Below are 43,573 nucleotides of genomic sequence, written 5' to 3'. Positions count from 1 at the left end.
GTGGCGTGGAAAGCCAGCCGCCGCCGCCAGCACGCCGTAGCTGCTGACCCGGCCGGCGGTATCTGCCGCACCAGCGTCAGCACCGCCAGTTCGAAGGCGGGCGACATCAGCGGAAGCGGGCGTCCGCCACGAAGGGATTGTGGCGCTTTTCATCGCCAATGGTGGTGAGCGGGCCGTGGCCGGGAATCACCACGGTATCGTCCGGCAACAGGAACAGCTTTTGCTGGATGGCATCGATCAGTTGCTGGTGATTACCCATGGGGAAGTCGGTACGGCCGATGGAACCCTGGAACAATACGTCACCGGCCACCAGCACACCGGCGGCGGCGCTGTAGAACACCACATGGCCGGGCGTGTGGCCGGGGCAGTGGATCACCTGCAGCGTTTCCTGGCCGATGCTGACCGTATCGCCCTCGTTCAGCCAGCGTTCCGGGGTGAGGGCCGGGCTGGAGGGAAAGCCGAACATGCGGCCCTGATTGGGCAGCTGGTCCAGCCAGAAGCTTTCGCTCTGTTCCGGGCCTTCAATCTGCACGCCCAGTTGGGCGGCCAGTTCACCGGCACCACCGGCGTGGTCGATATGGCCGTGAGTCAGCAGCAGCTTGGTGACGGTGAGTCCTTGTTGCGCGACCCAGGCGCGGATGCGGTCGATATCGCCACCGGCATCGACGATGGCGGCTTCGCGCGTGACATCGCACCACAGCACGCTGCAGTTCTGGGCAAAAGGGGTAACCGGAATCAGGTGATACTGCAGGGACATGGCGGTGCTCGGTGCAATTGGGATGGCAAATTGTGGCATGGCAGGCCGCTGCGGCCAAGCTTGTCGGGGCGGGGCAGCTGAAACTGGTAAAATCGCGCCATTCCCGCTTTACCGGAGGCCATGATGAGCCTGATTCCCGAAATCAAACCGCAGCAGTCGCTGGAGTTGCTCAAAGAACTGCATATCCTTACCCGCGACGGCAAGATCAACCAGGACACCCGCCGCAAGCTCAAGCAGGTGTATCACCTCTACCAGTTCATCGAGCCCTTGATGCAGGACGTGCTGCAAAGCAAGGGGGACGTCAGTCTGGCCGACCACGGCGCGGGCAAGTCCTACCTGGGCTTCATCCTGTACGACCTTTTTCTCAAGGACAAAGAGGCCGGCCGGGTGTTCGGCATCGAAACCCGGCCCGAGCTGGTCAGACGCTCGGAAGAGCTGGCCGCGCGGCTGGGCTTCGACCGCATGGGTTTTCTCAACCTGACGGTGGAGCAGTCCATCACCTCCGAGCAGTTGCCGGCCCAGGTGGACATCATCACTGCGCTGCATGCCTGCAACACCGCCACCGACGACGCCATCCGCTTTGCGCTGGCCAAGGACGCCAAATACATCGTGCTGGTGCCGTGCTGCCAGGCCGAAGTGGCCGCTGTGCTGCGTCAGAAGAAGAACGAGACCTTTGGCAAGACGCCGCTATCCGAACTGTGGCGTCATCCCATCCATACCCGCGAGTTCGGCAGCCAGCTGACCAATGTGTTGCGTTGCCTGCAACTGGAAGCACGCGGTTACCAGCTGACGGTGACCGAGCTGGTGGGCTGGGAACATTCGATGAAGAACGAGCTGATCATTGCCAAGAAAGCCGGCAAGGGCAAACAGAGTGCACGTGAACGGCAGGAAGCCATTCTGCACGAGCTGAACCTGGAAGATTTGCGCGAACGCTTTGTTTACTGAGCGGGCTCTGGCGGGGTGGTACGTTCCGCCAGCCAGTCGCGCAGATCGCCGCTTGCCACCAGCTGGCGCTTGGCGGCGGCTGACAGGCGCTTGAAGGCATATTCGGCCTTCAGCGCCTGCGATTTGTCGGCAAAGGGATAAACCAGCGCAATGCGCTGTGGCGGGTTGAGCCGGGTATAACGCGCGCCTTTGCCGGCCAGATGCGCGGCATAGCGCCGCGCCACGTCATTGCTGATGCCGGTGTACAGCGCGCCGTCACGGCACTCCAGCACGTACAGATGCCACTGGCCGGAGGGGCTGGTGGGGTCAGCCTTGCTCATCGTCCAGCTTGGGCAGCGGGCGGATGCTCACCCGCTCTGTACGGTTGCCCTTTTGCTCGGTCACCACGATTTCCCAACCTGCTTCGCGAATGCTGTCGCCCTGGCGCGGAATGCGCTCCAGCCGGTGCATCAACAGGCCGGCCACGGTGTGGAAGTCCTCTTCCTCGTAGTTACCCAGCTCGATGTACTGTTCCAGCGTCACCAGTTCGGTGCTGCCTTCCACATCCAGACTGCCATCTTCGCCCTGTACCAGCGCCGGTTGTTCATGGCGTTCGTGTTCTTCCGGGAAGTCCCCGGCAATGGCTTCCATCAGGTCCTTCTGGGTGACGATGCCTTCCAGACTGCCAAATTCGTTTACCACAAAAGCCATGTCGGCAGCTTGCTGACGGAAGGCCTCCATCGCTTTCAGTACCGTCATGCCTTCCGGCAATACCAGCGGCTGGCGCAGTGCGGCCATCACGTCCAGCGTCTGGCCGTCCAGCAACTGGGCCAGCAAGTCCTTGCGTGCCACGATGCCCAGCGGCTCGTCGATGCGGCCGGCACCCACTACCAGCAGGCGGGAGTAGGGGCTGTCACGCAGCACCTTGCGTTGCTGCTCGGCATCCTGGCTGATGTCCAGACGGTGAATGTCGGAACGCGGGGTGGCAATCACCCGGATCGGTCGTTCGGCCAGGGTCAGCACACTGTGGATCATCGCCCGCTCATTGTGGGCAAAGGCTTCTTCCGCGTCCTCGTGCGGGCCTTCCTCGTGTTCCTGCTCGTGATGGCCACCGTGTTGCAGCGGCGCATTGCCCAGCAGGCGCAGTACGGTGTCGGCGGTACGGGAGCGGAAACTGTTACGGCTATTGAGAAAACGCTGACGGTTGACGTTGGCAATCTGGTTGAACACCTCGATCAGCACCGAGAAACCAATGGCGGCGTACAGATAGCCCTTGGGAATATGGAAACCGAAGCCGTCGGCAATCAGGCTGAAGCCGATCATCAGCAAGAAGCCCAGACACAGCATCACTACGGTGGGGTGGGCGTTGACGAAGCGGGTGAGCGGCTTGCTGGCCATGATCATCATGCTCATGGCAATCACCACGGCCAGCATCATGATGCTCAGGTGCTCGGCCATACCGATGGCGGTGACCACCGAGTCGATGGAGAACACGGCATCCAGCACCAGAATCTGCACCACCACGGTGGCAAAGGCGGCATAGGCCTTCTGGCCATTGCCCTCACTGTGCTCCACCCCTTCCAGCCGCTCGTGCAGCTCCATGGTGGCCTTGAACAGCAGGAACAGGCCACCGCCCAGCATGATCAGGTCGCGGCCGGAAAAGCTCTGTCCCAGCACGGAAAACAGGGGCGCGGTGAGTTTTACCAGCCAGCTGATGCCCGCCAGCATGAACAGACGCATGATCAGCGCCAGTGACAGGCCAAGCACACGGGCGCGGTCGCGCTGATGAGGTGGGAGCTTTTCGGCCAGGATGGCCACGAAAATCAGGTTGTCGACGCCGAGCACCACCTCCAGCACGATCAGGGTGAGGAGGCCGAGCAGGGCATAAGGGTCAGACAGCCACGATAAATCCATGATGTAAAAACAGGGTCCTTGAAAAGAAACAGTCAACACAATAACAAACCACGGCCTTCTTGTCCGTGGTGCAGGCAAAGCAAAGCCCCGGCAGTGCTGCAGGCCGGGGCTGGAGGAGGGTTACAGGCCGCCGTAAGAGTGCAGGCCGGTCAGATACATGTTCACCCCGAGGAAGGCAAAGGTGGTGACCAAGAGGCCGATGACCGCCCACCAGGCCAGCGGCTTGCCGCGCCAGCCCTTCACCAGCCGGATATGCAGCCAGGCGGCGTAGTTTAGCCACACGATCAGCGCCCAGGTTTCCTTCGGGTCCCAGCTCCAGTAGCCACCCCAGGCATCAGCCGCCCACATGGCACCCAGAATGGTGGCAATGGTGAAAAACAGGAAACCGATGGAAATGGCTTTGTACATCATTTCGTCCAGCACTTCCGCGCTGGGCAGCCGGTCTTTCAGCACGCCCTTGAGCACCAGCAGCTCGGCCACACCCAGCATGGCCGACATGGCAAACGCACCATAGCCGACAAAGTTTGCAGGAACATGAATCTTCATCCACCACGACTGCAAGGCCGGGATCAGCGGCTGGATTTCATGCGCCTGACGGTCGAAGCTGTACCACAGGATGAAGCCGACGGCGGCACTGATCACCAGCAGTACGAAGGCACCGGCCTGGCGGGTGGCGAAGCGGGCTTCGTAGTACAGGTACATCAGCGCGGTGATCAGGGTGAACAGGATGAAGACTTCGTACAGGTTGGATACCGGGATATGGCCGACATCGCTGCCAATCAGGTAGCTCTCGTACCAGCGCACGAACAGGCCGGCGGCACCCATGACGGCCGCAGCCCAGGTCAGACCGCTGCCCATGCGCGACAGCATGGCCGAGCGGGTGAGCAGGCCCGCCCAGTACACCAGGGTGGCCAGGAAGAACAGGGTGCACATCCACATGATGGCGGACTGGCTGGACAGCAGGAACTTCAGCCAGAACGCGCTCTGACCGCGTGCCAGCTCGCCGTGGTACAGGCTGATGCCCAGCAGCGCCACTGTGGCCGACAAGGGGAAAAACCAGCGCCACGACTTCCAGAACCAGCCCAGCGCCACCAGCCCGACGGCGGAGCCCGCCAGAATGGCTTGCTCGTAACCATCCATATAGGGGTTGTACAGACGCCAGGCCTGCACTGCGGCGACCACAAGCAGCACGGCATACAGCCAGTCAGCCAGTTTCAGCCGCTTGTACAGCGGCTGTGCGACAAAGGATTGTGCAAGTTCCATCACTTACCTCGTACTAACTGTTGAATTGCTTCGCCATGACGGCGGAAATCTGCATCCAGGTCACGGTTGTGACGGTTGGAGCTCATGGCCAGCCGCACGCTGCCGGGCATGCAGCAGATCCACAGCCGGACTTCCCGGATATAGAACATCAGCACGATGCCGATCACCAGCATCAGCGAGCCAAGATACACCAGGTTCTTGCCGGGCGAGCGGGTCAGTTGCAGGCCGGAGGCCTGAACCTGGTTAAAGCCTTGCAGTTGCAGGAACACCGGGGCGTTGTAATCGTGCAGCGCACTGATGCCCACCAGGCTGTCCAGCAGGAAGCGGTAGCGCTTGCCATCCATGGCCACCGGCTTGAGGCCGGCCTTGGCATCGGCCACATCCATCACGTCCACCACCGCGCCTTGCAGGATCTTCACATAGGTTTGTGCCACGGCCTGGCGTTTGTCCTGCGGGACTTTCTCGTCCAGGAACTGCTCCAGCGCCACAAAACCACCCTGGGCAAAGCGTCCGAGAATCCATTTCACGCTATTGGCAAACTGTTGCTGCATGGCCGGGCTGATGGCCGAACCCTGCATGGCCTTGGCCGTAGTGCGCTTGGCAATTTCGTCGTACAGGGCCGGGTTCATGAAGGCGGTGCGCAGGCGCATGAAGCTGTCCAGCGACAGTTGATCATCCAGCGGCAGGCGCAGGTACTGGAAGGGTTCCGACACCTTGCTGCGCACACCGGCCACCAGATAGCTGACGCCATCTTGCTGGATGGGGGCCATGTAATGATGGAATTCCATCGCCTGGCCCTGTTTGTCACGCAGCTTGAAGGTGACGGACGGGCCGATGTTCTTCAGTTGCTTCTCGTGCTTTACTTCGCGGGCATCCTGCATGCGCTCGCTCAGGCTCTTGCCACTGGCATCGGTATTCTTGTTGCCCATGTTCTCGATGTTGAACACGCGCAGATCGCCAAACTCCAGGTTGTAATCCTTGCCATTGGCGCGCAGCGGCTGGGCGGCCATCGACACACCATTGATGGCTACCGGCTGCATTTGCGGCTGGTCCAGATTCCATGCCTTGAAGGTCAGCGGCGAGCCACCGTCGCCAAAGCTGGCCTGGTAGATGGCCACACCATCCACGATCAGCGGATGGTTCACCTTCACCTGGGCTTCGGTCACCTTGCCGGTGGCCTTGTCGGTGACGGCAATGTCGCTGGCAAACAGCTTGGGCATGCCGTTGCTGTAGTAATCGACATAGAACTTTTTCAGCGTCACAGTAAAGGGCAGGTCCTGCACCAGATAGCCGTTGCCGGAGTTCAGGAACACCACATCGGCGCTTTTGCCCTCTGCCACGGTGACATTGCCGCGGAAGGACAGGTTGGAAGTGGACAGCCGGCTTTGGGGCGGAATCTGGCTTTGCGGAATATCACGGGTTTCCGGCACCACGCTGCCCACCATTTCCGCCAGTTTCAGCGGCAGGTTGCCATCCATCAGCCCGCCAATGCAGATGACGACCAGTGCAATATGGGCAAAAAAGTAGCCCAGCTTGCTGGCTGCACCCTTTTTGGCCGCCAGCACCAGGCTGCCGTCTGCACGCTGGTGTTCACGCCAGCGCCAGCCCTGGCCGCGCAGGTAGGCGCGCAGGGTGTCCGGGTCTGCTGCCGTGGCATCGAACACGACACTGTGCTTCATGGCTGCCAGTGAGTTGTCCGAGGCTTTCTCGCGATAGGCCTTCATGTCCTTGATGAAGCCCGGGCCGTTGCGCACGATGCACAAGGTGGTGGACAGCACCAGAAAGGCCAGGATGGTCAGGAACCAGCCGGAATGGTAAACATCGTACAGCCCCAGCTGTTCGAACACGGCAAACCAGTACTGGCCGAATTCAAAGGCATAGTTGGGGTAGGGCTCGTTCTGCTTCAGTACGGTACCGATGATCGAGGCAATGGCCAGAATGGTCAGCAGACCAATGGCAAAGCGCATGGAACTGAACAGTTCGTACAGCTTGTATACAGCGGTGTGGCGGGAGTTTTTTGTCATCTTGGTGCCGAACACAAAAAGGGAAGCCGGTTAAGGCTTCCCTTTTGAACAAGGCTATCCGCAAAAGTTGCGATTAGCGCAGACCCGAAATGTATTCGGCCACAGCCTTCATTTCGGCATCAGTCATGCGGGAAGCAACATCGGTCATGGTGACGTTCTTGCGATCGGTGCCAGCCTTGAAGTCAGCCAGTTGCTTGGCTACGTAGGCAGCATGCTGGCTGCCAACACGCGGGAACTGGTCCGGGATACCCTTGCCGGCCGGGCCGTGGCAGGCCATACAGGCCGGCAGGTGGCTGGTCGGGTTGCCAACACGGTAGATCTTGGCACCCAGCGGCATCAGCTCCTTGTTGGCCGCTTCACGGGCCTTGGGCTTTTGCTGGCTGAAGTAGGAAGCGACATTGCGCATGTCAGCATCGGACAGTGCAGAGGCCATGCCCAGCATGATCGGATTCTTGCGCTCACCCTTCTTGAAGGCTTGCAGCTGGTTGTAGATATACACCTCATGCTGGCCGGCCAAGGTCGGGTTTGCCGACGCTACGCTGTTGCCATCAGCACCGTGACAGGCGGCACATACCGTGTCAACGATCTGCTTGCCCTTTACCGGGTCTCCCTTGGCAATGCCTTCTGCCCATGCACTTCCAGCCAGGGTTGCCGCAGCTACAGCCAACAGCATCATCCGTTTCATGATCGCTCCTTGTGAGGAATTCTTAAATATCTGTAAAAGTGGCAATTTCAAACCTGTTATTCTATACCAACTGAAATCAACCTTACTACTATGTCGATTTTTAAAAGCGCCACTTTTTATACCACCGTCAACCATTTGAAGGACCTGCCGCCCACCCGGGCCGAGGTCGCCTTCGTGGGTCGGTCCAATGCCGGCAAGTCCAGCGCCATCAATACGCTGGCCAACCGGACCCGGCTGGCGTATGTCTCCAAGACACCCGGCCGTACCCAGCATATCAACTTCTTTGACCTGGGCCAGGAACGCTTCATGGTGGACTTGCCCGGTTACGGTTATGCCGAAGTGCCAGAGGCGGTGCGTGCCCACTGGGTACAGCTGCTGGGCCGTTACCTGCAAACCCGTGACAGCCTGGTCGGGCTGATCCTGATCATGGATTCGCGCCGTCCGCTGCTGGAACTGGACCGCAAGATGCTGGCTTTCTTCCGCGATACCGGTCGTCCGGTGCATATCCTGCTGTCCAAATCCGACAAATTATCGCGCAGCGACCAGCAAAAGACCTTGACCATGGTCAGGCGCGAGCTGGCAGATTACCCCGCGGTGTCAATCCAGTTGTTTTCCAGTCTGAAGAAAACCGGCGTGGAGCAGGTGGAAGAAGTGGTGGAAGCCTGGTTTGATGCTGTACTGAAAGAACAGGATTCGCTGCCAGATAGCGAATGACGGAACTTTGTCGGCGGGAGAGCTACTAACCGTGCAGGTGCTCCGGCACCTCCCGCTTGCCTCCCTGAGCGGGAGCCTTACGCTGACAATTAAGGCCTTTACCCCGGCGCAATGTGCGCCGGGTTTTTTATTGCCTGCCGTCTGATGCAACAGACATGAAAAAAGCGAGAGCATTTGCTCTCGCTTTTTTGTGTCCACTGCCATGGCATCCGGATGGTTTGCCTTGTCAGTTGTTCATCACCACATTGGTCACCTTCAGGCTTTCAGCAGCACTGCGTACTGCCGCATCGGAAGTGAAGGGTCCAAGGCGTACCTTGTAGTTGCCCTGCTGGTTGATGATGCCGAGCTTGCCGTCGTAGCGGTCGTCCACTTCATCCAGCATTTTCTTCAACAGTGCTTCGGCATTGGCCAGCTTGTTGAAAGAACCGAGCTGCAAATACTTCGGGTTGTCCTCGCTGCGGATATCCGGGCCATTGCTGGCCACAGCCTCGCCACCGGCTACGGGCCATACCCGCTCGATGCTGACCTTGGCACTGCCTTGCTTGACGAAGCCCAGCTTGTAGGCCGCCGCATAGGACAGATCCATCGCACGGTTGCGGTGGAAAGGGCCGCGATCGTTGATGCGGACAATTACCGACTTGCCGTTGGCCGCATTGGTTACCCGCACGTAGCTGGGAATCGGCAGGGTCGGGTGCGCTGCAGTCATGGCAAACATGTCGTAGCGCTCACCCGAGGTGGTTTTTCTGCCTTGAAACTGCTTGCCGTACCAGGAGGCCACGCCGGTGGCCTTGAACGGTTTTTCACTGGTGTCCGGACGGAAGCTCATGCCCATCGCGGTGTAAGGCTGGTTGGCTGACTTGATCAGCGGTTCCGTCTGGGGTACTGCATCCGGTACCAGATTCAGGTTGACCGGGATATGGTCGGCGGGGCCGTCTTTCTGAAAATAGGCGCCGCCCTTGTTGTTGGCTACGGTGGGCTTATTGGTCGGCTTTGCCGACTGGTTGGTGGCGCTGGCCGTCTTCACGGTGGAGCAAGCCACAAGTACGAGACTGACAAAAACAAGCCACAGCCATCGGAGTACTGATTGCATAGACCTCCCTTATGCTGTTGGGCACATCAAAAAACGTCGGCGGATACTGCCCTTGCGGGTGTTCTCCCCTGCCTTCGCGACAGTGGACGGCTGCCTGTGTCCTGTGCCATGACTGGCTCAGGTCCGGCATGCCATCCGTTTCACTTCAGGCATCAACATTTCTTGCTGGCCCGTTAGTGTTGGCCGGCCTGTGAACTGTCAGCTTCCTCCTGCGAAATCCAGCTGCCGCCACGCTTCAAACACCGTGATTGCAACGGCGTTGGAAAGGTTCAGGCTTCTCGATTCGGGACGCATGGGCAAACGAATCCTCTGTGTGGAGGGAAATTCCTCCAGCACTTCTGGCGGCAAGCCGCGGGATTCGGGACCGAACAGCAAAACGTCCCCAGGTTGGAAAGAAATCTGGTCGTGGCGCGTAGCGCCCTTGGTTGTTGCAGCGAAAATCCGCCGTCCTTGCAGGGCCTGCTGGCAGGCAGCCCAGTTTTCATGGACAACGACACGGGCGTATTCGTGGTAGTCGAGGCCCGCTCGTCGCAACTTGGCATCCTCCATGGGAAAACCCATGGGTTTGACCAGATGCAGTTCACAGCCGGTGTTGGCACATAAACGAATCACATTGCCCGTATTGGGCGGGATTTCCGGCTGAAAAAGAACAACGGTGAACATCGTTGGCTGGCTGGATTGTTCCAAAGAATCAAAATCTTGGTCAAGTTTTTGGGAAAGATGCCCTGCAGAGCACCCACGCATCGACCCGTTTTGCCCCCTGTTTTTTGAGTATTTCAGCCAGGGCAGACAGGGTCGCTCCACTAGTGGCCACATCGTCGACAATGGCGACGGAAAGCCCGTCAATGCGTTGTTTTACGCCAAATGCATGACGGACATTTCGGCTTCTTTCGGCACGGCCAAGAGAGGCTTGCGGCACAGTGTTGCGTTTTCGCCAACACAGTGTGGTGGAAAAACGGCTTTGCATTGTAGCAGCGATTGCCTGGGCCAGTGGAATGCTCTGGTTGAAGCCGCGCTCTGCAAGTCGTTCTTTTGACAAGGGAACAGGAATGACCAGGTCGCTTGAAACAGCCTGTTTTCGGGCAAATTCGGCCATCAGCGCGGCCAGTGCACCGGTCATTTCCAGCCGTTTTCCATACTTCACTGCATAAATAATTGCATTCAGGGGGTAGCCAAACAGGTATGGAGTGTGTATGGCGTCGAATGCAGGTGGCCGTCGCAGGCAAAAGCCGCAAATATCCCCCGTCAATGCTGGTTCTGCGCAAATGGGGCAGTGCATGGATGGCAGGGCCGGCAAGCTGGCTTTGCAGCCGTTACACAGCCCGTCCGGGCAGTTTCGACGATTACACAACAGACAGTGCTGATTAAATATTGAGCAATTGTCAATAAATTTTCTTTTGATATTTGACAGCATGGGAAGCCCTCTGCAAGACTGCGGCCAGACACTCTCAGCCATGCCGTTTTTTTCTTAAATTATCCATTTGTTCAGTTGTAATTTGGCAATAAATACAATTGGCATTTTTGTTGCAATGAAAGCGCATCATGACCACGCAAACCATTCAGTTTTCCCGTCCGGCAACACCGCATCCAGAAAGCAATGTCTGGTCGGTGGCAGAAATCGAAGCACTGCTGGCACTGCCCTTCATGGAGCTGGTTTTCCGTGCGGCGGAGATTCATCGCCAGTTTTTTGACCCGACCAAGGTGCAGCTGTCGACGCTGATTTCCATCAAGACCGGCGGCTGTCCGGAAGATTGCGGCTATTGCCCGCAATCGGTACATCACGATACGCCGGTGGAAAACCAGCCGATGATGACGGTGGACGAGGTGATTGAGGCTGCGCGTACCGCCAAGGCCAACGGTGCCGGTCGCTTCTGCATGGGGGCCGCCTGGCGTGGCCCGAAGGATGCCGATCTGGAACAGACCCTGCGCATGGTCAGCGAAGTGAAGTCGCTGGGACTGGAGACCTGTGCCACCTTTGGCTTGCTGAAGGATGGCCAGGCAGAAAAGCTGAAACAGGCCGGTCTGGATTACTACAACCATAATCTGGATACCGCACCGGAAAAGTATGGTGACATCATCCATACCCGTGAGTATGAAGACCGGCTGGACACCCTGGGCAAGGTGCGCGGTGCCGGTCTGTCGGTGTGCTGTGGCGGTATTGTCGGCATGAATGAAACCCGAGCGGACCGTGCCGGGCTGATTGCCCAACTGGCCAATCTGGAGCCGCAGCCGGAGTCGGTGCCGATCAATAATCTGGTGAAAGTGGGTGGCACGCCGCTGGAAGGAGCAGACCCGCTGGACTGGACCGAATTCGTGCGTACCATTGCGGTTACCCGCATCACCATGCCCAGAAGTTATGTGCGTCTTTCTGCCGGTCGGCGCGAGATGCCGGAGGCCATGCAAGCCCTGTGCTTCCTGGCGGGTGCCAACTCGATTTTCTATGGTGACAAGCTGTTGACCACCGGGAATCCGGAGGTGGATGCCGATCGGGTACTGATGGAAAAACTGGACCTGTCGCCGCTGTAAATCAGCCTGATTTTGACTGCCCGGATCGGTCGGATTTTTGCAATGTATATATAAGGCATACTTTTGTGAAAATCCGGCCGATTTTGACGTTTTTTTTCTGAAAGAGCCATGCGCGCCCAAGACCTCTCCACTGCCTTGCTGCAATTGCAGCAACAGCACCGTTTGCGACAGCGTCATTTGCTGGAAACACCGCAGTCCAGCCAGGTGGTGATCGATGGTAAAAACTACATCGCATTTGCCAGCAACGACTATCTGGGCCTGGCCAATCACCCGGCCTTGATCGAAGCTACGCGGGCGGCATTGCAGCAATGGGGAGTCGGGGGTGGTGCTTCGCATCTGGTGGCCGGACATTTTGCCATTCACGAACAGGCCGAACAGGCCCTGGCCGAGTTTTGCGGTAGCGAGGCCGCGCTGTTGTTCAGCTCGGGCTATGCGGCCAATCAGGCGGTGATTACCAGTCTGGTCAGCCGGGGAGACGCCGTTTTTGCCGACAAGCTCAATCATGCTTCCCTGAACGATGCCTGCTTGTTGTCGCGCGCCAGCTTCCGCCGTTTCCGCCATAACGATTTGCAGCATCTGGAAGAACTGCTGGCCAGCACGCCGGCCCGGACCCGGCTGATTGCAGTGGATGCGGTGTACAGCATGGATGGTGACGAAGCACCGTTAAAGAAACTGCTGCAACTGGCCGATAAATACGATGCCTGGCTTTATATCGACGATGCGCACGGTTTTGGTGTGCTTGGCAATGGACATGGCTCGGCGGTGGAACAGGGTATCAGTGGTGAGCGGCTGGTTTACATGGCGACACTGGGCAAGGCTGCCGGTGTGGCTGGTGCCTTTGTCGCCGGTACTGCCCAGCTGGTGCAATGGCTGGTGAACAGTGCCCGCACCTACATCTATACCACCGCGCAACCACCGGCACTGGCAGCAGCCGTACTGGCCAGCTTGCAGCTGATTGCCAGTGAACCCTGGCGCAGGGAACGCCTGCAGCAACACATCAGCAGGGTGAGGGAAAGGTTGGCTGATGTAAATTTTCAGCTGATGTCATCCCGTACGCCGATACAGCCGATTATCATAGGCAGGAACGAGCAGGCAATGTTGCTGGCTGCACAATTGAAAGAGCGTGGGTACTGGGTGCCGGCGATACGCCCCCCCACTGTTCCCGAGGGAACAGCCCGTTTGCGTCTGACCTTGTCCGCAGCCCATACGCCGGACCAGCTGGAGGGCTTGCTGGACAGCGTGGTGTCAGCAATACAGTCATAGGGGATGACTGTGTCTGTTCGTAGCATGACCGGATTTCCCGGCTAACTCATACTACGATAACGACATGAAGAGTACGGCGGATTACCTGTCCACGCAGCAAGAGGCTGCCCGCACTGCGCTGGAACTGATCCAGCGGCAGGGCGAAACAACGGCTGCTGCGCTATGGGCACTGGTGGGCTCCAGTTGGCAATGTCTGGCAACACTCGGTGCGGCAGACAGCCTGCCCAGTGCCCAGGCCTTGTCGGCAGGGCGCTTGCCCGGACCGGACGGCGCTGCCCTGCCGCTGGACCTGCATGGCACTACCCTGGGCTGGCTGGTGTGGCGCGGCAAGATTGCCGATAACGCCGATGCGGTGCTTGCCTTGCTGGTAGGGCACTTGCACAGTGCCAGCCTGAATTCTGCCCAGTCCCAGTCCCGGGTGATGAATGAAACCCTGCTGGAAATCAGCCAGCTACCGGGCGAGTGCAATACGCTGGATGAAATGCTGCCCAAGCTGCACCGGCTCTTGATGCGGCTGATGGACGCCAGCAATTTCTACATTGCGCTGTTTGACGAGCAAGGCGGCCAGCTGTACTACCCCTTTTATGCCGATCAGCAAGACCCGGCCCCGCCCTCACCCGAAGCCGTCTTCAGCAAGGAACAGACCACCCGTTCGCTGACAGCCTGGCTGATGCGCATGGGCAAACCGCTGGTATTGACCCGGCAACGCCTGCTGGAAGTCTGCCAGCAAGAACAGCTGGTACTGGAAGGTCCGCTGCCCGAGTTGTGGATGGGGGTGCCGCTGACCAATGTCAGCAATGCGGTGATCGGTGCGGCCGTATTGCAGTTCTATGCCAACCAGGCGCCTTGCACCTCGGCCGAACAGGCCTTGTTCCTGTTTGTCACCCGGCATATTGCCTATGCGCTGGACCGCATGCTGTATCGCAGCCAGCTGGAGCGCCAGGTCTGGTTGCGTACTTGCGAACTTGAAGGCGTGAATGCGCGTTTGCGTTCGGAGATTTCCGACCGGCAACGTGCCGAGCGTTTTCAGGACGTGCTGTTCCGCATTGCCGACCTGTCCAATACCAGCCTGTCGCTGGAAGCCTTCCTGGCGGGCGTGCATCGCTTGCTGATGGAACTGGTGGCCGGGCGAAACTGCCAGGTTGCCCTGTACGACATGAACAGCGACATGCTGAGCTTTCCCTATTGTGCCGATGACTTCCAGCAGGTCAGCCAGACCCGCCGTCCCGGCAGGGGACTGGTAGAGCAGGTATTGCATAGTGGCCGGCCATTATTGCTGGACCGTACCCCTGCACAGCTGAACCCGACGGAAGAAAGCACGGCCCCTCCCATGTGCAGCTGGCTGGGCGTACCACTGTATTGCGGGCACGAGCTGCTGGGGGTGTTGTCGGTACACAGCTACCAGAACGACGTGATTTACAGCTATCGCGATCAGGAAGTGCTGGAGTTCGTTGCCAACAATATCGGCACCGCACTGGCCCGTGTCCGCGCCATGCACGATCTGCAAAATGCCTATGCCGAGCTGGAAGAGCGCGTGCGCGAGCGCACCAGCGAACTGGATGCGGTGAACGCCCAGCTGGAGTTCGACAGTCTGCACGACCCGCTGACCAAGCTGCCCAACCGCAACTACTTTGCCAAGACGCTGCGCCGGGCGTGGGACAGTTATCTGTCCGGCAACGGTGCCCGCTTCAGCGTCATTTTCATCGACCTGGACCGCTTCAAGCTGGTGAACGATACCCTGGGCCACCTGGCTGGCGACCATCTCTTGTTTGAAGCCGGTGCCCGTATCCGCTCCTGCCTGCGGCACTATGACTTCCTCGCCCGGCTGGGTGGCGACGAATTTGCCATCCTGCTGTTTGGCACCGAAACGCTGGATGGCTGCGAGATGATTGCGCGGCGCATCGTCAGCGAGTTCGAACGGCCGGTGATTCTGGCAGGCCGCGAAGTGTTCTCCACCGCCAGCGTCGGGGTGGTGCTGGCAGACCGCGACCACTACCACAAGGCCGAAGAACTGCTGCGCGATGCCGACCATGCCATGTACTGCACCAAGCAGCAGGGGCGGCAAGGATATACCGTGTTCAATCACCAGCTGCGCATCAACCAGGCTGACCAGCTGGCGCTGGAAAGCGAGCTGCGCCGCGCGCTGGATGCGGAAGACCAGTTGCAACCCTTCTTCCAGCCTTTCATCGACGCGCGCAGTGGCGAGCTGGTGGGGTTTGAGTCGCTGGTCCGCTGGCGGCACCCGCAACGCGGCCTGATTTCACCGGCATTGTTCCTGCCGGTTGCCGAAGAAAGCGGGCTGATCACCCGGGTGGACCGCTACATGATCAATGCCGCCTGCCGCCAGTTGCGCCAATGGCTGGATGCCGGCCTGGTGGGTAGCGACATTGCACTGCACCTCAATCTGTCGTCGGCCAATTTCCACGACCCGGAACTGGTGAGCTGGGTGCGCAGCATCATCGAGGGCTATCAGTTGCCCGCAGCCATCCTGCATCTGGAAATTACCGAAAGTGCGCTGATCGACGTGCCGGAAATTGCCGCCACGGTGATGCACGCGCTGCATCAGCTGGGGGTCAAGCTGGCACTGGATGACTTTGGCACCGGTTATTCTGCGCTGTCCTACCTGCATCGCTACCGCTTTGATGTCCTCAAGATCGACCAGAGCTTTGTGTTTGATCTGGACCGCAAGGAAGAATCCGTCGCCATCGTGCGTGCCATTCTGGCGCTGGCCCAGGCGCTGGGGCTGGATGTGGTGGCCGAGGGTGTGGAAACCGCCGCCCAGCTGGCCCGCCTGCAGGAAATGGGCTGTGCCAAATTGCAGGGCTATTACTTTGCCACCCCCAGCCCGGCAGAAGCCATCGACTGGGAACGGCTGGCGCGCTTTGTGCAGGAATTCCGCCGTGCTGCCTGAGTTTTGCCCGGCAGTGGCTTTTCTTTTACCGGCAGGGCTTGCGAAACAGGCCCTGTTCCCCCATTTAACTGCCCATGAATCTGTTTGTTGAAAGCCGTGGCCGTGGCCCGGATGTGGTCATGCTGCATGGCTGGGGCCTGCATGGCGGGGTGTTCGACCGCGTCGCCAGCCAGCTGGCGGACCATTACTGCGTCCATCTGGTCGACCTGCCCGGCCATGGTGCATCCGCCCCCCTGGCACGTTTTGATGCCGATGAAGTAGCCGATCTGGTCGATGCCCAATTCCCCTTCCCGGTACAAGTTGTCGGCTGGTCGCTGGGCGGGCTGATTGCCCAGCACTGGGCAGCCCGTCACCCGGACAAGGTAAAGAGCCTGGCGCTGGTGGCCACAGCCCGCGCTTCGTGCGCGACGACTCCTGGCCGCATGCCCAGCAACGTGCCGCCATCGAAGCGGTGGGTGCCAGCCTGGATGGCGCATTCGAGCAAACGCTGGAGCGCTTTCTGGCCTTGCAGATGATGGGAGCCCCGGCGGCACGCGACACGGTCAAAGCCGTGCGTGAGCAATTGTTTGCCCATGGCCGTCCGCAAGGCTTGTTGCCTGCGCTGCAATTGCTGCTGGACGCCGACGCCCGTGCACTGGCCGGGCAGATCCGCTGTCCGGTGGCGCTGTTTTACGGCGTGCGGGATGCCATTACCCCGATAGGCGCAGGCCGCTGGCTGCAAGCCGCGCTGGCCGATGCCACCCTGCATGAATTCACCCAGGCTTCGCATGCGCCATTTTTGTCCCACCAGGACGAATTTGTCGCCAAGCTGGCCCCGCATCTGGAAGCCTCTGCATGAGCGAAGCGTTTTATACCGACAAAGACCGAATCCGTGCCTCGTTCGAGCGCGCGGCCGCCAGTTATGACGCCGCCGCCGTGTTGCAGCGCGAAGTGTCCGACCGCATGGCCGAGCGCCTGTCCTACATCAAGCACCAGCCGCAAGTGATTCTGGATGCCGGCACCGGCACCGGCTATGGTGCCGCACAGCTGCGCGCCCAATACCCGGATACCCAGATTGTCGAGCTGGACCTGGCCCACGCCATGCTGTGTGCCTCGCGCGAGCGTCAGCGCGCCGGTGACGGCTTGCTGAAAAAGCTGTTCAAGCGCAGCCAGCCCTGGCAAGTGTGTGCCGATGTGGAAAGACTGCCCTTGGCCGATAACAGCGTGGACATGATCTGGTCCAACCTCACCATTCAATGGGTGAACATTCCGGACAGCGTGTTCAGCGAATTCGAGCGCGTGCTCAAGCCGGATGGCATGCTGATGTTTTCCACCCTCGGCCCCGATACCCTGTTCGAGTTGCGCGAGGCCTTTGGCGGCGTGGACCAGGCTACCCACGTCAACCAGTTCATCGACATGCACGACCTGGGCGATGCACTGATGCGGGTAGGCTTTGCCGAGCCGGTGATGGACATGGACAAGATCGTGCTGACCTACGACAAGGTGCGCGACGTGATGCACGACCTCAAGGCCATCGGCGCGCACAATGCCACGCGTGACCGCAGCCGCGGCCTGATGGGCAAGCAGGCCTGGCAACGGGTGGAAGCGGCTTATGAAACCCGCCGCCGCGATGGCAAGCTGCCTGCCACTTATGAAGTGGTGTATGGCCATGCCTGGAAAAGCACGCTGAAGAAAAAAGGCAATACCCTGCCGGATGGCCGTCAGGTGATCGAATTCGTCAAACCGGGCAGCTGGCCGGGCAAGGTCTAGCTGTTAAGGATGCTTGGTTGCCAGGCCAGGCCAGGCCGGTCAGGGAAGCCACTTCCTGCACCGGCAGGCAGATTTCTGAGCGTTGCCGGGAACCATGTTGCGCTGCAATAATCGAATGAGCCCATTACGCATTCAACCCCGTCACTACCCGTACCCGCTATCATGACGCTTCTTCGCCGCCTGATGCCGGCCAGCCTGCTGGTCCTGCTGGCCGCCTGTACCATTACCCAAGCTCCAACCGAAATCAGCATTCCCAAAACCCCGGTCAAGCCGCGTGTTGCGCTGGCTCTGGGTGGTGGTGCCGCCAAGGGCTTTGCCCATATTGGCGTCATCAAGGTGCTGGAAGCCAACGGCATCGTGCCGGACATCATCACCGGCACCAGTGCCGGCAGCGTGGTGGGCAGCCTGTATGCTTCCGGCCTGAACGGCATGCAGCTGCAAGCCAAGGCCATGCAGCTGGACGAGTCCGAACTGACCGACTGGACGCTGTCCACCAAAGGCTTCCTCAAGGGTGAGAAGCTGGAAAACTACATCAACACCCAACTGGGCAACCGGCCCATCGAAAAACTGCCGCGCAAACTGGGCATTGTCGCCACCGAACTGGACTCCGGCCAGAAAGTGGTATTCCGCATGGGTAACACCGGTCAGGCCGTGCGGGCTTCGGCCAGCATTCCCAATGTCTTCCTGCCGGTGGTGATTGGCGGCAAACGCTATGTCGATGGTGGCCTGGTCAGCCCGGTGCCGGTATCGGCCGCGCGCGAGATGGGTGCCGATTTTGTCATTGCGGTGGATATTTCCGCCAAGCCCAAGCCGGGCAAGGCCACGGCCTGTTCTCCATGCTGGATCAGAGCTTCAACATCATGAGCGGCCCCACGCTGGCCGCCGAACTGAAACAGGCGGATGTGGTGGTGCGGCCCAATGTGCTGAATATCGGCTCGGCCGATTTCGAAGCACGCCATCAGGCCATTCTGGAAGGCGAAAAAGCGGCGCAGCAGCTGATTCCGCTGATTCGCAGCCGTTTGCAGCAAAAGGCACAGACGCTGGCCCGTTAAATCCGGCCCGGCTGGCTGTCCGGCCGAAAACTGGCATAATGCAGGCGTTGCCCGGCCATGAGGCCGGTCAGCGCCTGTTTTGCCTTGTGCCGCGTGCGTTGCAAGGCAAAGCATCCATGTTCACTTCAGGGCCAGGCCCGCAAGGAAATCCGCATGATCAAGCTCTACGGCGTGCAGCTGTCTGCCTACTACAACAAGGTAAAGATTGCCTTGCTGGAAAAGGGCGTCAACTTCCAGGAAGTGCCGACCCGTCCCTCGCAGGAACCGGCCATGCTGGAACAAAGCCCGATGGGCAAGATTCCCTATGTCGATATCAACGGCCATGCCTTGTCGGAATCGACAGTGATTCTGGAATGGCTGGAAGATGCTTATCCGACCGCCGCCTTGCTGCCGCCGACGCCGAATGGCCGGGCCAGTGCGCGCGAGCTGATGACCATGCTGGACTTGTACCTGATGCCGGCCACCGCACCCTTGTACCGCCACCTGCTGTTTGGTGCTGCGCTGGATGAAGCCGGCAAGGCGACGGCCAAGGCCGCCATCGAGCGCAGCCTCTTGGCCGTGTCGCGCCTGGTGCAATATGGCCCGTGGCTGGCAGGCGAGTATTTCAGCTTCGCCGATATTTCCGCCGCCTGTGTATTGCCGCTGGTGGCCTGGTCTACCCGCGAAGTGTATGGCGAGGACCTCACCACCATCATTCCGGGCATTGAAGAATACCTGGCCTTGCTGGGCAAGCGTGCCAGCGTGGCCCGCATGTGGCAGGACAGCGCCGCCGCCCGCGCAGCCTATCTGGAAGCCAGCAAGCAGTAGGCTGAAGGCTGTCTACATTTCCTCAAACAGCGGTAATTGCTGTGGCTGGTCGGCCTCGTCGGCCAGCCTGACCCCCACCCCCACCAGCCGGACCGGCTTGTTGCCGCGGGCAAATGCCACGCCCAGCAAGTCGGTGTAAGCGGCGCTGCTCAGCTGCTGGCCGACATGCTCGGCGGTGGTCTGGCTGAAATCGGCAAACTTCAGCTTCACACTCAAACCCTTGAACGGCGGATTGCCGGCCCGTTGAATGCGGCCCTGCAACTTGGCCATCAGCTCTGGCAGCTTGTCCAGGCAGGCGGCGAGGTCCGGCAGGTCCTGCGCATAGGTTTCTTCCACGCTGATGGATTTGCGGCTGCGGTCGGTACTGACCGGCCGCTCGTCACGCCCGCGTGCCAGCTCGTATAGCCGCTCGCCAAAGCGTCCGAAATGCCGCATCAGGTCGCTCATTTCCCATTGGCGCAGCTCGCTGCAGCGGTGAATGCCCAGCTTTTTCAGATGCGCCGCCGTCACCCTGCCCACGCCATGAATCTTCTCTACCGGCAGTTGCAACACAAAGGCGTCGACATCCTGCGGGCGGATCACGAACTGCCCGTCTGGTTTGTTCCAGTCACTGGCAATCTTGGCCAGAAACTTGTTGGGGGCAATGCCGGCAGAGGCGGTAATGCCGACTTCGGCCTGAATCTGACGGCGGATGGCTGCGGCCATCAGGGTGGCGCTGCCTTGCTCGTGCGGCTGGGTACTGACATCCAGATAGGCCTCATCCAGCGACAGCGGTTCGATCAGCGGGGTGTAGCGTTCATAGATGGCCATGATCTGCTGGCTGGCCGCGCGGTAGCGGGCCATGTCCGGTGGCAGGATCAGCAATTGCGGGCACAGGCGTAGCGCGCGTGCCGAAGACATGGCGCTGTGCACGCCAAAGCGACGGGCGATGTAGTTGCAGGTGGCAATCACCCCGCGGCTGTCCGGCTGCCCGCCCACCGCCAGCGGGATATCACGCAGCGCCGGGTTGTCGCGCATTTCGATGGCGGCATAAAAGCAGTCGCAATCGACGTGGATGATCTTGCGTTGGCCGGTCATGCAGCGGCTATCAGTCGGCAGCGCGCTCGCTGTGGCCCAGTGACTTGTCCGGTGCCACCCGGTCGCGCACCAGCTGCTTCAGTTGCTTGATGTCGGGAAAGCCGCCGTCCTGCTTGCGGTCCCAGATTTGCTCGCCATCCACACAGACACGGAATACGCCACCACTGCCGGGGCGCAGCGCCACTTCGGCCAGTTCCTTTTCAAAGGTAGTGAGCAGTTCCTGCGCCATCCAGGCGGCGCGCAGCATCCAGCGGCAACCGGTGCAGTATTCGATGCTGATACGGGGCAATGCAGAGGGGGAGTGCGTGGTGGCGGTCATGGCAGGCTGGCAATGGAACAATGCCCGATAGCATAACGCAGAATGAGGAAAAATCCGCCGGTTCCCTGAGTCGATCTATTTATTTGACGGGCCTCGCTGAGCAAGGTCCGCTCCTCCATCGTGTTGACTCTTCCTTGGTGCAGACTTGGCGCTTACTACTGTGTAGGGTAACCGGCGGACTGAGCAGTACAGAGCGTTGTTCAACTCAATTTCCGGACGCCAGTTTGCCCAAGCTTGGTGCAACGGTAAAGCGAATACTCTAACAAGTAGCGGATGCTGCATTGCACGATGTCACATTGGCGCAACGTTGGGCAGAAAAATGCCCGCTTTCGCGGGCAAGTGGCTGATTTGGCCAGTGAAATTCGCTACTCCGGCAGTGAATTTCACTGGCCAAGGCCTTAGTGGCTGCTGTGTTCCATCTCCATCGGCGCATCCTTTTCAACCTGGACTTCCACCGTGATGCTGCCTGCCTTGGCAAACTTCAGCGTCAGCGGGAAATGGTCGCCGGCCTTGAGCGGCTGCTTCAGGCCCATCAGCATGATGTGATAGCCACCGGGGGCAAATTTCACCTCGCTGCCGGCGGCAACAGCAACACCGCCGCTGACTTCACGCATGCGCATTACGCCATTGTCGTTGATGTGCACATGCAGCTCGGCTTTGTCCGCCCGTGGTGTGCTGGCAGAAACCAGCGTATCGGCCTGTTTGCCGGTGTTCTTGATGCTCAGGTAGGCCGCGCCGGTGGGGCTGGCTTCCGGCATGGCCCGGCTCCAGGGATGACCCAGTTCCAGTGCACCCAGTTTGAAACCGTGGGCAGAAACGGTTGCCGCCAGCATGAGGCCGGCCAGCAAGGCGAACAGACGGGAAAGGGACATGAGCTTCTCCTGAGTTGGGTTGCGGGCAAATTAGCACAGTTCAGACCGCACAGGCTGCGACAAAGTGCCGCAGGCGGGTGCAAAGAGGATGCGACACGGCACAGGCACAGACACGACGCCGGGCTATCATTTGCCGGGCAGATGATTATAATCGTCGGCTTATATTTAATGGTATTGGCATCATGCTGGAAACCCTGTCGTTGAAATTCCTGTTTGGTGGTCTGCTCAGCCTGATCACCATTACCAATCCGCTGTCCAAGATTCCGCTGTTCATTTCCCTGACCCAGGACATGAGCGAGGCCGGGCGGGCCAACCAGGCGCGTCGTGCCTGCCTGTTTGCCGCAGCCATCATGCTGGTCAGCCTGCTGGCCGGTAACCTCATCATGGCGGCCTTCGGCATTTCCTATGGCGCGCTGCGCATTGCCGGCGGGCTGGTGGTGGCGGTGCTGGGTTACCGCATGCTGTTCTTGTCGCAGGACCCGGGCATGGCACCCAAAACCGGCGAGCGGGAAGACTATGCCTTTTTCCCACTGGCCATGCCCGGCATCAGCGGGCCGGGGACCATTGCGGTGGTGATCGGCATTTCCACCGAAATCGCCGAATTGTCGGGCTGGACGGCCAAGACACTGGCCTTCGGCATGACCTTTGTCGCCATTGCCGCCACCAGCCTGGGCATGTGGCTGGTGCTGCGCTCCTCGGCCATGATTTCCGCCCGGCTGGGGCGCGGTGGCCGCGAAGTCACCACCCGGCTGATGGGCTTCTTGCTGATCTGCGTTGGCGTGCAGTTTGTCGGTTCCGGCATCCGTACCTTCATGGCCGGCTCCTGAGCAAGATCGTTCAAGTTTTCTGTCCGGGGCTATGCCAGAATGCAAGGGACATTGTTTGTCCCGCCCGCTGCCATGCCCCAATCCGAGCACGAATTTTCACGTTTCTTCCGCGCCGATGACATCGCGCCGCTGGAATGCCTGGATGCCTTTTACCGCGAACAGGTATTTGCACCGCATTTTCACGAAGAATATGTGGTGAATGCCCTGCTGGCCGGGGCACAGGCTTACCGCCACCGCGGGGGTAATCATATTGCCGGGGTGGGTGCGCTGGTGTTGATGAACCCCGGCGAAGTCCACACCGGCGAGTGTGCGCACCAGCAAGGCTGGGCCTATCGCGGCTTTTATCCGTCAGCCAGCCTGATCTGCCAGCTGGCGGCCGAAATCAGCGGCCAGCCGGCGGCTACGCCCTATTTTCGCGACACCGTGGTGCTGGACCCGCAGCTGGCTGCGCAGCTGAACCAGCTACATGCCCTGCTGCGTGACAGCCGGGACACCTTGCAGCGCGAATCAGCGCTGTATGCCGTGTTCAGTCAGGTGGTATTACGCCATATGCAGATTACCGAGCGTCCGCAGCGTCCCTGGCCACAAGCTGTGGAGCGGGCCCGGCAGATGCTGGCCGACTGTGTGGCGGACAATCTGTCGCTGGCCACGCTGGCAGCGGCCGTGGGCCTGTCGCCCTGGCAGCTCAACCGGCAGTTCTCCCGGCATCTGGGTTTACCGCCGGTAGCCTGGCGCAATCAGTTGCGCGTGGTACGTGCCAGGCAAATGCTGGCTGGCGGTCATAGTCCGGCGGCTGCGGCGCAGGCACTGGGCTTTGCCGACCAGCCACACCTCACCCGTATTTTCCGTCAGGCGCTGGGCATCACCCCGGCGGCCTACCAGCGCAGCCTCCGGCGCTGAGCGCAAGATCGTTCAAGCTGGCAAGCAATTGGCATGGTAGGGTAGGACTGTTCCCAATCATGAATCCCTGCCCATGTCTTATACCGGTTCCTGTCATTGCGGCGCAGTGCGCTTTCACCTGCATGCCGAACCCGAAGAGCTGACTACCTGTGATTGTTCGCTGTGCGTGAAAAAGAATGCGCTGATGACACGGGTGCATGAAAGCCAGCTGGAGATCCTGTGCGATAGCGATGCACTGAGCGAGTACCGCTGGAATACCGGCATTGCCCGCCATTTCTTTTGCCAGCACTGCGGTATCTACACATTCCATCGCAAGCGGGCGATGCCGGATCACTACGGCGTGAACATTCATTGCCTGGATGATTTCGATCACCGCCACTTGCCGGTGCGTGCCACAGAAGGGGCCAGCATGAGCCTGCATGGCGACAGCCTGCGTGCGGTATGGCCAGGCCCGCGGGAGGCATCATGACGCATGCCCTCAAGCGTCGCACGCTGCTGCTGGAGGGTGCGCGTGATACCGTGCCCATGCTGGTGGGGGCAGCCCCGTTCGGGGTGATCTTCGGCACGCTAGCCATTGCGGCCGGCTTGTCCCCGGCCACTGCGCTTGGCATGTCGGTGCTGGTGTTTGCCGGTTCTTCCCAGTTCATCGGCGTCAGCCTGATCGGTGCCGGCACTGCCTTGCCGGTGTTGTGGCTCACCACCTTTGTCGTAAACCTGCGCCATGCGCTGTACAGCGCCACCTTGCTGCCTTACGCCCGCGACTGGCCGCTGCGCTGGCGCTGGCCGCTGGCATTCTGGCTGACCGATGAAACCTTTGCCGTGGTGGAGCACCGCTTTCGCACCAAGGGCACGGATGGCGGCCAGTGGTACTGGCTGGCGTCGTCTCTCGCCATGTATGGCAACTGGTTGTTCTGGACCATGGTGGGGGTGAGCCTGGGGCAGTCCTTGCCCGGCCTGGCAAATCTGGGGCTGGACTTTGCCATGGGGGCCACCTTTGCCGCCATCGTGGCACCGCAGCTCAAACGCCGCCCGGCACTGGGTGCGGCACTGGCCGCCAGTGCCGTGGCCATGCTGGCACGCGGCCTGCCCTACAAGCTGGACCTGATGCTGGCAGCCGTGGTGGGCGTGGCCACCGGCCTGCTGCTGGAGCAGTGGCACAAGGGCAAGGAGCAGACAGCATGAATCACTGGCTTGCCATTGGCGGCATGATGCTGCTGACTGTATTGATTCGTGCCAGTTTTCTGGTGTTCGGCCAGCGACTGGCATTTCCCGACTGGCTGAACCGTGCGCTGCATTATGTGCCGGCCGCCGTATTGTCGGCGCTGGTGGTGCCGATGGCGCTGGCACCGGCCGGCACGGTGGACATCAGCCTGCACAATGCTTATTTGCCCGGCATCATCGTGGCGGCACTGGTCGCATGGAAAAGCGGCAAGACCCTGCTGGCGATTGTGATCAGCTTTGTGGTGTACGGGGTGTGGCGCTGGGGGCTGGGGCTGTAAGACCGGCGGACATAGCCTCGCTAGCCGCACAGTCTGCATCGGTGCGCCTTGGCGCGGATGGTCCACGCGGTTTGGTCAGTAGCGTCAGGTAACGTGTGATGGCCAGACCGGTGTGGACGGTCTGACGACCGCTTAACGCCGGGCGTTGCCTATGCTCATCAGCATGCCCATGCCGACAAACAGGGTGACGGTGGCGGTGCCGCCATAGGAAACAAAGGGCAGCGGCACGCCCACCACCGGCAGGATACCCGCCACCATGCCCATGTTGACAAAGGCATAGACAAAGAAGGACAGGGTGATGGCCCCGGCCATGGCGCGGCCGTACAGGGTTTGCGCCCCGGCGGTGATCATCATGGCGCGGCTGAGCACCAGGGTATAAAGAATCACCAGCACGATATTGCCCACCAGGCCGAATTCCTCGGAATACACGGCAAAGATGAAGTCGGTGGTGCGTTCCGGAATGTAGTCCAGATGGGTCTGTGTGCCATTGAGCCAGCCCTTGCCCCAGGGACCGCCGGAACCGATGGCAATCATGGACTGGATGATGTGATAACCCGCGCCCAGCGGGTCTTCCATCGGGTCTATCATGGTCATCACCCGGCGGCGCTGGTAGTCATGCAGCATGTTCCACACCACCGGCATGCTGGCCCCGGCGGCAATCATCCCGCCCAGAATCACCTTCCACGGCAGGCCGACAAAGAACAGCACGAAAAAGCCGGATGCCGCAATCAGCATGGTGGTGCCAAGGTCGGGCTGCTTCAGCACCAGCGCGCAGGGAATGGCGATCATCACCGCTGCCACCAGATAATGCCACCAGCGCATCGACAGTTCGTATTTCTGGAAGAACCAGGCCAGCATCATCGGCAGGGCAATCTTCATGATTTCCGACGGCTGGATACGGGTGATGCCCAGCTCCAGCCAGCGGGTGGAACCGTTCACCGTCACGCCCTTGAAATGCACGGCCAGCAGCAATACCACCCCGATGCCGTAAATGGGCGGGGCAAAGTTCATGATGCTTTGCGGCCGGCTGCGTGCCAGCAGCCACATGATGGTGAGTGACAGCAGGGTGTAGACCAGCTTGTTGTCGATCTTGTCCAGGCCCTGGTTGTTGGCCGAATACAGCACCACCAGGCTCAGGGCGAAGATCAGGCCCAGAATGATCATCAGCGGGCCATCCAGCGGGGCCTTGATGGCCAGCCACAGGCGTTTAATCAGATGCGGCTGCAGCGTCATCGGCAGTATCCATGGGCACGGTTTTCAGGTCCCCGCTAATGGAACCCGGCACCTTGCCGGTGATGTAGTAGTCGAACAGGCCGCGGGCAATCGGCGCGGCAGCAGCGGCACCAAAGCCCGCGTTTTCCACGATGATGGCCACGGCAATGCGTGGTTTTTCCACCGGGGCAAAGGCGACAAACCAGGAATGGTCGCGATATTGCTCGGCCAGGGCAGAGGCGTTGTACTTGGCACCCTGCTTGATGGCCACCACCTGGGCGGTACCGGTTTTGCCGGCCATGGTATAGGGCAGGCCCACACCCAGCCGCCAGGCGGTGCCGCCGGGCTTGAGCACCGACTGCATGGCGGCTTTCACGTACTCGAAATTTTCCTGCTTGAAGGGCAGTACATGGTCGGGCTTGGCGGCAATCAGCCGGCTCTTGCCGCTGCGCGCATCCACCACTTCCTGTACCAGGTGGGGCTTGTAGGCCACGCCGTCATTGGCCAGCGTAGCGATGCCGTTCGCCATTTGCAGCGGGGTGTAGGAGTTGAAGCCCTGGCCGATGCCGATACTTACCACGTCGGCCGGGTACCAGCGGCGGAATTCTTCCTTGTAGCGGGCAAAGCGCTTGGCTTTCCATTCCTTGGTAGGCAGTACGCCACTGGCTTCGCCGTCCAGGTCGATGCCGGTGGGACGGCCAAGGCCGAACTGGCCGACGGTGGGTGCAATCTTGTCGATGCCCATGTCCCAGGCCAGCTTGTAGAAGAAGGTATCACTGGACACCTGGATGGCCTTGGCCAGGTTGGCCGAGCCATTGCCGTTCTTGTTACTGTCGCGGAACTGGTGGCTGGAGCCGGGCAGGGTGAAGAAGGCCGGTGCCGGACGTACATCATGCATGCCGATGGAGTGGGTTTCCAGCGCCGCCATGGCCATGAAGGGCTTGAAGGTGGAGCCGGGCGGATAGGTACCGCGCAGCGCACGGTTGATCATCGGCTTTTGCCAGTCGTTGTTCAGCGCCGCCCAGCTTTGGCTGTCGATGCCGTCGATGAACAGATTGGGATCGAAACCCGGCTTGGACAGGAAGGCCAGCACACCGCCGGTTTGCGGGTCGATGGCCACCAGCGCGCCACGACGGTTGCCGAACAGCTTGTCGGCAACTTCCTGCAGGCGGATGTCCAGCGCCAGCTTCAGGTTGTTGCCGTTGACCGGCGGCGTGCGGCGCAGGCTGCGGATGGCGCGGCCACCGGAGTCGGTTTCCACTTCTTCAAAGCCCACCTGACCGTGCAGATCATCCTCGTACACCGCTTCCAGGCCGGTCTTGCCGATGTAATTGGTGCCCTTGTAATTGGTGCTCTTGTCTTCATCGTCCAGCCGCTCCTGGTCTTTCTGGTTGATGCGGCCGATATAGCCCAGCACATGGCTGGTGAGTTCCTTGTACGGGTAGTCGCGGAACAGCCGTGCCTTCACCTGTACGCCGGGAAAGCGCCAGGCATTGGCAGCCACGCGGGCGGCTTCTTCCTCGGTCAGCTTGACCTTGAGCGGGATGGATTCGAAATCCTTGGATTCGCCCAGCAGCTTCTTGAACAGCTTTTCGTCACGCGGGGTGATGTTCACCAGCTTGGCCAGTTCGGCAATAGTGGCATTCATGTCCGGCATCTTGCTGGGCACCAGCTCCAGCGTGTAAGCCGAATAGTTCTGCGCCAGGATGACGCCGTTGCGGTCCATGATCAGGCCGCGGTTGGGCAGGATGGGCAGCAGCGAAATGCGGTTGTTCTGCGCCAGCGTGGAAAAGTGCTCGTACTGGTAGACCTGCAGCCAGACAAAACGGGCAATCAGCAGGCAGAACATCAGCAGCATGAAGACATAAGCCACAATCAGCCGAAGCTGGAACTGGCCATCTTCAGCCTGCGGGTTCTTGAAGCGGGTAGGGCGCACGACTTACACCGAGTGATGACGGTAGGGCAACAGCAGCAGCTTGGTCAGCAGCGGCCACAACAGGGCACCGATCAGCGGCGGCAGGAAGTAGCTCCAGCCGACAAAGGCCGAGCCGGTCAGCATGCGCGCCACCACCATGATGCTCTGGTTGCACAGCATCAGCGCCAGCACGCTCAAGGCCTGCTGGCCAAGGTTGAACATGATCAGCTGGCGTTGACGGCTCAGTGCCAGATAGGCGGTGACCGAATAGGCCAGCGCGTGCTGGCCCAGCATGCCGGCGGTGGCAATGTCGGCCACCAGCCCCATCAGGAAGGCAATGCCCACATTCACCCGGCGCGGCTGGTTGATCACCCAGTACAGCAGCACCAGGCTGATGAAGTCCGGCAGCCAGCGGGTGGAGCCATGCGGCAGCGGCACCATTTCCACCAGCACTGCCAGCAGAAAGGTCATGAAAATGAAGCGGCGCTTGACCGGCTTGAGCAATTCCTTGGGGCGGTCGAACGACATGCTTACTCCGAATCGGCGGGCTTCTTGCCCTTGGTCTTTTTCACAGGCACGACCGGTTCGGCCGGGCGTGGCGGTGTCTGGCCCTTTTGCTGCAATACCAGCACATAGCGGGTTTGCTGCACCCCGGCCAGCGGCTCGGTGGTGATACGGCTGAATGCCGCGCCGGCATTGCGTTCTACCTTGCTGACCCGCGCCACCGGCGTTCCTTCCTGATACAGGCCGTCAATGCCGGAAGTGACAATGCTGTCGCCTTCACGCACGTCGGCATGCAAGGGCAGGTAGCGGATTTCCACGCCGCCGCCATAACCGTACAGGATGGCACGCTCGCCGGTACGGGCAATCATCACCGGCACCATCTGGTTCTTGTCGATGATCAGCGTGACTTCCGCTGTCAGCGGCTGTACGCGGGTAATCTGGCCCAGCAGGCCCCGTGCATCCACCACCGGTTGTCCCGGTTGCAAATTGGCATCGGCACCCTTGTCGATGATGATCTTGTAAGAGAAGGGGTCGCGGCCGGTGTACAAGGTCTCGGCCAGCTGCGGTGCATCGGTGCGCGTGGCCTTGATGCTGTTGAGCTGACGCAACTCGTTCAGCTCCCGCTCCACCGTTTCCAGCCTGGCCAGCCGGGCGGACATTTCCAGCTGGCGGGTACGCAGCTGGTCGTTTTCGTTTTTGAGATCGGCCTGGACGGTGAAGTAGTCACCGAAATGGCGCACCATGCCCAGCGGCATGTTCACCACCCGCTGCAAGGGATAGAGCACCAGGGACATGCCATCGCGGGCCTGCTCCATCAGTCCGTAACGGCTGTCGCCCACCAGAAGCGCGATGGAGGCCAGCGCGCACAGGAACAGGCGCGTGCCGGGCTTGGGCCCGGAGCGGAAAAAGCTGGGGGTGTTGGCGAAGTCCATCAGGCGGTATGCCACCCCTTGACGGGGCGGCAGCAACTCCGTTTAGGCAACAATCAGGGTACGTTGGTGAAAATGGTGCCGATCTTGTCCATTTTTTCCAGCGCCTTGCCCGAACCGCGAACCACGCAGGTCAGCGGCTCTTCGGCCACGAATACCGGCAGGCCGGTTTCTTCGGCCAGCAAGCGGTCGATATCCTTCAGCAGCGCACCACCACCGGTCAGTACCATGCCCTTGTCGGCAATGTCGGCACCCAGTTCCGGCGGGGTCTGTTCCAGCGCGATCTTCACGGCGGAAACGATCTGGTTCAGGGGTTCGGTCAGTGCTTCCAGGATTTCATTGGACGACACGGTGAAGGCACGCGGAATGCCTTCAGCCAGGTTGCGGCCCTTGACTTCCATTTCGCGTACTTCGGCACCGGGGAAGGCCGAGCCGATGGTCTTCTTGATTTCTTCGGCAGTGGTTTCACCAATCAACATGCCGTAGTTGCGGCGGATGTAATTGATGATGGCTTCGTCGAACTTGTCACCGCCAACACGTACCGAGTTGGAGTACACCACGCCACCGAGCGAAATCACGCCCACTTCGGTGGTGCCGCCACCGATGTCCACCACCATGGAGCCAGTCGGTTCCTCAACCGGCAGGCCGGCACCGATGGCAGCAGCCATCGGCTCTTCGATCAGCTCGACACGGCGCGCACCGGCAGCCAGGGCCGAGTCGCGGATTGCCTTGCGTTCCACCTGGGTGGAACCGCAGGGCACGCAGATCACGATGCGCGGGCTGGCAGCAAAGAAGCGGTTGGGGTTCACCTTCTTGATGAACTGCTTGAGCATCTGCTCGGTCACGGTGAAGTCGGCAATCACGCCGTCCTTCATCGGGCGGATGGCCTGGATGGAACCGGGAGTGCGGCCCAGCATCTTCTTGGCTTCCAGGCCGACGGCCAGGATGGATTTCTTGTTGGTAGGCGCGTCGCTGTGAATGGCGACCACCGACGGCTCGTCAAGCACGATGCCCTTGCCACGCATGTAAATGAGGGTGTTGGCCGTGCCAAGGTCGATGGCAAGGTCGTTGGAGAAGTATCCGGTGAGCGAACGAAACATTGGGCGGTCCTGGTTCAGTTTCCGTCAGTCGGGCGCGATGCGCGTCCGGCAAATTCTTAGCATGGGCTTGGCTTCCCGGGCCCGTCGCGGCGCAGGCCTGAGGCAGCGGACGGCGGCATTCCGGGGACATCATTGTTGCATTGCAGCACGGAAATGAACAACAGGCATGACAGACAGAAAACCCTGTTGTCAGCTGCGTTTTTCCTGCTGCGATGTGTGATGTCGATCTTGGGAGAATCAAACCCCTTATGATACCCTATAAAGCTTGAAATATTAAAGGTTTTAACGAGGACGCCATGTCTCTGACGCACCAGGATGTCGCGCGGATTGCCAAGCTTGCCCGCATCAACGTAAGCGACGAAGAAATCGTCGCGGTTGGCAACCAGCTTAACAATATTTTTGGCCTGATCGAGAAGATGCAGGCCGTCAACACCGATGGCATCGAACCGATGGCGCATCCGCAGGATGTCAGCCTGCGCCTGCGTGAAGACATCGTGACCCAGACCAATCAGCGGGAGGCTTTTCAGGCCATTGCCCCGCAGGTGGAAAAGGGTTTGTTCCTCGTTCCCAAGGTAATCGAGTGAGTTTCAGAGCAATCGCTGTTCGGATGGTTCCCGCCTGGGAATCGCTTTTTTCCGAAGTGCGAAACCCGTCCTGCAGGCCGGGTGCTTCTGCTCACTGATCCCAGCTTAACCGGATATCAAGACAAAATGACGAACGCCACCCTCAAGCAACTGTCGCAACAACTGGCGGCGGGTGCGGTGTCGAGCGTGGAATTGGCCACGCAATACCTGGACCGCATCGAGGCGCTGAACCCGCAGCTGAACGCCTTCATCACCGTGGACCGCGCCCGCACCCTGGCCGATGCCGCGGCAGCCGACGCTGCCCGTGCGGCTGGCAATGCCGGCCTGCTCACCGGTGTGCCCATGGTCCACAAGGACATCTTCTGCCAGCAGGGCTGGAAAACCAGCTGTGGCTCCCGAATGCTGGACAACTTCATCTCGCCCTACAGCGCGCATGTGGTGGAACAGTGCAATGCCGCTGGCCTGGTGACGCTGGGCCGCGCCAATATGGACGAATTCGCCATGGGCTCGTCCAATGAAAACAGCTACTACGGTGCCGTGAAAAACCCGTGGGACCTGAAAGCCATTCCTGGCGGCTCGTCCGGTGGTTCCGCCGCTGCTGTTGCTGCACGCCTGACGCCGGTGGCCACCGCCACCGACACCGGCGGTTCCATCCGCCAGCCAGCCAGCCACTGTGGCGTCACCGGCATCAAGCCCACTTATGGTGTGGTATCGCGCTACGGCATGGTGGCTTATGCCTCCTCGCTGGATCAGGGCGGCCCGATTGCCCAGACCGCCGAAGACTGCGCGCTGATGCTGAACGTGATGGCCGGTTTCGACGAGCGTGACTCCACCAGTCTGGAACGTGCCCGCGAAGACTACACCCGCGACCTGAACCAGCCGCTGGCCGGTTTGCGCGTGGGTCTGCCGCGCGAGTACTTTGCCGACGGCCTGGATGGCGACGTGGCCAAGGTGATTGAAGACGCCGTGGCCGAGCTGAAAAAGCAGGGCGCACAGGTGGTGGACATCAGCCTGCCCAATACCGAGCTGTCCATCCCGGCCTACTACGTGATTGCCCCGGCCGAGGCCTCCACCAACCTGTCGCGTTACGATGGCGTGCGTTACGGCCACCGTGCGGCGGATTACAAAGATCTGGTGGACATGTATGAGAAGACCCGCGCCGAAGGTTTCGGCGCCGAGGTCAAGCGCCGCATTCTGGTGGGCAGCTATGTGCTGTCGCACGGCTATTACGATGCTTACTACCTGAAGGCGCAGAAAATCCGCCGCTTGATTGCCAACGACTTCACCGCCGCATTTGCACAGTGTGACGTGATCCTGGGGCCGGTGGCACCGACTGCCGCCTTCAATATCGGCGAGAAATCCGGCGATCCGGTACAGATGTACCTGTCCGACATCTACACCCTGTCGGTCAACCTGGCCGGCCTGCCCGGCATGAGCGTGCCGGCCGGTTTCGACCGTCAGGGCCGTCCGGTGGGTTTGCAGATCATCGGCAATTATTTTGGCGAAGCAAAAATGCTGAATGTGGCGCATCAGTTCCAGTTGGCTACCGACTGGCACACCCGCGCTCCCGCCCTGTAATCAAGACCGTAGCGGGGCGGCGCAGCGTCCGCCCCTGTCGGCATAGCAAAAGGATTTCTCCGCGATGAAATGGGAAGTCGTCATCGGTCTTGAGGTGCATGTGCAGCTCAACACCGCTACCAAGATTTTTTCCGGCACCAGCACCGCCTTTGGTGCCGAGCCGAACACCCAGGCCTCGGCCGTGGAACTGGCCTTTCCCGGCGTGCTGCCGGTGATGAACAAGGCCGTGGTGGAAAAAGCCATCCGCCTTGGTCTGGCGCTGGGTTCCAAGATCAACCAGAAGAACGTATTTGCGCGCAAAAACTACTTCTACCCCGACCTGCCCAAGGGCTACCAGATCAGCCAGATGGAGCTGCCTATCGTCGAAGGCGGCGTATTGCCGATTCTGGTGGGCGAGGAAGAAAAACTGGTCAAACTGACCCGTGCCCACATGGAAGAAGATGCCGGCAAATCGCTGCATGAAGACTTCAGCGGCATGACCGGCATCGACCTCAACCGCGCCGGCACCCCGCTCCTGGAAGTGGTGTCCGAGCCGGACATGCGCTCGCCGGAAGAAGCCGTGGCCTATGCCCGCGCCCTGCACAGTCTGGTGATGTGGCTGGGCATTTGCGACGGCAACATGCAGGAAGGCAGCTTCCGTGTGGATGCCAACGTTTCGGTGCGCCCGTTCGGTCAGCAGGAATTCGGTACCCGCCGCGAAATCAAGAACCTGAACTCCTTCCGCTTCCTGGAGCAGGCCATCAAGTATGAAATCCAGTGGCAGATCGACACCCTGGAAGATGGCGGCCGCGTGGAACAGGCAACCGTGCTGTTCGACCCGGACAGCGGCGAAACACGCATGATGCGTAGCAAGGAAGACGCCCACGACTACCGCTACTTCCCCGATCCGGACTTGCTGCCGGTACGCATCAGCGATGAGCAGATCGCCCGCATCCGCAGCGAAATGCCGGAACTGCCCAGCGCCATGAAGGCCCGCTTTGTCGAAGCCTTCGGCGTATCAGCCTACGACGCGGCCCTGCTGACCGGCAGCCGCGCCACGGCAGAATATTTCGAAGCCGTTGCCCAGGCCTCCGGTCAGGGCAAGCTGGCCGCCAACTGGGTGAATGGTGAAATCGCCGCCCGCCTGAACCGCGAAGGCAAGGATATTGGCGATTGCCCGATCTCGGCCGAACGCCTGACCGGCCTGATCCAGCGCATTGCCGACAACACCCTGTCCAGCAAGCTGGCCAAGCAAGTGTTCGATGCCTTGTGGGATAGCGATCTGTCTGCCGATGCCATCATTGAGCGTGATGGCCTCAAGCAGGTGTCTGACGTGGGTGCCATCGAGAAAATGGTGGAAGAAGCCATTGCCGCCAACCCCAAGGCGGTGGAGGAATTCCGCGCCGGCAAGGAAAAGGCACTGAATGCCTTGGCCGGTCAGGTGATGAAAGCTTCCAAGGGCAAGGCCAACCCGGCCCAGGTGCAGGAAATCCTGAAGCAGAAACTGGCCTGATCCGGGCCTTTGAGCTTCAGCAAGCGGAACGGCATGTACAGTGCATGCTGTTCCGTTTTTTCTTTTTCAAGTATTTCTTTCAGGTGCTGCGCAATCATCGCACGCTGTCTGATGTTCTTGTCATTAAAAATCATTGTGTTGCCTTCCTGCACCATTCCAGTTCATAGCTCACTTTGACAGTGCTTATTAACTCACTGATTTGACACGGAAAGCACATTTTCACCGTGCCGCTAAGTCATTGTCGCAAAAGGTGAATTAGCACCAAGTGATGTTGACCGTAGTGCAGTTCTTTCTTATAGTGGCGGAAAGTGGGGTGAAGTGGGTAAAAGTGGGGCGACGGCCCCTCAACTTTCAGCGGTGGTTTCCAGCTCATGATTGGTGGCGTCAGCATTGTCTCTCTTGATAGCAAGGGTCGTTTGGCCATTCCGGCCAGACACCGTGAGACACTGCTGTCCGCGTTTGGCCACAAGCTGGTGGTGACCCTCGAATCTCCCGATCATCTGCTGATTTACCCCGAACCCAACTGGCGTCCGGTCGAAGCCCGCCTTCTCGCCCTTCCCACCGGCAATCCCACGCTGAAACGCTACCAGCGCCTCGTGCTTGGCCACGCAGAAACGCTGGAAATGGACAGCGCCGGACGCATCCTGCTTCCCTCCCGCCTGCGCGATCTGGTCGGCCTCGACAAGGACGTGGCACTGGTGGGCATGGGTAACCGCTTCGAGCTGTGGAATGCCGAGGAATGGGACAGCCAGACCAATGACGCCCTGGCAATAGACCAAGCCGACCTGGCACAACATCTTGGAGACTTTACGCTGTGAACCCCACCCCGTTCGTGCATCGCACGGTGCTGCTTGCCGAGGCTGTCGAAGCACTCGCCATCAAACCTGATGGCGTGTACGTCGACTGCACCTTTGGCCGAGGTGGTCATAGCCGCTTGATCCTGTCACGGCTGGGCCCCGAAGGCCGGCTGATTGCCTTTGACAAGGATCCGGAAGCCATCGCCGAAGCCGAACGGCTGGCGGCAGAAGACAGCCGTTTCACCATTGTCCACAACGGTTTCGAGACCCTGGGTCAGGAACTGGCCCGCCTGGGTGTGGCCACGGTGAATGGTGTATTGATGGATCTGGGCGTGTCCTCGCCACAGATCGACGATGGCCGTCGCGGATTCAGTTTCCGTTTCGACGCGCCGCTGGACATGCGCATGGACACCACCCGCGGCATTACCGCCGCCCAGTGGCTGGCCAGTGCGGAAGAAGACGAAATCAAAGAGGTCATCAAGACTTATGGTGAAGAGCGGTTTGCTCGCAAGATCGCAGCAGCCATTGTTGCGCAACGGGAGCTCGCTCCCATCCAGACCACGCGTGAGCTCGCCTTGCTCGTTGGGAAAAACGTCCGTACTCGGGAACCGGGTCAGGACCCAGCCACGCGTACCTTCCAGGCGATCCGGATCTTTGTGAACCGCGAGCTGGACGAGCTCAAGGCCGTCCTGCCGCAGGCGGCGCGCCATCTGGCTGAAGACGGCCGTCTGGCCATCATCAGCTTCCACTCGCTGGAAGACCGCATCGTCAAGCAATACCTGCGCGATGCCAGCAGTGTGGAAAAGCTGCCCAGCTGGGTGATGGTGCGGGCCGAAGACATGGCCCAGCCCCCACTCAACAGCGTAGGCAAGGCCGTGCGCGCCAACGAAGAAGAGATCCGTGAAAACCCCCGTTCGCGCAGTGCCATCATGCGTGTTGCCCAACGCACGGCTGCGCCGTGGCGTGAGGGGGATGCATGAACCGTCTGTGCGCGATTCTCCTGACTCTTGTGGTGGTGTCCGCCTGGTCGGTGGTCACGTCCCAGCACGTGTCGCGCAGGCTGTACAGCGACCTGCAGAAAGAGCAGAAATCCGCCCAGCAGCTGGAAGTGGAGTATGGCCAGTTGCAACTGGAGCAAAGTACCTGGGGTGCCCATGCGGTGATTGAAAAAGCCGCCAGCACCCGTCTGGGCATGCACACGCCCGACCCGCGCCAGATCCAGGTCATTACCCCGCGGGGAGGAGCCTGATGCGCACCAGCTACTCGGCCCACCAGCGTGAACGCATTGCGGATGCCAGCCCTGCCCTGAAAATGACGGCAGGGCGTGTGCGTTTTGTCTTGCTGATGCTTGGCATGCTGTTTCTGGCGCTGATCGGCCGCGCCATTTACCTGCAAGTGGTGCAGCAGGACTTCCTGCAAGGCCAGGGTGAGGCCCGTTTCCGCCGCGCGATGACGCTGGAAGCCAACCGCGGGGTGATTACCGACCGCAATGGCGAACCCTTGGCCATCAGCTCGCCGGTGCAAACCATCTGGGCCAGCCCGGCCGACATGGAACCCATCCCCCCGGCAAAGTTGCGCGAGCTGGGCAGCCTTTTGGACATCAGCCCGGAAGAGCTGGCTACCAAGCTGTCTGACCGCAAGAAGGAATTCGTCTACATCAAGCGCCAGATCAGCCCGGAGCTGGCTGACAAGGTGATGGCGCTGGGCATTCCCGGCATTGCCAAACAACAGGAATACCGCCGTTTTTACCCGGCTGGCGAAATCATCTCCCACATCATCGGTTTCACCGGGGTGGATGGCAAAGGCCAGGAAGGGGTAGAGCTGGCACGCGAAAAAATGCTGGCTGGCAAGGATGGCCGCCGCGTGGTGATCAAGGATCGCCGTGGCCACATCATTGAAGATGTCGCCGCCATTGAACCGCCCAAGGACGGGCAGACCCTGGCCCTGGCGGTGGATCACCGCATCCAGTATCTGGCTTACCGCGAAATCAAGGCGGCTGTGGAAGAAAACAAGGCCAAGGCCGGCAGTGTGGTGGTGCTGGATGCCAAGTCCGGCGAGCTGCTGGCATTGGCCAATTACCCTTCGTTCAACCCCAACAACCGGGTTGGCACCACGCCGGAAATGCTGCGCAACCGCGCGGTGATCGACCTGTTCGAGCCGGGTTCCACCATGAAGCCGCTGTCGATCTCGCTGGCGCTGGAACACGGCAAGACCACAGTCAACTCGGTGCTGGATACCCACACCTACATGATTGGCCCGGCCACCATCCGTGATGTGTCGCCACAACCCAGCCTGAACATCCTGGGCATCATCCAGAAGTCGTCCAACGTCGGTACCAGCAAGCTGGCGCTGTTGAGCAGCCCGCAGGATTTCTGGACCTACTACGACTCGCTGGGCTTTGGCCGCGCACCCAATACCGGCTTTCCTGGTGAAGCAGCCGGACGCCTGCGCGACTGGAAGAACTGGCGGCCCATCGAACAGGCCACCATGTCCTTTGGCTATGGCGTGTCGGTCAGCCTGATCCAGATGGCGCGGGCCTACACCATCTTTACCAATGATGGCGTGATGCTGCCCATCTCGCTGTACAAGACCAACAACCCGATGCCGGGCAAGCGGGTGCTGGGCGAAAAAACCGCCCACGAAATGCATGACCTGCTGGTCGCCAACAGCGAACCGGGTGGCGGTGCCGTTGGCGGCCGCATCATCGGTTACAGCATCGGCGGCAAGAGCGGTACCGCGCGCAAGCTGGAAGGCCGCACTTATGTGGCCAACAAGCACCGCGCACTGTTCATCGGCTTTGCCCCGGGCAAGAACCCCAAACTGATCGTGGCCGTGATGATTGATGAACCCACGGCCGGCAAATACTACGGCGGTGCCATTTCCGCGCCGGTGTTTTCCCAGGTGGCTGGCGGCGCGCTGCGCGTGCTGAATGTGCAGCCGGACGAGCCGTCCAATAACAGCTTGCTGCCGGATTCCACTCCGGTCCCTGCGGATTTTTGAAGAAACAGAACATGAAAAGTCGCCTGACAAGCTTGCCGGACTGGGATCCGGCAGAACTGAACCAGCTGGGCTTCCCCATCAAACGGGTAGAAGCGGACAGCCGCCGTGTATTGCCCGGCGATGTCTTCCTGGCCTGCCGCGGTGAATACACCGATGGCCGCGACTTCATCCCTGCCGCGCTGGAAAAAGGTGCGGCTGCCGTACTGTGGGATGCCGCCGACGGATTCAGCTGGAATCCGGACTGGCAAATCCCCAACCTGCCTGTCCCCGCTCTGCGCGAGCGGGCCGGCATGGTGGCCGCACATGTTTATGGCCAGCCCAGCCAGGCGATGACGGTGATCGGCATTACCGGCACCAATGGCAAGACTTCCATCTCCCACTGGCTGGCGCAGGCGTTTTCCTTGCTGGGCCAGAAAGCCGCCTTGATCGGCACCGTGGGTAACGGTTTTTATGGCGAACTGACCCAAACCACACACACCACACCGGACCCGGTCACCGTGCAGCAAAAACTGGCCGAATACCGTCGTCAGGGCGCGCATGTGGTGACCATGGAAGTATCCAGCCATGGCCTGGACCAGGCACGGGTGAACGGTGTGAGTTTTGCCACTGCGGTATTCACCAATCTGACCCGCGATCATCTGGACTACCACGGCAGCATGGAAGCCTACGGCGCGGCCAAGGCCAAGCTGTTCCACTGGGAAGGCCTCAAGCATGCGGTCATCAATGTGGACGACCCGTTTGGCCGCCAGCTGGTGCAGGACATCGATGCCAGCCAGACCCGGGTAGTCAGCTACGGCCTGACCCAGGGCGATGTGCGCCCGCTCAGCCTGACGGCAAATCTGGATGGTCTGCAACTGCGGGTCACCACGCCATGGGGCGAGGTAGAGGTGCGAACCGGTCTGGTAGGCCGGTTCAATGCCAGCAACCTGCTGGCCTGTCTCGCCACCCTGTGTGTCAACGGCATCAGCCTGGCGGACGCTGCCGCCGTGATGGCACGCATCCAGCCGGCGCGTGGCCGCATGCAGAGCATTGGCGGCAGTCACGAACCACTGGTGGTGATTGATTACGCTCATACCCCGGATGCGCTGGAAAAGGCACTGGCCACGCTGGCCGATATCCGCCCCGCAGGCAGCAAGCTGTATTGCGTGTTCGGTTGCGGTGGCGACCGCGATCCGGGCAAGCGCCCGATGATGGGCGAAATCGCCGAGCGCATCGCCGATGTGGCGGTGGTGACCAGCGACAATCCGCGTACCGAAAACCCGCAAACCATCATCGACCACATTCTGGCCGGCATGAGCCATCCCGGTCATGTTGAAGCCGACCGTGCCGCCGCCATTCATTGGGCGGTGAGTCAGGCGCAGGCGGGCGATATCGTGCTGATTGCCGGCAAGGGTCACGAGGAATACCAGGATATCGGCGGTGTGAAACACCCGTTCTCCGATTTCCGCATTGCCGAAGAAGCGCTGACGGCCTGGGGAGACAAGGCATGATGACCTTGCAGCAGGCCGCGCACTGGGCAGTTGGCACCCTGTCGGGCGCAGACGGGCAAGCCCGTTTGAGCCGCGTGGTGACCGACAGCCGTGCCGTACAGCCGGGCGATTTGTTTGTCGCGCTCAAGGGCGAGCGTTTTGATGCACATGACTTTGTGGCCGATGTACTGGCGCGCGGAGCCGTCGCTGCGCTGGTGGCAGAGGACTTTGCGCTCGACAACGCCAGCCTGATCAAGGTGGACGACACCCGGCTGGCGCTGGGTCGTCTGGCTGCCGGCTGGGCCGCCGCCCTGCCGGCACTGCGCGTGGGCATTACCGGCTCCAATGGCAAGACCACGGTCAAGGAAATGCTCAGCGCCATTCTCAAGGCCCATGCCGGAGAGCAGGCGGTGCACGCTACCGCCGGCAACTTCAACAACGACATCGGCCTGCCGCTGACCTTGCTGGGGCTGACTGCCGCCCACCGCTATGCGGTGCTGGAAATGGGCATGAACCACCACGGCGAGCTGACTTATCTGAGCAGCCTGGCCCGTCCGCAAGTGGCACTGGTCAACAATGCCATGCGTGCCCACATCGGCCATTTTGCCGATACCGCCGACATCGCCCGTGCCAAGGCGGAAATCTTCTCCGGCCTGCCAGCGGACGGCGTGGCCATCGTCAATGCCGATGACGCCAATATTGCGCTGTTCCGTGCTGCCGCCGGTACGCACCGCATCTGCAGCTTCGGCCTGCAGCAGCAGGCGGACATCAGCGCGCGTGACATCAGCCTGCAGGCACTGGGCAGCCGCTTTACCCTGTGCAGCCCGCAAGGCGAGCAGGCCATCAGCCTGCCGGCACCGGGCGAACACAATGTGCGCAATGCGCTGGCCGCAGCGGCCATGGCCCTGGCGCTGGACGTGCCGCTGGCGGCCATTGCTGCCGGTCTGGCGGTGTTCGGTAATGCCAAGGGCCGTCTGCAACAGAAAACCGGCCGTCACGGCGGCGTGGTGATTGACGACAGCTACAACGCCAATCCGGATTCGATGAAAGCCGGTATCGACGTGCTGGCCGGTTTGCCCGCACCGCACTGCTTTGTCATGGGTGATATCGGCGAGCTGGGCGAGACTGCAGCGCAAATGCATGCCGAGGTGGGTGAGCACGCCCGCCTGCGCGGCATTGCACAGCTGGTGACGCTGGGCGAACTCAGCCATCACGCTGCCGCCGCCTTTGGCGACGGCGCACACAGTTTTGATGATTTCACGGCGTTGGCCAGCTGGCTGGACGCCAATTTGCAAGCGGGAGCTTCCGTGCTGGTGAAAGGCTCGCGCTTCATGCGTATGGAACGGGTGGTGGAACACCTGACGACCGCAAAACAACAAGAAGAGGGAGTGTAAGGTGCTGCTCTGGCTAGCCGATCTGCTGGGTTCTCATATCCGGACTTTCAACGTTGTCTACTACGTCACCCTGCGTGCGGTGATGGCTGCGCTCACCTCGCTGACCATCTCGCTGATGATGGGGCCGTGGGTCATCCGCAAACTGACCGAGCTGAAAGTCGGCCAGGCCGTGCGCAACGACGGTCCGCAAAGCCATCTGGTCAAGGCCGGTACGCCGACCATGGGCGGTTCGCTGATCATGCTGTCCATCACCATCACCACCCTGTTGTGGGCGGACCTGTCCAACAAATATGTCTGGCTGCTGCTGGGTGTGATGCTGGGTACCGGTGCGCTGGGCTTTTACGATGACTGGCGCAAGGTGGTGTACAAGGACCCGAAAGGCGTGTCGGCCAAATTCAAGATGGTATGGCAATCCACCATCGCCATTGCGGCGGGTATTTTCCTGATTGCCACCGCCAAGCTGCCGGCCTCCACGGAGTTCATCGTGCCCTTCTTCAAGACCGTGGCTTACCCGCTGGGCGTGGTCGGCTTCTGCGTGCTGACCTATCTGGTGATTGTCGGCACCTCCAATGCGGTCAACCTGACGGATGGCCTGGACGGCCTGGCGGCGCTGCCGGTGGTGATGGTGGCCTCCGGCCTGTCCATCTTCGCTTACGTGGCTGGCCACGTGGTGTTTTCCAAATATCTGGGCCTGCCCTTCATTCCCGGTGCACATGAGGTCGTGGTGTTCTGTGCCGCCATCTGCGGGGCTTGCCTGGGCTTCTTGTGGTTCAACGCCTATCCGGCACAGGTGTTCATGGGCGATGTCGGCGCACTGGCGCTGGGCGCGGCACTGGGCACCGTGGCGGTGATCGTGCGTCAGGAAATCGTGCTGTTCATCATGGGCGGTCTGTTCGTGATGGAAGCACTGTCGGTGATGATCCAGGTGGCTTCGTTCAAGCTTACCGGCAAACGCGTGTTCCGCATGGCACCGCTGCATCACCACTACGAATTGAAGGGCTGGAAGGAAACCCAGGTGGTGGTGCGCTTCTGGATTGTCACCATGATGCTGGTGCTCGCTGGCCTGGCTTCACTGAAATTGCGTTAAGGACAAGGGCTCATGAACTTTGCTGATCGACACATCGCGGTAGTGGGGCTGGGAGGCTCGGGGCTGGCTGCCGCGCGCTATCTGGCTGCCCACGGCGCACGCGTGGTGGTGGCCGACAGCAAGCCCGCGCCCGAGCGCGTGGCCGAACTGCAGCGCCATGTGCCGGACGCCGAACTGCGCGCCGGCGCATTCGATGCCAGCACCTTTGCCGGTGTCGACATGCTGGTGCTCAGCCCCGGCGTGCCGCTGAAAAACCCGGCGGTGGATGCTTTCCGTCGCGCCGGTGGCGAAGTGGTGGGCGATGTGGAATTGCTGGCCCGCGCCATCAAGGGTAATGGCAGCAAGGTGATTGCCATTACCGGTTCCAATGGCAAGACCACCGTCACCAGTCTGGTCGGCCATCTGTGCCAGCAGGCCGGGCTGGATACCATCGTGGCCGGCAATATCGGCCTGGCGGTACTGGAAGCCCTGCTGGAACGCGAACAGTCCGGCAAGCAGCCGGACGTGTGGGTGCTGGAGCTGTCCAGCTTCCAGCTGGAAACCACGTACAGCCTCGCGGCCGATGCCGCCACGGTGCTGAATATTTCCGAAGACCATCTGGACCGCTACAACGACCTGCTGGACTACGCCCACGCCAAGACGGCCGTGTTTAACGGCCAGGGTGTGCAGGTGCTGAACCGCGACGACATCCTGGCCCCGGCCATGGTGCGCCCCGGCCATGTGGTCAAGTGGTTCTCGCTCAAGCAGCCGGTGGAATACAGCCTGATCCAGCAGGACGGTCAATACTGGCTTAGCGCACAGGGCGAGGCCGTACTGCCGCAAGCCAGCCTGCAACTGCAAGGCCTGCACAATGCCGCCAACGCCCTGGCCGCGCTGGCCTTGTGCGACAGCATCGGACTGGACCGCACTGCCCTGCTGCAAGGCTTGCAAAGCTTTGAGGGCCTGGCCCACCGCGTGGAGCTGGTGGACGAATTTGACGGCATCGCCTGGATTGACGATTCCAAAGGCACCAATGTCGGCGCTACCGAGGCCGCCCTCAATGGCATGACCCGCAAGGTGGTGCTGATAGCCGGTGGCGATGGCAAGGGCCAGGATTTCAGCCCGCTGGCACCGGCTTGCCAGCGCATTGCCCGCGCCGTATTGCTGATTGGCCGCGATGCCGGCCGCATCCGTGCCGCACTGGCCGACAGCGGCGTTGCGCTGCACGACTACGCCACGCTGGAAGAAGCCACCCGCGCCGCAGCTGAACTGGCTCAGCCGGGTGATGTGGTGCTGCTGTCGCCCGCCTGCGCCAGCCTGGACATGTTCCGCAACTACGCCCATCGCGCCCAGGTGTTTA

42 protein-coding genes and 1 pseudogene (1 of these 43 cut by a window edge) are annotated in these 43,573 nt (G+C 60.7%); 26 read left to right on the top strand and 17 right to left on the bottom strand.

Annotation, left to right across the window (positions count from 1 at the left end; genetic code table 11):
• Positions 1 to 106: 106 nt before the first annotated feature.
• Positions 107 to 757: an MBL fold metallo-hydrolase gene (locus tag AWT75_RS08255; RefSeq protein ID WP_062788807.1), complete on the bottom strand. Its 651-nt coding sequence runs from the start codon at positions 755 to 757 to the stop codon at positions 107 to 109.
• Between the two features lie 123 nt (positions 758 to 880).
• On the opposite strand from AWT75_RS08255, the gene AWT75_RS08250 reads away from it, so the two are divergent.
• Positions 881 to 1,702, top strand: coding sequence for a class I SAM-dependent methyltransferase (locus tag AWT75_RS08250; RefSeq protein ID WP_062788790.1), 822 nt, complete (start codon positions 881 to 883; stop codon positions 1,700 to 1,702).
• Here the strand turns inward: AWT75_RS08250 and AWT75_RS08245 are convergent.
• The 5 genes from AWT75_RS08245 to AWT75_RS08225 form a co-directional block, all read right to left on the bottom strand.
• The gene (locus AWT75_RS08245) at positions 1,696 to 2,022 is read right to left on the bottom strand and encodes a GIY-YIG nuclease family protein (protein WP_062788788.1); all 327 of its coding nucleotides are present in this window, start codon (positions 2,020 to 2,022) and stop codon (positions 1,696 to 1,698) included. The genes AWT75_RS08250 and AWT75_RS08245 overlap by 7 nt on opposite strands.
• Entirely contained in the window at positions 2,009 to 3,595 is a 1,587-nt protein-coding gene (locus AWT75_RS08240) for a TerC family protein (RefSeq protein ID WP_062788785.1), read from the bottom strand. The genes AWT75_RS08245 and AWT75_RS08240 overlap by 14 nt, the downstream gene beginning before the upstream one ends.
• 120 nt (positions 3,596 to 3,715) lie before the next feature.
• Positions 3,716 to 4,858, bottom strand: coding sequence for a c-type cytochrome biogenesis protein CcsB (gene ccsB / locus AWT75_RS08235; RefSeq protein WP_045846524.1), 1,143 nt, complete (start codon positions 4,856 to 4,858; stop codon positions 3,716 to 3,718).
• Positions 4,858 to 6,882, bottom strand: coding sequence for a cytochrome c biogenesis protein ResB (locus tag AWT75_RS08230; protein ID WP_062788805.1), 2,025 nt, complete (start codon positions 6,880 to 6,882; stop codon positions 4,858 to 4,860). Before AWT75_RS08230 ends, ccsB begins: the two co-directional genes overlap by 1 nt.
• Positions 6,883 to 6,955: 73 nt before the next feature.
• Complete coding sequence (locus AWT75_RS08225) at positions 6,956 to 7,567, bottom strand: c-type cytochrome (RefSeq protein ID WP_045846523.1); 612 nt, start codon at positions 7,565 to 7,567, stop codon at positions 6,956 to 6,958.
• Between the two features lie 90 nt (positions 7,568 to 7,657).
• On the opposite strand from AWT75_RS08225, the gene yihA reads away from it, so the two are divergent.
• Positions 7,658 to 8,281: a ribosome biogenesis GTP-binding protein YihA/YsxC gene (gene yihA / locus AWT75_RS08220; RefSeq protein WP_062788782.1), complete on the top strand. Its 624-nt coding sequence runs from the start codon at positions 7,658 to 7,660 to the stop codon at positions 8,279 to 8,281.
• A 226-nt stretch (positions 8,282 to 8,507) separates the two neighbouring features.
• Here yihA and AWT75_RS08215 read toward each other — a convergent pair whose 3' ends face one another.
• From AWT75_RS08215 to AWT75_RS08205, 3 genes are all read right to left on the bottom strand, one after another.
• Positions 8,508 to 9,305: a septal ring lytic transglycosylase RlpA family protein gene (locus tag AWT75_RS08215; RefSeq protein WP_231588850.1), complete on the bottom strand. Its 798-nt coding sequence runs from the start codon at positions 9,303 to 9,305 to the stop codon at positions 8,508 to 8,510.
• A 264-nt stretch (positions 9,306 to 9,569) separates the two neighbouring features.
• On the bottom strand, positions 9,570 to 10,034 hold the full coding sequence (locus AWT75_RS08210; protein WP_045846520.1) for a tRNA (cytidine(34)-2'-O)-methyltransferase: 465 nt from the start codon (positions 10,032 to 10,034) through the stop codon (positions 9,570 to 9,572).
• 40 nt (positions 10,035 to 10,074) lie between these two features.
• Entirely contained in the window at positions 10,075 to 10,785 is a 711-nt protein-coding gene (locus AWT75_RS08205; RefSeq protein ID WP_052693975.1) for a ComF family protein, read from the bottom strand.
• Positions 10,786 to 10,913: 128 nt separating this feature from the next.
• Between AWT75_RS08205 and bioB the strand changes: the two genes are divergently transcribed.
• The 8 genes and pseudogenes from bioB to AWT75_RS08170 all read left to right on the top strand — a co-directional run bounded on the left by bioB (position 10,914) and on the right by AWT75_RS08170 (position 19,679).
• On the top strand, positions 10,914 to 11,897 hold the full coding sequence (bioB, locus tag AWT75_RS08200; RefSeq protein WP_045846519.1) for a biotin synthase BioB: 984 nt from the start codon (positions 10,914 to 10,916) through the stop codon (positions 11,895 to 11,897).
• A 108-nt stretch (positions 11,898 to 12,005) separates the two neighbouring features.
• Entirely contained in the window at positions 12,006 to 13,160 is a 1,155-nt protein-coding gene (gene bioF, locus AWT75_RS08195; RefSeq protein ID WP_062788779.1) for an 8-amino-7-oxononanoate synthase, read from the top strand.
• A 64-nt stretch (positions 13,161 to 13,224) separates the two neighbouring features.
• A complete protein-coding gene (locus AWT75_RS08190; protein ID WP_062788777.1) occupies positions 13,225 to 16,071 on the top strand; it encodes a putative bifunctional diguanylate cyclase/phosphodiesterase in 2,847 nt (948 codons plus the stop codon).
• A gap of 119 nt (positions 16,072 to 16,190) precedes the next feature.
• Entirely contained in the window at positions 16,191 to 16,586 is a 396-nt protein-coding gene (locus AWT75_RS22755) for an alpha/beta fold hydrolase (protein ID WP_239689513.1), read from the top strand.
• Positions 16,583 to 16,909 carry an alpha/beta fold hydrolase gene (locus AWT75_RS22750; protein ID WP_239689512.1) on the top strand — a complete coding sequence of 109 codons (327 nt, stop codon included), beginning with the start codon at positions 16,583 to 16,585 and terminating at the stop codon, positions 16,907 to 16,909. Before AWT75_RS22755 ends, AWT75_RS22750 begins: the two co-directional genes overlap by 4 nt.
• A complete protein-coding gene (bioC, locus tag AWT75_RS08180; protein WP_062788774.1) occupies positions 16,906 to 17,820 on the top strand; it encodes a malonyl-ACP O-methyltransferase BioC in 915 nt (304 codons plus the stop codon). The genes AWT75_RS22750 and bioC overlap by 4 nt, the downstream gene beginning before the upstream one ends.
• A gap of 162 nt (positions 17,821 to 17,982) precedes the next feature.
• A pseudogene (locus AWT75_RS08175) lies at positions 17,983 to 18,872 on the top strand (patatin-like phospholipase family protein).
• A 153-nt stretch (positions 18,873 to 19,025) separates the two neighbouring features.
• The gene (locus AWT75_RS08170; RefSeq protein WP_062788772.1) at positions 19,026 to 19,679 is read left to right on the top strand and encodes a glutathione S-transferase family protein; all 654 of its coding nucleotides are present in this window, start codon (positions 19,026 to 19,028) and stop codon (positions 19,677 to 19,679) included.
• 12 nt (positions 19,680 to 19,691) lie between these two features.
• On the opposite strand, the gene dinB is transcribed toward AWT75_RS08170, so the two are convergent.
• The 3 genes from dinB to AWT75_RS08155 all read right to left on the bottom strand — a co-directional run bounded on the left by dinB (position 19,692) and on the right by AWT75_RS08155 (position 21,947).
• Positions 19,692 to 20,756, bottom strand: coding sequence for a DNA polymerase IV (gene dinB, locus AWT75_RS08165; protein ID WP_062788769.1), 1,065 nt, complete (start codon positions 20,754 to 20,756; stop codon positions 19,692 to 19,694).
• Positions 20,757 to 20,766: 10 nt separating this feature from the next.
• On the bottom strand, positions 20,767 to 21,075 hold the full coding sequence (locus AWT75_RS08160; protein ID WP_045846510.1) for an Rdx family protein: 309 nt from the start codon (positions 21,073 to 21,075) through the stop codon (positions 20,767 to 20,769).
• A 398-nt stretch (positions 21,076 to 21,473) separates the two neighbouring features.
• Positions 21,474 to 21,947 (bottom strand): copper chaperone PCu(A)C, encoded by a 474-nt coding sequence (locus AWT75_RS08155; protein ID WP_045846509.1) that lies wholly within the window; start codon positions 21,945 to 21,947, stop codon positions 21,474 to 21,476.
• 182 nt (positions 21,948 to 22,129) lie between these two features.
• Here AWT75_RS08155 and AWT75_RS08150 point away from each other — a divergent pair, with 182 nt between their 5' ends.
• From AWT75_RS08150 to AWT75_RS08130, 5 genes are all read left to right on the top strand, one after another.
• Complete coding sequence (locus tag AWT75_RS08150; RefSeq protein ID WP_045846508.1) at positions 22,130 to 22,774, top strand: MarC family NAAT transporter; 645 nt, start codon at positions 22,130 to 22,132, stop codon at positions 22,772 to 22,774.
• Between the two features lie 72 nt (positions 22,775 to 22,846).
• Positions 22,847 to 23,674 carry an AraC family transcriptional regulator gene (locus AWT75_RS08145; RefSeq protein ID WP_045846507.1) on the top strand — a complete coding sequence of 276 codons (828 nt, stop codon included), beginning with the start codon at positions 22,847 to 22,849 and terminating at the stop codon, positions 23,672 to 23,674.
• Between the two features lie 73 nt (positions 23,675 to 23,747).
• Entirely contained in the window at positions 23,748 to 24,143 is a 396-nt protein-coding gene (locus tag AWT75_RS08140; protein ID WP_062788766.1) for a GFA family protein, read from the top strand.
• The gene (locus tag AWT75_RS08135; RefSeq protein WP_062788764.1) at positions 24,140 to 24,856 is read left to right on the top strand and encodes an AzlC family ABC transporter permease; all 717 of its coding nucleotides are present in this window, start codon (positions 24,140 to 24,142) and stop codon (positions 24,854 to 24,856) included. Before AWT75_RS08140 ends, AWT75_RS08135 begins: the two co-directional genes overlap by 4 nt.
• Entirely contained in the window at positions 24,853 to 25,173 is a 321-nt protein-coding gene (locus AWT75_RS08130; RefSeq protein WP_045846504.1) for an AzlD domain-containing protein, read from the top strand. Before AWT75_RS08135 ends, AWT75_RS08130 begins: the two co-directional genes overlap by 4 nt.
• 132 nt (positions 25,174 to 25,305) lie before the next feature.
• Here AWT75_RS08130 and rodA read toward each other — a convergent pair whose 3' ends face one another.
• From rodA to AWT75_RS08105, 5 genes are read right to left on the bottom strand one after another with little or no spacing between them, the layout of a single operon-like run.
• The gene (gene rodA, locus AWT75_RS08125; protein WP_193394069.1) at positions 25,306 to 26,406 is read right to left on the bottom strand and encodes a rod shape-determining protein RodA; all 1,101 of its coding nucleotides are present in this window, start codon (positions 26,404 to 26,406) and stop codon (positions 25,306 to 25,308) included.
• Positions 26,381 to 28,321 (bottom strand): penicillin-binding protein 2, encoded by a 1,941-nt coding sequence (mrdA, locus tag AWT75_RS08120; RefSeq protein WP_062788761.1) that lies wholly within the window; start codon positions 28,319 to 28,321, stop codon positions 26,381 to 26,383. Before mrdA ends, rodA begins: the two co-directional genes overlap by 26 nt.
• A 3-nt stretch (positions 28,322 to 28,324) precedes the next feature.
• Complete coding sequence (mreD, locus tag AWT75_RS08115) at positions 28,325 to 28,828, bottom strand: rod shape-determining protein MreD (protein WP_062788759.1); 504 nt, start codon at positions 28,826 to 28,828, stop codon at positions 28,325 to 28,327.
• Positions 28,829 to 28,830: 2 nt separating this feature from the next.
• On the bottom strand, positions 28,831 to 29,736 hold the full coding sequence (mreC, locus tag AWT75_RS08110) for a rod shape-determining protein MreC (protein WP_062788758.1): 906 nt from the start codon (positions 29,734 to 29,736) through the stop codon (positions 28,831 to 28,833).
• Positions 29,737 to 29,789: 53 nt separating this feature from the next.
• Positions 29,790 to 30,833 (bottom strand): rod shape-determining protein, encoded by a 1,044-nt coding sequence (locus AWT75_RS08105; RefSeq protein WP_045846501.1) that lies wholly within the window; start codon positions 30,831 to 30,833, stop codon positions 29,790 to 29,792.
• 296 nt (positions 30,834 to 31,129) lie between these two features.
• Between AWT75_RS08105 and gatC the strand changes: the two genes are divergently transcribed.
• The 11 genes from gatC to murD all read left to right on the top strand — a co-directional run.
• Entirely contained in the window at positions 31,130 to 31,417 is a 288-nt protein-coding gene (gatC, locus tag AWT75_RS08100) for an Asp-tRNA(Asn)/Glu-tRNA(Gln) amidotransferase subunit GatC (RefSeq protein ID WP_045846500.1), read from the top strand.
• 126 nt (positions 31,418 to 31,543) lie between these two features.
• On the top strand, positions 31,544 to 32,995 hold the full coding sequence (gene gatA, locus AWT75_RS08095; protein ID WP_062788755.1) for an Asp-tRNA(Asn)/Glu-tRNA(Gln) amidotransferase subunit GatA: 1,452 nt from the start codon (positions 31,544 to 31,546) through the stop codon (positions 32,993 to 32,995).
• 64 nt (positions 32,996 to 33,059) lie between these two features.
• On the top strand, positions 33,060 to 34,487 hold the full coding sequence (gene gatB / locus AWT75_RS08090; protein WP_062788752.1) for an Asp-tRNA(Asn)/Glu-tRNA(Gln) amidotransferase subunit GatB: 1,428 nt from the start codon (positions 33,060 to 33,062) through the stop codon (positions 34,485 to 34,487).
• Positions 34,488 to 34,858: 371 nt separating this feature from the next.
• Positions 34,859 to 35,305: a division/cell wall cluster transcriptional repressor MraZ gene (gene mraZ, locus AWT75_RS08085; protein WP_045846497.1), complete on the top strand. Its 447-nt coding sequence runs from the start codon at positions 34,859 to 34,861 to the stop codon at positions 35,303 to 35,305.
• Positions 35,302 to 36,264 carry a 16S rRNA (cytosine(1402)-N(4))-methyltransferase RsmH gene (gene rsmH / locus AWT75_RS08080; protein WP_062788750.1) on the top strand — a complete coding sequence of 321 codons (963 nt, stop codon included), beginning with the start codon at positions 35,302 to 35,304 and terminating at the stop codon, positions 36,262 to 36,264. The genes mraZ and rsmH overlap by 4 nt, the downstream gene beginning before the upstream one ends.
• A complete protein-coding gene (gene ftsL, locus AWT75_RS08075) occupies positions 36,261 to 36,533 on the top strand; it encodes a cell division protein FtsL (protein WP_045846495.1) in 273 nt (90 codons plus the stop codon). Before rsmH ends, ftsL begins: the two co-directional genes overlap by 4 nt.
• Entirely contained in the window at positions 36,533 to 38,284 is a 1,752-nt protein-coding gene (locus tag AWT75_RS08070) for a peptidoglycan D,D-transpeptidase FtsI family protein (RefSeq protein ID WP_045846494.1), read from the top strand. Before ftsL ends, AWT75_RS08070 begins: the two co-directional genes overlap by 1 nt.
• A gap of 11 nt (positions 38,285 to 38,295) precedes the next feature.
• Positions 38,296 to 39,774 (top strand): UDP-N-acetylmuramoyl-L-alanyl-D-glutamate--2,6-diaminopimelate ligase, encoded by a 1,479-nt coding sequence (locus tag AWT75_RS08065; RefSeq protein WP_062788748.1) that lies wholly within the window; start codon positions 38,296 to 38,298, stop codon positions 39,772 to 39,774.
• Positions 39,771 to 41,147, top strand: a complete 1,377-nt coding sequence (locus tag AWT75_RS08060) for a UDP-N-acetylmuramoyl-tripeptide--D-alanyl-D-alanine ligase (RefSeq protein ID WP_062788746.1) — start codon at positions 39,771 to 39,773, stop codon at positions 41,145 to 41,147. Before AWT75_RS08065 ends, AWT75_RS08060 begins: the two co-directional genes overlap by 4 nt.
• 1 nt (position 41,148) lies before the next feature.
• Positions 41,149 to 42,234, top strand: a complete 1,086-nt coding sequence (gene mraY, locus AWT75_RS08055) for a phospho-N-acetylmuramoyl-pentapeptide-transferase (protein ID WP_045846492.1) — start codon at positions 41,149 to 41,151, stop codon at positions 42,232 to 42,234.
• Between the two features lie 12 nt (positions 42,235 to 42,246).
• Positions 42,247 to 43,573: the 5' portion of a UDP-N-acetylmuramoyl-L-alanine--D-glutamate ligase gene (murD, locus tag AWT75_RS08050; protein ID WP_062788743.1), read on the top strand. The gene runs 50 nt beyond the window's last position; 1,327 of the gene's 1,377 nt are visible here — the first part of the coding sequence; its start codon is at positions 42,247 to 42,249; the stop codon falls past the right edge of the window.

It is taken from the genome of Aquitalea pelogenes (genome assembly GCF_001515305.1).
In the GTDB taxonomy this organism is placed as follows: Bacteria; Pseudomonadota; Gammaproteobacteria; order Burkholderiales; family Chromobacteriaceae; genus Aquitalea; species Aquitalea pelogenes.
This window is presented reverse-complemented; position numbering and strand designations above follow the sequence as displayed.

Bases quoted from the DNA above. Each gene is read 5' to 3' on its own strand.
- AWT75_RS08255 (WP_062788807.1), bottom strand. From the start codon at position 757: ATGTCCCTGCAGTATCACCTGATTCCGGTTACCCCTTTTGCCCAGAAC.
- AWT75_RS08250 (WP_062788790.1), top strand. From the start codon at position 881: ATGAGCCTGATTCCCGAAATCAAACCGCAGCAGTCGCTGGAGTTGCTC.
- AWT75_RS08245 (WP_062788788.1), bottom strand. From the start codon at position 2,022: ATGAGCAAGGCTGACCCCACCAGCCCCTCCGGCCAGTGGCATCTGTAC.
- AWT75_RS08240 (WP_062788785.1), bottom strand. From the start codon at position 3,595: ATGGATTTATCGTGGCTGTCTGACCCTTATGCCCTGCTCGGCCTCCTC.
- ccsB (WP_045846524.1), bottom strand. From the start codon at position 4,858: ATGGAACTTGCACAATCCTTTGTCGCACAGCCGCTGTACAAGCGGCTG.
- AWT75_RS08230 (WP_062788805.1), bottom strand. From the start codon at position 6,882: ATGACAAAAAACTCCCGCCACACCGCTGTATACAAGCTGTACGAACTG.
- AWT75_RS08225 (WP_045846523.1), bottom strand. From the start codon at position 7,567: ATGAAACGGATGATGCTGTTGGCTGTAGCTGCGGCAACCCTGGCTGGA.
- yihA (WP_062788782.1), top strand. From the start codon at position 7,658: ATGTCGATTTTTAAAAGCGCCACTTTTTATACCACCGTCAACCATTTG.
- AWT75_RS08210 (WP_045846520.1), bottom strand. From the start codon at position 10,034: ATGTTCACCGTTGTTCTTTTTCAGCCGGAAATCCCGCCCAATACGGGC.
- AWT75_RS08205 (WP_052693975.1), bottom strand. From the start codon at position 10,785: ATGCTGTCAAATATCAAAAGAAAATTTATTGACAATTGCTCAATATTT.
- bioB (WP_045846519.1), top strand. From the start codon at position 10,914: ATGACCACGCAAACCATTCAGTTTTCCCGTCCGGCAACACCGCATCCA.
- bioF (WP_062788779.1), top strand. From the start codon at position 12,006: ATGCGCGCCCAAGACCTCTCCACTGCCTTGCTGCAATTGCAGCAACAG.
- AWT75_RS08190 (WP_062788777.1), top strand. From the start codon at position 13,225: ATGAAGAGTACGGCGGATTACCTGTCCACGCAGCAAGAGGCTGCCCGC.
- AWT75_RS22755 (WP_239689513.1), top strand. From the start codon at position 16,191: ATGCTGCATGGCTGGGGCCTGCATGGCGGGGTGTTCGACCGCGTCGCC.
- AWT75_RS22750 (WP_239689512.1), top strand. From the start codon at position 16,583: ATGATGGGAGCCCCGGCGGCACGCGACACGGTCAAAGCCGTGCGTGAG.
- bioC (WP_062788774.1), top strand. From the start codon at position 16,906: ATGAGCGAAGCGTTTTATACCGACAAAGACCGAATCCGTGCCTCGTTC.
- AWT75_RS08170 (WP_062788772.1), top strand. From the start codon at position 19,026: ATGATCAAGCTCTACGGCGTGCAGCTGTCTGCCTACTACAACAAGGTA.
- dinB (WP_062788769.1), bottom strand. From the start codon at position 20,756: ATGACCGGCCAACGCAAGATCATCCACGTCGATTGCGACTGCTTTTAT.
- AWT75_RS08160 (WP_045846510.1), bottom strand. From the start codon at position 21,075: ATGACCGCCACCACGCACTCCCCCTCTGCATTGCCCCGTATCAGCATC.
- AWT75_RS08155 (WP_045846509.1), bottom strand. From the start codon at position 21,947: ATGTCCCTTTCCCGTCTGTTCGCCTTGCTGGCCGGCCTCATGCTGGCG.
- AWT75_RS08150 (WP_045846508.1), top strand. From the start codon at position 22,130: ATGCTGGAAACCCTGTCGTTGAAATTCCTGTTTGGTGGTCTGCTCAGC.
- AWT75_RS08145 (WP_045846507.1), top strand. From the start codon at position 22,847: ATGCCCCAATCCGAGCACGAATTTTCACGTTTCTTCCGCGCCGATGAC.
- AWT75_RS08140 (WP_062788766.1), top strand. From the start codon at position 23,748: ATGTCTTATACCGGTTCCTGTCATTGCGGCGCAGTGCGCTTTCACCTG.
- AWT75_RS08135 (WP_062788764.1), top strand. From the start codon at position 24,140: ATGACGCATGCCCTCAAGCGTCGCACGCTGCTGCTGGAGGGTGCGCGT.
- AWT75_RS08130 (WP_045846504.1), top strand. From the start codon at position 24,853: ATGAATCACTGGCTTGCCATTGGCGGCATGATGCTGCTGACTGTATTG.
- rodA (WP_193394069.1), bottom strand. From the start codon at position 26,406: ATGACGCTGCAGCCGCATCTGATTAAACGCCTGTGGCTGGCCATCAAG.
- mreD (WP_062788759.1), bottom strand. From the start codon at position 28,828: ATGTCGTTCGACCGCCCCAAGGAATTGCTCAAGCCGGTCAAGCGCCGC.
- mreC (WP_062788758.1), bottom strand. From the start codon at position 29,736: ATGGACTTCGCCAACACCCCCAGCTTTTTCCGCTCCGGGCCCAAGCCC.
- AWT75_RS08105 (WP_045846501.1), bottom strand. From the start codon at position 30,833: ATGTTTCGTTCGCTCACCGGATACTTCTCCAACGACCTTGCCATCGAC.
- gatC (WP_045846500.1), top strand. From the start codon at position 31,130: ATGTCTCTGACGCACCAGGATGTCGCGCGGATTGCCAAGCTTGCCCGC.
- gatA (WP_062788755.1), top strand. From the start codon at position 31,544: ATGACGAACGCCACCCTCAAGCAACTGTCGCAACAACTGGCGGCGGGT.
- gatB (WP_062788752.1), top strand. From the start codon at position 33,060: ATGAAATGGGAAGTCGTCATCGGTCTTGAGGTGCATGTGCAGCTCAAC.
- mraZ (WP_045846497.1), top strand. From the start codon at position 34,859: ATGATTGGTGGCGTCAGCATTGTCTCTCTTGATAGCAAGGGTCGTTTG.
- ftsL (WP_045846495.1), top strand. From the start codon at position 36,261: ATGAACCGTCTGTGCGCGATTCTCCTGACTCTTGTGGTGGTGTCCGCC.
- AWT75_RS08070 (WP_045846494.1), top strand. From the start codon at position 36,533: ATGCGCACCAGCTACTCGGCCCACCAGCGTGAACGCATTGCGGATGCC.
- AWT75_RS08065 (WP_062788748.1), top strand. From the start codon at position 38,296: ATGAAAAGTCGCCTGACAAGCTTGCCGGACTGGGATCCGGCAGAACTG.
- AWT75_RS08060 (WP_062788746.1), top strand. From the start codon at position 39,771: ATGATGACCTTGCAGCAGGCCGCGCACTGGGCAGTTGGCACCCTGTCG.